Origin of the sequence: Agromyces sp. LHK192, from assembly GCF_004006235.1 — a bacterium.
Classification (GTDB): Bacteria; Actinomycetota; Actinomycetes; order Actinomycetales; family Microbacteriaceae; genus Agromyces.
This window is the reverse complement of sequence record NZ_CP034753.1, coordinates 2,408,261-2,465,931: the sequence shown is the minus strand read 5'-3', so window position 1 is coordinate 2,465,931 and position 57,671 is coordinate 2,408,261. Positions and strand designations below refer to the sequence as shown.

Here is a 57,671-nt window from a genome sequence, read left to right as displayed (position 1 = left end):
TCGCGCCCGCCTGCGATCGCCGCGCGCCGCGATCGCCGCCGACGTCGGGTTCGTCCCGGCCGAACGGCGTCGCGAGGGCATGGTCGCGTCCATGTCGGTGGCCGAGAACATCACGCTGCCCCACCTCGACGAGGTCTGCGCGGGGCCCGTGCTCCGCCGCGGCAGGGAGCGGGCGCTCGCCGAGGAATGGATCGAGCGACTGCACATCCGGACGCCCGGGGCATCCGCCCCGATCGGATCGCTCTCCGGCGGCAACCAGCAGAAGGCGGTCCTCGCCCGATGGATGGTGTCGGACTCGCTGCGGCTGCTGATCCTCGACCACCCCACCCGCGGGCTCGACGTCGGCGCGAAGAGCGAGGTGTACCGGCTCATCCACGAACTGACGGCCTCGGGCGTCGCCGTCATCCTGATGGCCGACAGCCTCGAGGAGCTCATCGCGATGAGCCACCGCGTGCTCGTCATGCGCGACGGCCGCGTGAGCGCCATGCTCGACGCACCGCCCGAGCGCAAGCCCGCACCCGTCGACGTCCTGGAGCAGATGATCTGATGTCCGTATCCGAGAAGACCGGCTCCTGGGCCGTCGTCGCCGACGTCCCGCGCCGCATCAGCGCGTCGCGGCGACGGATGCTGCTCACGATCATGCCGATCGTCGTGCTCGTGGTGCTCGTCGTCGCGATCGGCGTGGCGAACCCGAACTTCCTGCGGCCGTCGAGCATCTGGACCGCGCTCGACTCCGCCGTGCCGATCATGATCCTCGCCGCTGGGGCGATGCTCGTGATCCTGTGCGGCGGGATCGACCTCTCGATCGCGGCGCTCGCCTCGCTGTCGTCGGTACTCGTGGCGCTCTGGATCCCCATCCTCGACGGGTGGGCGGTGCCGGCGGTCGTGCTCGTCGGCGCGGCGGCCGGGTTGCTGCAGGGTGCCGTGCACGTCGTCGCCCAGGTGCCCTCGTTCCTCGTCACCCTCGGCGGGCTCGCCGTGTGGTCGGGCATCGCGCTCGTGGCATCCGGCGCCTCGACGATCGGCGTCAGCGGGACGACGCTCGACTGGACGTTCACGCGGCTGACCGACGCGCGCATCCCGAGCGCGGTCGTGATCGCGGTCGTCGTCGTCGCGCTGTTCGCGCTCGTGCTGCACCTGACCCCGGCCCGGCGCTGGCTGATCGCGATCGGCAGCTCCGAGCCCGCCGCCCTCCTCGCCGGCGCGCCCGTCGCACAGGTGAAGATCGCGGCGTTCACCGTGTCGGGGGCGTGCGCCGGGTTCGCCGGCGTCATGCTCGTCGGCCGGACGTTCAGCGGGGCGCCGAGCCTCGCGGACTCCCTCCTGCTGCCGGTGGTCGCCGCGATCGTGGTGGGTGGAACGGCGATCACCGGCGGGTTCGGCGGCATCGGCCGCACGGTCATCGGCGTGCTCATCATCACGGTGCTGCGCGTCGGACTGTCGGTCGCGGGCGTCGACCCGTCGTACGAGCAGATCTTCTATGGTGTGCTCGTGATCGCCGCCGTGGCCCTGACCATCGATCGCTCGAAGCTGCCGTTCGTGAAATGACCGGCACCCGACCGCACCCACCGACCCTGGCCATCACCGCCGACGGACCCCCGTCACCTGAAAGGACCACCATGACCGACACGGCCATCCTCGGAACCGTCACCGACTTCCTCTCGTCGCCGAGGCGCCTGCTCATCGACGGCGAACTGCGGGACGCCGCCGACGGCCGCACCTTCGAGACCGTCGACCCGGCCACCGAGGACGTGCTCGCCCACGTCGCGCGGGCCGGGACGGAGGACGTGGACCGGGCCGTCGCCGCCGCGCGGCGGGCGTTCGAGCACGGATCGGCATGGAGCCGGTTCACGCCGCGGGAGCGGGGTCGCCTGCTCTGGAGGGTCGCCGACCTGCTCGAGGAGAACGCCGACGAACTCGCCCAGCTCGAGGCGCTCGATGGCGGCAAGCCGTTCGTCGGAGCCCGCGACGGCGACGTCGCGACGGCTGCCGAGCTCTTCCGCTACTTCGCCGGCTGGGCGAACAAGATGGAGGGGACGACGATCCAGCTCTCCAGCCGCACCGCGCAGTTCCACGCGTACACGGTGCGCGAACCGATCGGCGTCGTCGCGGGGATCGTGCCGTGGAACTTCCCGCTGACCATGGCCGCCTTCAAGATCGTCCCCGCGATCACGGCCGGCAACACGGTGGTGCTCAAGCCCGCCGAGCAGACGCCGCTGAGCGCCCTGCGCCTCGGCGAGCTGCTGCTCGAGGCCGGCCTGCCTGCGGGCGTCGTCAACGTGCTCCCCGGCTTCGGCGACACCGGCGCGGCCCTCGTCGCCCACCGCGACGTCGACAAGGTGGCGTTCACCGGGTCGACCGAGGTGGGCAAGAAGATCGCCGCCGCCGCGGCCGGGAACCTCAAGAAGGTGTCGCTCGAACTCGGCGGCAAGGCCCCGAACCTCGTCTTCGACGACGCGGACCTCGCCAAGGCGATTCCCGGTTCGGCGCACGCCGCCTTCTTCAACCAGGGGCAGTGCTGCGTGAACGGCTCCAGGCTCTACGTGCAGCGGGGGGTGTTCGACGAGGTCGTCGCCGGCATCGCCGAGATCGCCAGGGGCATCCGCGTCGGCAGCGCCCTCGATGAGCGCACCGACATGGGCCCGCTCATCTCCGACGAACAGTTCGCGAAGGTCACCGGATACCTCGAGGCCGGCGTCGCCGACGGCGCGACCGTCGTCGAGGGCGGTGCCCGCGTCGGCGACCGCGGCTACTTCGTGCGGCCGACGGTCTTCACCGACGTGAGCGAGCAGATGTCGATCCAGCAGGACGAGATCTTCGGCCCGGTGGTCACCGCGGTCCCGTTCGACACCGAGGAGGAGGCCGTCGCGCTCGCGAACAACACCCGGTACGGCCTGGCCGCCGGCGTCTGGTCGCGCGACATCGGCACCGCGCACCGGGTCGGCGGACGCCTGCGGGCCGGGACCGTGTGGCTCAACTCGTGGCACGCCGACGACGTCACGCTGCCTCGCGGCGGATACAAGGAGTCGGGCTGGGGTCGGGAGCTCGGCTCGTTCGGGCTCGAGGACTACACCGAGCTGAAGACGGTCATCGCCGAGCTCTGACTCGGGGCGCCAGACCCCGTCCACCCCGGCCGCGGCAATCAGCCGAGGTGATGGGATCTTCCCGGTCGAGCGGCGGCGTACCGGGAGTTCTCCGTCACCTCAGCGAGCGCTTTCGGCCGCGTCGAGGCCGAAGGCGTCGCGGAGGTCGCGTTCGAGCAGGGCCGGGATGTCGAGCACACCCGGGTTCAGGGCGTCGAACACCTGCAGGCCGTCCCACGTCGCGATGATGAGGGCCGCGCGCTGGGCCGGCGTGAGTCCGTCGTCCGGGAGGTCGAGGCGGGCGCGCTGGCGCTTGATCACCCAGGTGAAGATCTTGATGAGACGCTGGTGCCGGCGTTGCAGCGCGGGGCGGGCGGGGTGGTCCTCGGCGCCGGCCTCCGCGGTCATCATCGAGAGCAACTGCACGAGACCGGGGGAGTCGCGGTTGCTCCGGGCGGTGCGCACGAACCCGTCGACGAGCGCCTCGGCGCTGAGGCTCGTGGGCAGTTCGGCGCGCAGTTGCTGCTGGTCGTGCCAGTCAATGACGGCGAGCAGCAGCGCCGTCTTGTTGCCGAAGTGGTGGAGCAGGGTCGAGTGGTCGACCCCGGCCCCGACGGCGATGCTCCGCAGCGAGGCGCCGTAGAAGCCCTTCTGCGCGAAGGCCTCGGCGGCGCTGGCGACGATCGCCTTCTTGGTGGCGCGGCCGGTGGCGTATCCGTCGGATCGGGATGATGCGGTGCTGCGCTGCGGCACGGATGCTCCTCGTATGTCCACCAAGTGGTGGAAGTTCGTTTACAGTGTACGACGTGGGTTCACTCGATGATGTCAAGCGGACCCGGCATGCGATGACGCTCGCAGAGAAGGCGTCACTCATGTCGGGCGCGAATTTCTGGAACACGAAGCCGGTCGAACGGCTCGGCGTCCCCTCGATCATGCTCACCGACGGACCGCACGGACTCCGCAAGCAGGGCGGCGCCGCCGACCACCTGGGGCTCAATGCGAGCATCCCGGCCACCGGGTTCCCGACGGCCGCGACGCTGGCGAACAGCTGGGACGTCGACCTCCTCGGCCGCGTCGGCGAACTGCTCGGCGCCGAAGCCGCGGCCGAGCAGGTCAGCGTGCTCCTCGGCCCCGGACTGAACATCAAGCGGAACCCGCTTGCGGGCCGCAACTTCGAGTACTTCTCCGAAGACCCGCTGCTGTCGGGCCTGATGGCCGCGGCCCTCATCCGCGGCATCCAGTCACGCGGCGTGGCCGCCAGCGCGAAGCACTTCGCGGTCAACAGCCAGGAGACGCACCGCATGTCGATCGACGAGATCGTCGACGAGCGCGCCCTGCACGAGCTCTACCTCGAGGGCTTCCGCATCGCGATCACCCAGGGCGACGCGTGGACCGTGATGAGCTCGTACAACAAGGTCAACGGCACCTACGCGAACGAGCACCGCGAGCTGCTCCATGACATCCTCCGGGAGCGCTGGGGCTTCGACGGACTCGTCGTCTCCGACTGGGGCGGCAACAACGACCGAGTCGCCGCCATCGAAGCCGGCAGCGCGCTCGAGATGCCCTCGACCGACGGCGTGACCGACCTCGAGATCGTGCGTGCCGTGGAGAACGGCTCGCTCGATGAGGCCGTGCTCGACGCGCGGGTCGACGAGGTGCTCACGCTCATCGCTCGGACGCGCCCGGGTGCGCGCCGCCCGGCCGGCACGTCCGAGGTCGATCACGACCTCCACCACGACCTCGCCATCGAGGCCGCGAGCCGTTCGATCGTGCTCGCCGCGAACGAGGCCGGACTCCTCCCGCTCGGCCCCGAGTCCGGTCGCGTCGCCGTCATCGGCGCATTCGCCGACGTCCCGCGCTACCAGGGGGCCGGCAGCTCGCTCGTCAACCCGACCCGCCTCGACGATCCGCTCGAGGCGCTCCGCGCCTCCGGGCTCGACATCGTCGGCCACGAGCGCGGCTTCCACCGCCGCGACATCCCGTCCGTCGGCCTGCGACGGCGCGCGCTCCGACTGGCGCGCCGAGCCGACGTGGTGCTGCTGCACCTGGGGCTCGACGAGTCGGCCGAGGCCGAGGCCGTCGACCGCACCCACCTGCGGCTGGCGCAGAACCAGCTCGACCTGACGCGCGAGCTCATCGACCTCGGCGTGCCGATCGTCGTCGTCCTCGCCGGCGGCGCCCCGGTCGAACTGCCGTTCGCCGACGAGGTCGACGCGATCGTGCTCGGATACCTCGGCGGCCAGGGCGTCGGCCCGGCGATCGCGGACGTCGTCACCGGCCGCGTCAACCCGAGCGGCAAGCTCGCCGAGACGTACCCGATCCGGTACTCGGATGTCCCGAGCGCCTCGACCTTCGGCCGCACCGAGGCGACGAGCGAGCACCGCGACAGCATCTACCTCGGATACCGCTACTACGACAAGGTCGACGCGCCCGTCCGCTACCCCTTCGGCCACGGCCTGAGCTACACGACCTTCGCCTACTCGGCGCTGCGCGCCGACGCGCGGGCGGCGACCGTGACCGTGACCAACACGGGCGACCGCGCCGGCGAGGAGGTCGTGCAGGTCTACGTCGAGGCACCGGATGCCGCGGCCGGGCAGTTCCGCGCGGTCCGCGAGCTCGGCGGCTTCGCCAAGGTCGCCCTCGAGCCGGGGGAGTCCGCGACCGTCGAGGTCGCCCTGCGCGAGCACGCCTTCCAGGTGTTCGACCCCGACCGCGGCGAGTGGCGGACCGTGCCCGGAACGTACTCGGTGCTGGCCGCGGCGTCGTCGCGCGACATCCGCGCGCGGGTCGAGGTCGCGATCGACGGCGACGCGATCGACGGCGACCCGCTCGACCTCGGTCGCGCCGACCTGTCGCACTACCTCGACGGCACGGTCGACCGCGTCGGCGCGGCCGAGTTCGAGGCCCTGCTCGGGCGCCCGCTGCCCGGCTCGACCTGGCCGACCGGCAGGCCGCTCACCCGCGACGACATCATCGCCCAGGCGAAGGGCCGCGGCGGCTTCGCGAGCGCGCTGCACGCGCTCATCGTCACGGTGAGCCGCACGCTGATGTTGCTCGGACGCCCGCACGCGGCGAACAACGTGCGGTTCGTGCTCGACATGCCGTTCCGCTCCGTCGCGCGGATGTCGAACGGCGCGGTCGACGGCGCGATGCTCGACGGCCTGCTCCTGATGGTGAACGGCCGGTTCTGGCACGGCGTCCGCCGCGCGGCGACGGCCTGGCGCGCGCACCGCAGGGCCCGACGGGCAGCGAGCGCCCGGCACGACTGAGGCGCTCGGCGCGACCGGCGCCCGGCGCGACCGACGACCCCGGCTCGACCGGGCGCACGGCGCCTGCAGCGGCATGCGCCCCGCCGCACCTCAGACCACCCCCGATCCGATCCGAAACCCGAACTGAGAGCACCATGTCTACACGCAGAGAACTCCGAGACGAGGCCCGCACGAGGCTCGCGGAGGAGCGGGCCGCGAAGCGCGCCCGCCGCGCCGAGCTGAAGGCGATGTCGCCCGAGGCCCGCAGGCAGGCGAAGGCCGCCGACCGCGCAGCGGCGCGTGCGGCGAAGCGCGTCGCGAAGCAGGAGCGCAAGGCTGCGCGCGCCTCGATGACGCGAGCCGAGCGCCGCGAGGCGAAGCGTCGCGAGCGCGCCTACCGACGCCTGAAGCACCGTCCGCGCCGCCTCATCACCTGGGGCGTGGTCGTCGCGATCGTCGCGGTCGTCGCGGTGCTGCTCGCACCGATCGTGCGCGACATCAGCCGCCTCGTCTCGATCCCGCTCGGCGGCGGGACCGCGGCCGTCGACCAGGCGCGGGCGCACAGCGCCGAGGTCACCGAGGCGATCTCCGACGAGGGCATCGTCCTGCTCGAGAACGAGGGCGGCGTGCTGCCGCTCGCCGACGACACGGTCAACGTGTTCAGCTTCGCATCGTTCAACCTCCGTTTCGGCGGCGCGGGTTCGGGCGGTGCGAACCAGGGCAGCGCGGTCGGCCTCTACGACGCACTGGAGCAGCAGGGCATCTCGGTCAACCCCGAGCTCCGTGCCGCGATGCAGGAGGCGGGCGCCAAGACCGAGTCGGGCTCGCAGAACGGGCTGGTGGGCATCGCGTCGATGCTGCTCGGCGGCGATGACGCCGGCGAACCCGCGCCCGACTACCTCACCGAAGAGGTCCTGGCGCAGGCCCGCGACTTCTCCGACACGGCGATGCTCGTGATCGGCTCGGGAGCTTCGGAAGCCGCCGACCTATCGGTCGAGAGCCTGCGCCTCACCGACGAGCAGCGCGAACTGCTCGACGTCGTCACGGCGAACTTCGACGACGTGATCGTCGTCGTCAACTCCGGCAACCAGATGGAGCTCGGGTTCCTCGAGGAGTACCCGCAGATCACGGGCGCCGTCTGGATCGGCAACCCCGGACCGCGCGGCGCCGTGTCGCTCGCGAAGGTGCTCGCGGGAGAGGTCAACCCCTCGGGCCGCCTGACGGACACGTACGCCTACGACGTGACGAGCGCGCCGTCGACCGAGAACCTCGGCGACTTCCGCTACGAGAACGTCAACCGCGGCGTGCTCGAGTACGAGGAGGGCATCTACGTCGGATACCGGTACTACGAGACCCGGTACGCCGACGACGAGGCGGCCTACGCCGGGGCCGTGCAGTACCCGTTCGGCTACGGCCTGAGCTACACGACCTTCGACCGCCAGGCGTCGCAGCCCGTCGTCGACGACGACACGGTGTCGATCGACGTGACCGTGACGAACACGGGCGACGTCGCCGGCAAGGACGTCGTCGAGGTCTACTCCGCCGCGCCGTACACCCCCGGCGGCATCGAGAAGTCGGCGATCGAACTCGCCGGCTTCTCGAAGACGTCGCTGCTCCAGCCCGGTGCGAGCGAGACCGTGAGCGTGTCGTTCGCCGTGCGCGACCTGGCCTCCTGGGACCAGGGAGACCGCCAGGCGTACGTGCTCGAGGCCGGCACCTACTTCGTCTCCGTCGGCACGGACGTGCACACCCCCGTCGCGAACTTCCCGATCGACATCGCCGAGACCGTCGTCTACGACACCGACGAGGTGACCGGCGAGACGCTCGAGAACCGGTTCGGCTACGCCTCCGGCGACCTCACCTCCCTGTCGCGGAACGATTGGGAGGGCACCTGGCCCGACAGCGCCGACATGGACCTCACCGCGTCCGACGAGCTGCTCGATCGGATGGACCCCGAGATCCCGCCTGCCGCTGGGGACGCGCCGGCCTACGGCGCCGACAACGGCCTGATGCTCGAGGACCTGAAGGGCCTGGACTACGACGACCCGAAGTGGGAGGAGTTCCTCGACCAGCTCACGGTGGACGAGCAGGTGGACCTGTTCGCGAAGGGCGCCTACCAGACCGACGGCGTCGAGCGGCTGGGCATCCCGTCTGCGGTCCTGCTCGACGGACCGGCGGGCCTGAACTTCCTCTTCGGCGAACTGGATGCCTCGTCGTTCGCCGCGGAGGCCGTCGTCGGGGCGACCTGGAACCCCGAGCTCGCCTCCGCGCTCGGCGAGGCGGTCGGCGCCGAGGCGAACGCATTCGGCGTGCAGGGCTGGTACGCCCCGGGCATGAACCTCGACCGCACCCCGATGGGCGGCCGCAACTTCGAGTACCTCTCGGAGGACCCGCTGCTCTCGGGCAAGCTGAGCGCGGCGATGGTCCAGGGAGCCCAGAGCCGTGGCGTGCTCACGTTCATGAAGCACTTCGCGCTCAACGAGCAGGAGATCAACGCGCGGGCACCGGGCGTGAACGTGTTCGTCGACGAGCAGGCGCTGCGCGAGCTGTACCTGCGACCGTTCGAGATCACGGTCAAGGAGGGCGACGCGTCGGGTGCGATGAGCTCGTTCATCAACATCGGCGGCCGCTGGGCCGGCGGCAACGAGCAGCTGCTCCAGGAGGTGCTCCGCGGCGAGTGGGGCTTCGAGGGCGTGGTGTCGACCGATGCCGTGCTCGGCGGGTTCATGGATCCGGCGCTCGCGGTGCGGTACGGCAACGACCTGATGCTCGCGATGCTGCCGAGCTCCGCGGCATCCGCGACGAAGGACGCGCTCGCGGCCGACCCGGTCGGCGTGGGCGAGGGCCTGCGCGACCGCGTGCACGCGACCCTCTACGCCGTGCTGCAGACCGACCTGTTCGAGTGACCCGTCGTCGTGGGCGGCCGCCGCTGTGGCCGCCCACGACGACCGCGGGTATCCTCGCTCGCATGTGCCGGAACATCCGCGTCCTCCACAACTTCGAGCCGCCGACGACCGACGACGAGGTGCGCGAGGCCGCCCTCCAGTTCGTCCGCAAGGTCAGCGGTTCGACGCATCCGTCACGGGCGAACACCGAGGCCTTCGATCGCGCGATCGATGAGATCGCGATCGCGACGAGGCGTCTGCTCGACGGGCTCGTGACCAACGCGCCGCCGAAGAACCGCGAGCTCGAGGCGGTCAAGGGCCGTCAGCGTCACGAGAAGCGCATGGAGCGCGAGGTCCGCATCCGCACCGCGGCGGTCTGAGCCCGCCGACCGACGCGACGGATCACGCGCCGGCCCAGAGGTGATCGATCGGGATGTCCCGGCCGAGCACGTTCGTCGCCGCACGATGCCCCGACAGCATCGCCGCCGGCACGGTCGCGGGGTCGTCGGTCCACGTCGCCTCGCCGGCGAGGTGGAGCACCCCACCCACGGGCGTCGCGAGGAGGTCGTGGTCGTCGGTCGTCGACCCGACCGTCATGTACGCGTACGACCCGTGCGAGAACGGGTCGTCCTGCCACCGGGTGCGGTGCACGCCGACGGGCTCCGCGACGACGTCGCCGTAGAGCCGCCGGAGCTGCGTCAGGATCGACTCGACCAGCCGCGGCTCCTCCCAGTCGCGCGTCTCGATCGCAGCCGGGCCGGCGGCGAACGTCAGCAGGGTCGGCGTGCCGTGCAGCCCGGTCAGGTCGTACCAGGAATGCCACCACCGGCCCTCGGGCCCCTGCTGGCGGATCGCGTAGACGCCGTCGTCCCAGAACCGGTCCTCGAAGCGCAGGAACACCTTCTCGAACGCGTTCATCCGCAGCCGCGACAGCGCGCCGGCGACGGGCTCGGGCAGTTCGGGCTCGATGGCGAACGCGTCGGACTGCAGCACGCCGACCGGCACGGTCACCACGGCGTGATCCGCGATGACCCGTTCAGTGCCGACCCCGGCGCCGTCGAACGTGACCGTCACGCCCTCCGCCGACCACCGCACCAGGCGCACCACCCGACCCAGCCGGACCTCGAGCCCCTCGGCCAGTCGTTCGGCCAGCCGGTCGTATCCGTCCGGGAAGACCACCTCGTCGCCGTCGATCGAGTCGTCGTCGAGGCCGTGCGCGGCCAGGTCCTCGATCCACGCGCCGTACTGCTCCTCGGAGCGGTGCTCGAGGTACTCGCGCACCCGCAGCGTCCGCTCGTCGTCCCAGCCCTGCACGGCCAGCGCCTCCTCGGTGACGTCGCGGTAGGAGGCATCCGGCGCGGATCGCGCGACGACGGTGGCGAGCGCCGCGTCCACCGCGTGGATGTCGGCGGCGAACCGCGCCGCGTCGGCATCCGGCAGTCGCACGCCGTCGGGTCCGTAGTACGCGATGGGCCTGCTGTCGGGCTGGTAGCCGCCGACCGTGAACTCGACGGTGCGCATGCCGAACGCCGCGGCCGCGGCCGCGACGGGGCTGTCGGTCACCCCGTGGATCCAGGACGCCCCGAGATCGGTCGCCTCCCCGCCGGTGCGGTCCGTCCACACCCGCCCTCCGACGCGATCCCGGGCTTCGAGCACGACGACCCGGTGGCCGGCGTCGGCGAGCAGTCGTGCCGCGGTGAGGCCGGAGACTCCGGCGCCGACCACGACGGTGTCGAACCGCGCGGGGTCGCCGGTCGTCGTACCTTCGTCGTCCATCGCCGCCCCCTCGCGCGCGGACCGGGCATCCGCGTTCCCGACCCTACGCCGGTAACCTCGCGTCTTCGAGGCATCCGGGAAGTTGCATCCGATGTCGCCGTTTGTCACGCTGAGGGACGTGCCGTCGTCCTCGCCCTCGCTGCGCTCCAGGATCTCGTGGAAGCAGATCTCGTGGAAGCGGCTCGCCTGGTACCTCGTCGGTGCTCTCGTGCTGCTCGCCGTCGCGGTGCTCGCCGCGCGCGGGCTGCGCTCGCTGCCCGCCGTCCAGGCGTTCATCGAGCAGTACCCCGGTCACAGCGGCCTGCCCGACGGGGCGCCGGTCGGCATCCCCGCGTGGCTGGGCTGGCAGCACTTCTTCAACGTGTTCTTCTTGGTGATGATCGTCCGCACCGGCCTGATCATCCGGTCGAAGCAGCGCCCGCCCGCGTTCTGGACCCGCGACAACTCGAGGTTCCCGCGCACCAAGGGCACGCCGCGCCGGCTCGGCATCTCGGTCTGGCTGCACCTGGTCGTCGACGCGTTCTGGGTGCTCAACGGCGTCGTCTACGTCGTGCTGCTCTTCGCGACCGGGCAGTGGGTGCGCATCGTGCCCACCGACTGGTCGGTCGTGCCCAACTCGCTCTCGGTCGTGCTCCAGTACCTCTCGCTCGAGTGGCCGGTCGAGAATTCGTGGGTCTCGTACAACGACGCGCAGGTGCTGTCGTACTTCGCGGTCGTGTTCATCGCGTCGCCGATCGCGATCATCACCGGACTTCGGATGTCGCCGGCCTGGCCGATGCAGGGTCGCCTCGCGAAGCTGCCCAGCGAGCGCGTCGCCCGGGCGCTGCACTTCCCGACCATGCTCTTCTTCCTGCTGTTCACGTTCGTGCACGTCGTGCTCGTGCTCACGACCGGAGCGCTGCGGAACCTCAACCACCTGTACGCCTCGCGTGACTCCGACGACTGGATCGGCTTCGCGGTGTTCGCGGGCTCCCTCGTCGCGCTGGTCGGCGCGTGGGTCGTCGCGCGGCCGCTGCTGCTGGCGCCGCTCGCGGAACGATTCGGCCAGGTGCGACGGATGCCGCAGCCCGCGCCCGCCCCCCAACCGGCGGCGCGCCGCTGAGCGAGCGCACCTCGCACGACCGAGGGCGCACGAAACTGAATCGTGCTCAGGGCGCGCCGGGGCCTCGCATGCTGGACTTCCCGAGCACCCTGAGGTTCGATGGAAGTCGACTCGAAACGGGGGTTGCGGGGATGGACGACGGACGCGACGGAGCGGTGGACGCACGCCCGTACCGGCACAAGCGGGCACGCGACTTCCAGGAGACGCGGACCATCGGCGGCGTGCTGGGCGGTCTCGTCGGGCTCGTCGTGGCGAGCGTCGCCGCCGGCGCGCTCGTCGTCACCGCGGCCACGCCGGCGCTCTCGCTCGTCGGCGTCACCGCGTCCAACACGATCGGCCTGTTCGAGAACCTCCCCGGGTACCTCGAGATCGGCGACCTCAGCGAGAAGAGCGACATCTACGCCACCCGCAGCGACGGCTCGGTGCAGCACCTCGCCTCGTTCTACGACCAGAACCGGATCACCGTCGGCTGGGACCAGGTCAGCCAGTACGTCAAGGACGCGGCCGTCGCGGGGGAGGACCCGCGCTACTACGACCACGGCGGCATCGACCTCCAGGGCACCATCCGCGCGGCGCTCACCACCGCGGCCGGCGGTGAGACGCAGGGCGGATCCTCGATCGCGCAGCAGTACGTCAAGAACGTCCGCGTGCAGGAGTGCGAGCGCGAGGCTGCCGACGTCGCGCTCGGCCGCCTGACCGTCGACGAGCAGACGGCCCTCACGCCCGACGAGCGGTTCGCCCTCATCGAGGACGAGCGGCTGGGATGCTACGACACGGCGACCGAGACCACGATCGACCGCAAGCTCAAGGAGATGCGACTCGCGATCGGCGTGGACAAGCGGTACGCGAAGGACGACATCCTGCTCGGATACCTGAACATCGCCGGGTTCGGCGGAACGGTGTACGGCATCGAGGCCGCCGCGAACTACTACTACTCGACGACGGCGGCGAACCTCACGCTCGCGCAGGCCGCGTCGTTGATCGCCATCGTCAACAACCCCGTCAAGTTCCAGCTGGACAAGCCCGAGAGCGAGACGAACGGTGCGGCGAACGGGTACGCCGCGAACCACGCGCGTCGCGACTACATCCTCGACCGGATGCTGAACTTCAAGAAGATCACCCAGGTCCAGTACGACGAGGCCGTCGCGACGCCGGTGCAACCCGCCATCACCGAACCGAGCACCGGATGCCAGACGGCCGGCGGTTCGGCCTACTTCTGCGACTACGTCATCCACATCCTGCAGAACGACCCGCTCTTCGGCGAGGACGCCGAAGAGCGCATGCTCAACTTCCGCCGGGGCGGATACCAGATCTACACGACGCTCGACCTGGACCTGCAGGCGGCCGCCGAGCGGGCGATCGCCGAGAACGTCCCGCAGACCTACCCCGGCTGGGATGTCGGCGCGGTGATCTCCAGTGTGCAGGTCGGCACCGGCCGGGTGCTGGCGATGGCCCAGAACAAGAACTACAGCCAGGACCCTGCGGTCGTCGCCGGTCGTCCGGACTTCACGGGGATCAACTACAACACCGACTACGACTACGGCGGATCGAGCGGGTTCCAGCCGGGATCGTCCTACAAGGTCTTCACGCTCGCCGAGTGGCTCGCGGAAGGGCACTCCATGAGCGAACGCGTCGATTCGCGGCGCAAGGCGAACTGGGGGGCGTTCCGCGACAGCTGCCTCGGCACGCAGTACGCCGACCCGGGGTGGAACCCGAGGAACGACGCCAACGAGGCGGGTGCCAACTACAGCGCGCTGGAGTCGACGGTCGGGTCGATCAACACCGGCTTCCTCGGCATGGCCAAGCTGCTCGACCAGTGCGGCATCGCGAACAAGGCCCAGGCGTTCGGGGTGCACCGCGCCGACGGGAATCCGCTCGTGCAGTTCCCCTCGGCGGTCCTCGGCATCAACGAGGTCGCGCCGCTGAGCCTCGCGGTCGCATTCGCCGGCATCGCGAACGGCGGTCTGTCGTGCTCCCCGGTCGCGATCGACCGGATCGTCGGCGGCGACGGCCAGGAGATCGAGGTCCCCAAGTCCACCTGCACGCAGGCGGTCTCGCCCGATGTCGCCGCCGGCATGGCGTACGGCATGCGGCGGGTGATGACGGGAGGCACGGGATCGGTGTCGAACGGGAACACCGAGCCGTCGGTTCCGCTGATCGGGAAGACCGGAACGACCGACGGGGCGAAGGATACCTGGATGGTCGGCGCGAGCAGCAAGGTCGCCACCGCGGCCGGAGTCGTGAGCGTCACCGGCGACGCGAACCAACGGGCCATCTCGTTCGACAGCGGTTCGGCGGCGACCGCCCGGCACCGGATGTGGCCGATCGTCATGTCGGCCGCCTCGGCGAAGTACGGCGGCGATCCGATCCGGGAGCTCGGCCCGGGCCCTGTCGCTCCGAGGCAGGGAGCTCCGAGCGCGCCACCCGTCGACACCGAGACCGCCGATCCGCAGCCGGCGGAGGTCGGCGGCGGCGATGACGACTCCGGCTGGGGCGGCGGCGACTCCGGTTGGGGCGACGGTGGCGACTCCGGTTGGGGCGACGGTGGCGACTCCGGCTGGGGTGACGGTGGCGACGGCGACTCCGGCTGGGGCGGCGGTGGTGGCAACGGCGGCGGTGACGGGAACGGCGGTCGCGGCGGCGACGGGAACGGCGGTGGCGGCGGCCGCGGAGGCTGATCGCCGTCGGACCGGTGCGCCCGGCGAGCCGCTTTCACATAGCGGCGGATCCCGGTGCGCGGGCGGTCAGAGCTCGATGGAGTCGCCTGCGGCGAGCGGCAGGTAGGTTCCGCCGCCCTGCTCGGTCGCCCAGCCGAGACGGGAGTGGGCGAGGTCCTTGCCCGGCTGCGACAGCAGCGCGTCGTGCGTGCCGAACGCCCGGCGCGGCGACACCTCGAGCACGAAGTCGATCGACTCCGCGATCTTCATCCACGGTGCGTTGGCGGGAACGGCGAGCACGGCCACGTCCTCGACGTCGGGGACGCTGAACGAATCGCCGGCATAGACGAACGTCTCGTCGACGACGACCCCGAGGTTGTCGATCACGGGGATCGACGCATGGATCACCGCGTGCCCGCCCCCGAAGAACCGGAGCCGGAACGGGCCTGCGTCGATCTCGTCGCCGGGAGCGACGGCCTCGACGACGAGGCCCTGCGCCGCCGCTGCCCGCACCACGCCCTCGGGCCCGAGGACGCGTGCGTCGGGCGCGGCGTCGGCGAGCCGGGCGAGGTGTCCGGGCGTCCAGTGATCGTCGTGCTCATGGGTGATCACGATCGCCACGAGCTCGTCGGGGGCATCGAACTCCCCGGTGAACTTGCCCGGGTCGATGACGACGGCGCCGCCCGGCTTCTCCAGGACCAGCGTGGCGTGTTCGAGCTTCGTCAGTCGCATGGACCGAGCCAACACGAGCGGCGAGGGCGGCGCAAGGCGCCGCGCATCGCGACGACGGACGACACGAATCGCCATGGAGGCCTCGTCGGCACCGGGGCATCCGATCGTGCTGCGATGATCGCAGGGTGCATCGAACTCCCGAACGGCTCCTGGTCGCCGTGAACCCCGCGGCGTCGTTCGGCAGGAACCGATCGGTCGGCCACGCCGTCGTCGAGCGCCTCCAGCGCGAGGGCCACGACGTGGTGATGCTGCGTGAGCCGAACGTCGAACTGCTCCGCCGCGAGACCGAGCGTGCGCTCGCTGCGGGCGCCGACGGCCTCATCGTCGTGGGCGGCGACGGCATGGTCTCGCTGGGGCTCAACCTCGTCGCCGGCACGCCGGTCCCGCTGGGCATCGTCGCGACCGGCACGGGCAACGACCTCGCCCGTGGGCTCGGGCTGCCGTTCGACGACCCGGACGCCGCCGTCGACGCGCTGGTCGCCGCCCTCGGGCGCGAGCCGCGACGCATCGACGCGGCCCGGGTGCAGCACGGCGGCCTCACGACGTGGTTCGCCGGCGTCCTGTCGGCGGGCTTCGACGCGGTCGTCAACGAGCGCGCGAATCGGATGGTGCGTCCGCGCGGCCCGAGCCGGTACACGATCGCGCTCGTGCGCGAGTTGCTGACGTTCCGACCGCGCGCGTACGTGCTGACGATCGACGGCGTCCGGCGCGAACAGCGGGCGATGCTCGTGTCGGTGGCGAACAACTCGTCCATCGGCGGTGGGATGCGCATCGTCCCGCACGCCGATCTCGCAGACGGTGCGCTCGACGTCTTCATCGTGCATCCGCTGAGCCGCCTGGGGCTCATCCGGGTGTTCCCGAAGGTCTTCGCCGGCGAGCACACCTCCCATCCCGCGGTCGAGTTCGTCCGCGCGAGGTCCGTCGGCGTCGAGGCATCCGACGTGGTCGCGTACGCCGACGGGGAGCGGATCGGCCCGCTCCCGGTCGACGTCGAGGTGGTTCCGGGGGCCGTCGCGGTGTACGTCTGAGGGTGCCGGCGGGGTCGTTCCGCCCGATTTGGAACGCGTCGGATCGTGTGTCATACTCTTCAAGTTGCCGAAAACGGAACGAGATTCCGAAGACAAGGCCCCATCGTTTAGCGGCCTAGGACGCCGCCCTCTCACGGCGGTAGCGCGGGTTCAAATCCCGCTGGGGTCACGAAGGCAACAGGCGAACGCCCCTGCGAATGCAGGGGCGTTCGTCGTTTCCGCGGAAGCCGGTGCCGTCGGTGCATCCGAAGCGCGCCGGCTCCTACTGCAGGGGCGTCCAGCCGACGTTCCGGTGCGGGTAGACTCCTCGAAGCGAAGGGGAGTATCCCGCGGGGCCAGGTGCTCCGGCCACGATCGTCAATACGAGCGCCAGCGTCGACGCTCCGGGCGTGGCAGTGCCGCACCACGTGCACTGGGAGAGACTTTCGAGTCCTGTCGTGCTCTCATACCTCCCGGAAGGCCGCGCGTGCTCCAGCTCCCCGCCTGGTTCGAAATCGGATCCCTGATCGTCCTCACGCTGATCCTCGTCGGCGACCTGCTCCTGGTCATCAAGCGGCCGCACGTGCCGTCGTTCCGGGAGTCGACGCTGTGGGTGGTGTTCTACGTCGCGCTCGCGCTGATCTTCGCGGGGATGATGTTCTGGCTCGGCGACGCCGAGCACGGCGGGCAGTTCCTCGCCGGCTGGCTCACCGAGTACAGCCTGTCGATCGACAACCTCTTCGTCTTCGTCATCATCATGGCGAAGTTCGCGGTGCCCAGGAAGCTGCAGCAGGAGGTGCTGATGGTGGGCATCATCATCGCGCTGGTGCTGCGCGGCATCTTCATCCTGCTCGGCGCCTCGCTGATCGAGAACTTCAGCTGGGTGTTCTACATCTTCGGCGCGTGGCTGGTCTGGACGGCGATCCAGCAGGTGCGCGGCGACCACGAGGACGACGACAAGGACACCTTCATCGTCCGGATCCTCCGCAAGCGCGTGCGGCTCACCGACGAATACGACGGGGTGAAGCTGCGCACGGTGATCGACGGCAAGAAGTTCTTCACGCCGATGCTCATCGTGTTCGTTGCGATCGGCACGACCGACCTGCTGTTCGCGCTCGACTCGATTCCCGCGATCTTCGGCATCACCCAGAGTCCGTTCATCGTGTTCACCGCCAACGTGTTCGCACTGATGGGCCTGCGCCAGCTCTACTTCCTCCTCGGCGGCCTGCTCGAGCGGCTCGAGTACCTCAAGTACGGCATCGCGTTCATCCTGGCGTTCATCGGCGTGAAGCTCGTCTTCCACGCGATGCACGAGAACGAACTGCCCTTCATCAACGGGGGCGAGCACATCGAGTGGGTTCCCGAGATCAACACCTGGATGTCGCTGGGCGTCATCGTCGCGGCGATGGTGGTCGCGACGGTCGCGAGCCTGATCAAGGCGCGCGCCGACGCGAAGTCGCGCGGGCACAAGCTCATGGACGAGGTGCCCCACTTCACCTCCGACATCCCGACGCACGAGAAGTCGTCGTCGCACGAGGGCTGAACCGACCGTCTCGTCTTGCTAGCGTTGGAACCCGGTCCCGGCACGGGATCCGGGCACGGGCCCGAGGACGGATGCAACGAGGTGACGCGTGTCGGACGACGGCAGGGAGACGCTCGGGCTCGCCGATGACGGTGGAACCGTGATCGTGGTGCACAGCGCGGCGTCCGACGTCGGTCGGGTCCGGCAGGTGAACGAGGACTCGTACCTCGCCGACTCCCCGGTCTTCCTCGTCGCCGACGGCATGGGCGGACACGCGCGGGGGGATGCCGCGAGCCGCGCCGTCGTCGAGACGTTCCGGCGGCACCTGCGCGCGCACGAGGTCCCGACGCCCGAGCAGGTGCTCGACGCCATCCACTCCTCGAACGAGGCGGTGCGCGCGCTGAGCACCGACGGCGACGAGGGCGTCGCCGTCGCCGGCACGACCCTGTCGGGCGTCGCGCTCATCGACGCCGGCACTGGCCCCGGGCTCCAGTGGATGGCCTTCAACGTCGGCGACTCGCGCATCTACGCGTGGGACGGGCGCAGGCTCGAGCAGGTGAGCGTCGACCACTCGGCCGTCCAGGAGCTGGTCGACGCGGGGCTCATCGCGCCCGACGAGGCGGAGCGGCATCCGGAGCGCAACGTGATCACCCGAGCGCTCGGCGCGGAGGAGTTCGTCGAACCGGACGTCTGGATCTTCCCAGCGGCCTCCCGGCACGCGTTCGTGGTGTGTTCGGACGGGCTCTCGAAGGAGGTCGACGACGAATCGATCGCGCGGATCCTCGCCGCGGGCGGGCGGGCGGACGAACTCGTGGCGGAGGCGCTGCAGGCCGGGGGGCGGGACAACGTGACGGTCGTGGTGGTCGAGGCGGAGGTGAGCGCGGGCGACGACGACGATGGGGCGACCCGCGATCGGCAGGAGCGGGTGCCGGAGGAGACGGCGCCCCGTGATGGAGGAGCCAGGTGACCGAGTACGTTCCAGATCCCAGTGCGAAGTGGGTCGCCCTCGTCCGCCGCGGACGCGTGCTGATGACGGCGACGTCGACGGCGACGGATGTCGCCGACGGCTACTGGGAGGCCCTCGGATCCGCGGAGCCGCTCGCCGCGGTCCTCGGCCTGATCACCCGCGGCGGCATCCAGGACGTCCCGCCGTTCGCGCTGGTGGTCCCGTCCGGCGGCGAGATCCAGGTGATCGTGCGAGGCGGTTTCCGGGTGCAGGCCGCGGGCGACCCGGTGACGGGGACGCGGGTCTCGACGTGGTCGGAGCACGTGCTCGACACGGTCGACGGGGCGTTCGAGATCGCGGCCCCCTTCACTCGACGGACGGGAGCGGCATGGCCGCTCGTCGAAGCGGTCGTGCACGCCGGCACCGTTCGCGTGGGCGACCCCGTCGCGATCGGGTCGACGGCGGATGCCGCGCCGTCCGGCACCGAGGCCGAGGCGCCGGCCGCGACGATCGTGCCCGAGCAGACGCTGCTGCCCGCAGCCGATGCCGATGGCGACGCCGACGCGGATGCCGCCGCGGATGTCGATGCGGATGCCGCCGCGGATGCCGCATCGCCGGTAGCCGAGGCCGACGACGAGGTCGAGGACCGCACGATCGTCGTGGTCCGCGATGCCGCGAGCCGTCCTCCGACCGCCGCCGACGACGAGGAGGACGGCACGATCGCGCTGCCCGCGATCCTCCGGCTCCGTGAGCAGCGCAAGACGCAGGCGGCGGCGAGGCCCCCGGCTCCGGCATCCGATCCAGGGGTGCACCTGACGCTGCCCGGCAGCGTCCGCGAGCCGCTCACGGGGGAGATCGTGCTCGGGAGGTCGCCCGGCGTCAACCGCGCGGCAGGCGGTCGGTTGCCGCGACTGGTCACGATCGGAGCCGGTGACCCCGACATCTCCCGCAGCCACGTGAAGGTGGGCCTGCAGGGCGGCACGATCGTGGTGACCGACCTCGACTCCCGCAACGGCACCGTCATCATCCAGCCGGGTCGGCCGCCGGTTCGGCTGCGCGCCGGGGAGGACACGCCCGTGCTCGTCGGCACCCTCATCGACCTCGGCGGCGGCTGGACCGTGAAGGTCGAGGGCGACTGATGCGTCGCGCTCCATCACCGGCGCCCGAGCTGCCCGGCTACCGACACGTCGGCATGCTCGGGTCCGGCGGCTTCGCCGACGTGTTCCTGTACGAACAGCGCCTGCCGCGACGCCAGGTCGCCGTGAAGGTGCTGCTCGCCGACGACCTCTCGCGGGACACGCGAGCGCAGTTCGTCGCCGAGGCGAACCTCATGGCGCAGCTCTCGGCGCACCCGTACATCGTCACGATCTTCCACGCCGACGTCGCCGCCGACGGACGCCCCTACTTCGTCATGGAGTACTGCCCCGGACCGAGCCTCTCGGCCCAGCTCAAGCAGGCGCCGTTCGGCGTCGAGCAGGCACTCAAGACCGGCATCCGCCTGTCCGGGGCGATCGCGACCGCCCACGCCGCAGGCATCCTGCACCGGGACATCAAGCCGGCCAACGTCCTCACGAACGCGTACGGATGGCCCGCGCTCAGCGACTTCGGCATCTCCAGCAACCTCGAGGGGGAGACGCCGGCCCACACCATGACCTTCACCCGCGGCGGGTCGGGCTCGACCGGCGGGCAGACCGCGGTGGGCATGAGCGTCCCGTGGTCGCCGCCGGAGCTGTTCGACGACGAGGGCCGCGCCGACGTGCGCAGCGACGTCTACTCGCTCGCCGCGACCGTGCATACGTTGCTCGCGGGGCGGTCGCCGTTCGAGATCCCGGGTAAGCCCAACGGCACGCTCGACCTGATGGGCCGCATCGAGCGCGGGGCGATCACGCCGATGTCGCGCTCCGACCTGCCGCCGAGCCTCGTCGGGGTGCTCCGCGCCGGAATGGCGGTGCGGCCGGACGACCGCTACGCGAGTGCCGTCGAGTTCGCCCGGGCGCTCCAGCGCGTCGAACTCGAACTCGGATACACGCCGACCACGATCGAGGTGCCTCGGCTCGCGGAGGAGACGCATCCGGCGGCGGACGACCGGGATGCGCCGGGCGCTTCCGGCGGGTCGGACGCGCAGGAGACACGGGCCCGTTCGGTGCAGTCGGTCGCCGCGCAGGCGCCGCGCGTCGCTCCGCATCCCGATCCGGCCGACGCGACCCGCCACCGGACGCCCCAGCAGGTCGTCGCGCAGTCGGGGCCCGCCGTCGCGGACGAGCGGACGGTGGTCGGCGTCGGGCGTCCCACGGCGGTTGCGGAGCATCACGGCATCACCGACGAGACGGTGGTCCGGACGAAGCCGGATCCGACCCAGGCCGCACCCCAGGCACCCGCACGGCGTTCGAAGGTCGGGTTGGTGGTCGGGATCGCGGCCGCTGCGGTGATCGCGGTCGTCGTGGGGATCGCGGTCGTCGTCGGCATGAACACGCCGCAGGCCGATCCCGACGACGAGGTGGTGTCGTCCGAGGACGCCGTCGTCGCCGCGACGGTTCCCGCCCCCACGGTGGCGCCGGGCGTGGTCTCGGCGGACGGCTCGTCGGCGACGTTCGCGGTGGCGCACGAGCCGGCCGAGGAGGGGGACCGCTACCGCTGGGTGCGGGCCGACGGCGTCGGCGGCACGCAGGTGTCCGATCGCCCGGAGATCGTGGTGACGGGTCTCGCGCCGGGCCAGACCATCTGCATCGACGTCCAGGTGCAGCGCGGGAGCAAGACCTCGGAGCCCGAGCGGGGGTGCACGCCGTGAAGCCGCTCCGGGTCGAGTTCTGCGGCGAATGGTACGACGTCGATCCCGCGAGCCCCTTCGGGATCGGCCGCGAGGGCGACCTCGTCATCGACGACAACCCGTACCTGCACCGCACCTTCCTCACGCTGACCGCCGAGCACGGGTTGTGGTGGCTGCACAATGTCGGCCAGCTGCTCTCCGCCACCGTCGCGGATGCGACCGGCGGCGTGCAGGCCTGGCTCGCGCCGGGAGCGCGGTTGCCGATCGTCTTCGAGCAGATGCACGTGATGTTCAGCGCCGGTTCGACGACCTACGACTTCACGATCCATGCCGAGGCCGATTTCTACGCGACCTCACTGACCTCGTCGACCTCCGACGCGGGGACGACGATCATGCCGGTCGCGCTGACGACCGGTCAGCGGCTGCTCGTGCTCGCACTCGCCGAACCGATCCTCCTGCAGCACGCCGCCGGTCGCGCCACCGTCCCGTCGTCGGCGGACGCGGCACGCCGGCTCGGCTGGAGCATGACGACGTTCAACCGCAAGCTCGACAACGTCTGCGAGAAGCTCGACCGCATCGGCGTCCAGGGACTGCGTGGCGGCCGGGGCAAGCTCGCGACCAATCGACGGGCGCGGCTGGTCGAGTACGCGGTCGCGACACGGCTCGTGAGCGTGGACGACCTGCCGATGCTGGATGCGCCGGAATCGGCGGGCGACCCGGCCTGACGGGTCCGGGGAGTGCGGCCCTCGAACGGGGGACGGATCCATGCGTCGACATGGGGAGTGCTCCCCGTTTCTCGGCGGCTTCCCAGCGTGTTAGGTTGATGGCCGGTCGGCCCGACCCGACCGTGACTCGAACGCGCTGGTGAACTGGGGAGACGGATGGGATTCTTCACGTCTCGCCTTCCGGCACGCAAGACCATCGCCTCCGCGACGGCGATCGCCGTGCTCGCCGGAGTGCCCATCGGCATCGCGATCCTGCACCAGGGCTTCCCGGTCACCGATCCCGACCTGCGCGTGCGCGACGTATGGGTCACGAACTCGCAGGACCTGCTCTCGGGTCGCCTGAACCGCCAGATCGAGGAGCTCGACGCGGCCGTCGCGACCAGCTCGAGCGAGTCGAACGTGTTCCAGCACGGCGACGACGTCTTCATCCACGACCCGGCCGGCGGCTTCGTCGAGCGGGTCGACCCGTCGTTCACGACGCTCGTCGAACGCATCGACGTGCCGCCCGCCTCGCAGATCGCCTACGGCGGCGATGTGCTGGCGGTGCTCTCGCCCGACGGCGAACTGTGGCGCGTGTCGACGCAGGGCGACCTCGCGTTCGACTGGCGCGGTACCGACCCCGACGTCGAGGTCGGCGAGGGCGGCGAGGTCGCCGTGAGCTCCGAGGGCACCGTCTTCGCGGCGAACGCCGAGGACGGCGTGCTCGTCCGACTCGACCGCGGGTCCGACGAGGTGACGCTCAGCTCGCTCGGCGGTGCGCTCGAAGACCACCAGTTGGCCGCCGTGGGCGAGCGCGCGGTCGTGCTGGACGAGGAGGCGAACGCGCTCGTCGTCGACGGCAAGCCGATCGAGTTGCCGGAGGAGGGGCTGCGCCTCCAGCAGTCCGGTCCCGAGCGCGACGACGCCCTCGTGGCCACGCAGTCGGGCCTGCTCGAGGTGGGCTTCGGCGGCGAGATCACCGAGATCCCGCACGAGGGCACGGGCTCCGGCGAGGGCGGACCGGCAGCCCCGGTGCGACTCGGCGACTGCGCGCACGGCGCATGGGCCGATGTCGGCCGTTACCTCGCCGTGTGCGACGGCGAGGAGCCGCGCGGCGTCGACCTCGAGCAGTCGACCAGCGGCGGGCGGCTCGAGTTCCGCGTCAATCGAGACGTCATCGCCCTGAACAACCTCGCGAACGGCGACGCCTGGCTCGTCGACTCCGACCTGCGCCTGGTCGACAACTGGGACGAGGTCACCCCGCCCGAGGAGAGCGACGAGCTCGAGGGCGACGAGAAGAGCTCGCGCCAGACCTTCGAGGACACGCTCGCCGAGCGCACCGACCAGAACCGCCCGCCGACGGCGAACGACGACGAGTACGGGGTGCGCCCCGGTCGCAGCACCGTGGTCGAGGTCCTCGAGAACGACACCGACCCCGACGGCGACGTGCTGACCATCGCTTCGACGACCGGCATCCCCGAGGCCGCCGGGCGCCTCGACCTGATCGACGGCGGTCGTGCGCTGCAGTTCACCCCGGTCGACGGCGCCGCGGGCACGACATCGTTCCGGTACTCCGTCGACGACGGTCGCGGCGGCGTCGCCGAGGCATCCGTGAACCTGCGCATCGTGCCGCCGACCGAGAACGCGGCCCCCGTGCTGCTGCGCGAGAGCGCCGTCGCGGTCGAGCAGGGCCAGCACGTCGGCTACAACCTCCTCGCCGACTGGAACGACCCCGACGGCGACGACGTCTACCTCGTCGACGCCTCGCCGACGGGCGGCGACGTCGTGCGCGCGAGCCCCGATGGCTACATCACCTTCGAGCACAAGTCCGCCGAGCTGGGCCTCAAGGAGATCGTCTACACGGTCTCCGACGGCACCGCGAGCGCGACCGGCACGTTCACGGTCGACGTGCAGACCGCAGGCTCCCTGAACCCCGTCGGCACGCCCGACTACGTCCAGACGTTCCGCGCGACGCCGGTCGTCATCGAGCCGCTCGACAACGACCTGAGTCCGTCGGGGGCGCCGCTCCAACTCCTCGGCCTGCAGGATGCGCCGGCGGACGCGAACGTCACGACGAACACGGAGCGCGGCACGGTCACGTTCTCGACCGACACGGCGGGGGAGTACGTCTTCCTCTACGACCTCGGCGCTGGAGACAAGGTGAGCGTCGGGCTCATCCGCGTGCAGGTCGTCGATCCGCCGGCCGAGGCGCCGCCGCCCATCGCCGTGGGCGACACCGCGTACCTCCGCCCCGGTGAACCGGTGTCGGTGCCGCTCCTGGCCAACGACGTCTCGCCGTCGGGCAGGGTCATCGGCGTGCAGTCGCTCGACGACACCGCCACCGAGGGACTCGTCTCGGTCGAGCTCATCACGAACACGGTCGCCCGGGTGAGCGCGTCCGAGGCCATCGACCGCCAGTTGCAGTTCGAGTACACGATCTCGGACGGCGCGGCCACGTCGACGGCCACGGTGACGGTCGTTCCGGTGCCGCCGCTGGTCAAGCACCAACCGCCGGTCGCGCTCGACGACACGGCCATCGTGCGGGCCGGCGACATCGTCACCGTCCCGGTGCTCGACAACGACTACCACCCGGATGCCTCGAAGCTGTACCTCTCCGCGGACCTCGACCAGACCGGCGTGCAGGGCGGACTCGGCTTCTCCGACGGCGAGACGATCCGCTTCCAGGCCCCCGAGACGCCGGGCAACCAGACCCTCGTCTACACGATCACCGACGACTTCGAGCAGATCGCGCGGGCGACGCTGACGATCACCGTGCTCGGCGCCGAGGGCGAGAACCAGGCGCCGCAGCCGATCCCGCTCACGTCGCGGACCTTCGAGGGATCCGCCGTCAAGATCGACGTCCCGCTCGACGGACTCGACCCCGACGGCGACTCGGTGCGACTTCGCGACATCGTGAGCGCGCCGTCCTACGGACGCATCGTCGAGCGCACCAGCACGTCGTTCACCTATCAGGCCTTCGAGGGCTCGACCGGCACCGACACCTTCGCGTACGAACTCGAGGATGCCGAGGGCGCGACGGCCGTCGGCACGATCCGCATCGGCGTCGTTCCGCGTCCGGCCACCCAGCTGCCGCCGAAGGCCGTCGACGACGTCATCGAGATGAAGCCCGGCCGCACGGTGGGCGTCGAGGTGCTGCTCAACGACACCGACCCCAACGGCTACCCGTTGAGCGTCGCCGACCTGCCCGAGGTCGACGACGGCATCGAGGCCGAGATCAGGTCGAAGCGACGCGTGGTGGTGACGGCGCCCGAGGGCGAGGGCGCCTACACGCTCCGGTACGACATCACGAACGGGCACGGCGGCACCGACTCGGCGTTCGTGCAGATCGCGGTGAGCGAGGACGCGGTGATCCAGCCGCCGACGGCCGAGGACCAGGTCATCGAGCCCGAGCAGGTCGCGTCGGGCGAGGCGATCGTGATCGACCCGCTGAAGGACGCGACGAACCCGGGCGGTCTCGTCGAGGACCTCGCGGTGTCGGTCGAGGGGCCCAACGCCGGGCGTGCCGACGTCGCGGCCGACGGCACGATCTCGGTGGAGCCGGGCCGCAAGCGCTACGCGGTCGCCTTCCGGCTGACGAACGAGCTCGACGACCTGTCGGCGATGGCGTTCATCATCGTGCCGCCGGTACCCGACGGCGAGGACGACTCGGTCACCGAGGAGACCCAGCGTCCGAAGACGCAGGAGGAGCTCCAGGCGGAGGAACGCGCGAAGTTCCCGGCTCCGCACCTGAAGGACCTCGCCGAGATCATCGTGCCGATGAACGGCAGCATCGAGTGGTCGGTCGACGAGCTCGTCGAGGTGCCCTCGGGTAAGCCGGCCACCGTGCTCTCGGCGTCGGCGTCGAACAGCCGATCCGACCCGTTCATCAGCGCGACGCAGTTGCGGTACCAGCCCGAGACCGACTACCGGGGGCCGGCGACCCTCACGTTCGAGGTGACCGACGGCAACGGCGCCGACGACCCCGTCGGGCGCAAGGCGATCCTCACGGTGCCGATCACCGTCGGCGACCCCGAATTCGACGACGTCGCGCCGACGTTCACGCCCCGAAGCGAGACCATCGAGGCCGGCGAGGCGCCGCTCCAGCTCGACCTGCGGCAGATGACCGACCAGCCGAACCCCGACAACATCCAGAAGGTGACCTACACGAACCTCGCGGGAACCACCGCGGAGATCGAGGCGTCGATCGTCGACGGCGCCACGCTCGAGGTCTCCGCGCCGCTCGGGGTGCAGCCGGGAGCGTCGACCCGGATCACGTTCGACCTGCAGTTCAACGAGTTCACGGTGCCCGGCTACGTCGACGTCAAGGTCGTCTCCTCGACACGTGCGAAGGCACGGGCCGTGGACGACCCGAACACGGGGCGGATCGAGATGACGCGGGGCGACTCGGAGGTCGTGCCCGTACTCGACAACGACTTCAACCCGTTCGAGCAGGACGGCGTGCCGCTGCGCGTCATCGGCGCCGAGATCGATCAGGCGAGCGTCGGCGCGAACGCGACGGTGAGTTTCACCGCGACCAACGTGACGGTGCGCACGGGCTCGGCGTTCACGGGCAACCTCAGCGTGATCTACCGCATCGAGGACGGCACGAAGGATCCGGCACGGCAGGCGCAGGGGCGGATCGACGTGGTCGTGCGCGACGCTCCGGACACGCCCACCCGTCCGTCTGCGACACCCGGCGACGGCTCGGCGAGCGTCCGCTGGGATCCCCCCGCCAACAACAACTCGCCGATCACCGACTACGAGGTCGTCTGGAGCGGCGGCTCGAAGCCATTCGGCGCGTCCGCGGCCGGTACCGCGCAGACTATCGAGGGACTTCGGAACGGCACCGCCTATTCCTTCACGGTCCGCGCGAAGAACCAGATCGGGTGGAGTGCGGTCTCGCAGGCCTCCAATACCGTCACGCCATGGGGCACCCCGAGCCCGCCGCGCAGCCTGAGTCTCAGCAAGGGCGGCGACGCCCCGACCACGATCCGCGCCGACTGGACCGCACCGTCCCAAGACGGCGGCGGCAGCCTCCAGTACCGGGTCTGCATCGACGGCGGCTCCTGCGATTGGGTGACCGGCACCGCGAAGTCGTGGAGCGGCATCGGTGCCGGCAACCACACCGTCCAGGTGTTCGCCCGGAACGGCGGTGGCAACGACAGCTCGACGACGTCTGCCTCGATCAACGTGCAGAACCCGCCCCCGCCCGTGCCCTCGGGCCGCATCGGCAAGGGGCCGAGCCGGTCCTGCGACTCGGGCGGCGGCGGGTGCGCCGAGGTCCGCATCACCTGGCAGAACATGGACCCCGGTACCTACCAGGTCTATGCGCTCGCGGGCGGTTCGGCGTGCTGCGGCTATCGCCAGACCGTGACGATCGGTGCCAGCGGCCAGCTGCAGCTCCTGAACCACCTGGGCATCCGAAACCAGAACATCGCGGTGCGGTTCGACGCCGTCAGCGGCGGCACCTCGCGCACCCTCGGCGAGATCAGCGGCGCCCAGTGGAACGCCATCCCCTACAACACCTGGTGACGCACGCGTCCGACCGTACGAACGCCGACGACCAGCCCGACACCCCAACGACCAAGGAGCAGACATGGCAGTGACCCAGGAGCAGGCGGCCTGGTTCCAGGACGCCTTCGGCAAGCTCGTCGACAACATCGACCAGGCGATCCTCGGCAAGCGCGACGTGATCTCGCTCGTGCTCACGGCACTGCTGTCGGGCGGCCACGTGCTGCTCGAGGATGTGCCCGGCACCGGCAAGACCGTGCTCGCCAAGGCGCTCGCCAACACGATCGACGGCACGAATTCGCGCGTGCAGTTCACGCCCGACCTGCTGCCGTCCGACGTCACCGGCGTCACGATCTACGACCAGTCGCAGGGCCGGTTCGAGTTCCACCGCGGCCCGATCTTCGCGTCGATCGTGCTCGCCGACGAGATCAACCGTGCGAGCCCGAAGACCCAGTCGGCGCTGCTCGAGGTCATGGAGGAGGGGCGCGTCACGGTCGACGGCGTCGGCTACGACGTCGACCAGCCGTTCATGGTCATCGCGACCCAGAACCCGATCGAGCAGGCCGGCACGTACTCGCTGCCCGAGGCGCAGCTCGACCGGTTCCTCATCAAGACCTCGCTCGGATATCCCGACCGGCAGACGTCCGTCGCGGTGCTGCTCGACTCGGCCAACCGATCGCGCGCCGCCGGCATCACGCCCATCATCGCGGCGAGCTCGATCTCGACGATGTCGCAGCTCGCGAGCGAGGTGTACGTCGACCAGGCCGTCGTCGAGTACCTGAACGACCTCGTCGCGGCGACGCGCGAGCATCCCGACGCCGCGCTCGGCGTCAGCATGCGCGGCGCGCTGGCGCTCGCGCGCGCGGTGAAGACCTGGGCGATCGCCCACGGCCGCACGTACGTCACCCCTGACGACGTGCGCGAGCTCGCGCTGCCGGTGCTCTCGCACCGCGTCATCGTCGACCCCGAGGCAGAGTTCACCGGGACGACCGCGGCCGACATCGTGTCGCGCGCGATCGAACAGGTCGCTCCGCCCGCGTACCGGGCGGCATGACGGCGACCGACGAGCGCCCCACCCCGGCACCGGTCTCGCAGGGGCGGATCGCGCTCCGAACCGTGGGCCGTTCGGCCTCCGACGCCCTGCGATCCGCGGGCGGCGCCGTCGCGAGCGTCGGCCGCCGGGTCGCGGCGTTCACCGAACCCGTCACCGGCGTCGTCTCGGTGATCGGATGGCTCGTGCTCGCGGCCGCGCTCGGCGCGGCGATCCTCGCCGTCGTGCTCGACTGGGTCGAGTTCGCCTTCCTCGCCGCGACGCTGCTGGGCGCCGTGCTGATCGCCGTGCCGTTCGTCTTCGGTCGGATGCGGTACCGCGTCGGCGTCGAGCTCCAGCCGCGGCGCGTCGTCGCCGGGGAGCGCGCGCTCGGGCGGCTGACGGTCGTCAACGACGCGACGAGTCCCTCGCTGCCGTCGCGCATGGAACTGCCCGTCGGCGACGGCCTCGCCGTCTTCCAGTTGCCTGCGATCCCGCCGGCGGCCGAGCACGAGGAGCTCTTCGCCGTGCCGACCGAGCACCGGGCGGTGATCGTCGCCGGGCCCGCGATCTCGGTGCGCGGCGATCAGCTCGGGCTGCTCCGGCGCACGGTTCGGTGGAGCGAGCCGGTCGAGCTCTTCGTGCACCCCCGCACCGCGCGGCTGAAGCCGTCCGCAGCCGGACTCGTGAAGGACCTCGAGGGCGAGGTCACCCGCACGATCACCGACCACGACATCTCGTTCCACGCGCTGCGCGCGTACGAGCCGGGCGACCCGCTGCGGAACGTGCACTGGCGCAGTTCCGCGCGAACGGGCCGGCTCATGGTGCGCCAATATGAGGAGACCCGGCGCTCCGAGCTCGTGCTGCTGCAGGTGACCTCGGCCGAGCACTATGTCGACGACGACGAGTTCGAGCTGGCGGTGTCGATCTTCGCGTCGCTCGGCGTGCAGATCGTGCGCGACGGCACGACCGCCACTGCCGCGACGGAGCAGTTCAACCTGCGCACGAACACGGCGATCTCGCTGCTTGACGACTCGTGCCGGATCGAGCCGTCGAAGTCGTCGACCGTCGTGCGGACGTTCGCGCGCGAGGTCCTGCGCCGGACCCCCGCGGCGAGCGTCGTCATGCTCGTCGTCGGTTCGGCGGTGCCGCTCGCGGAGATCCGCGCGGTCGAGACCGTGCTGCCCTCGGATGCCCAGCTGTTCGTGTTCCGCGCCGACCGCGGCGCCGATGCGCGGATCGGTCGGACCGGCAATGCTCCGGTCGCGACGATCGGCGAACTGGGCGAACTCCCGGCCGTCGTGAGGCGGGTGAAGCCGTGAACCGCATCCCGGGACGCAGTTACGCCGACCTCGGCGTGCTCTCCGCGCTGTCGCTGCTCGCCGTGTTGGGCTACGAGACGAGCTTCGGTGACGCCGACTTCCTGCTCGCAGCCGTCGGCGGGCTGCTCGTCGGCACTGCCGCGGCCGTCGCGGGCAGCCTCTTCCGCCTGAGCGTGCTCAACACCGTGCTCGTCGGACTCGCGGCGTACTTCCTCCTCGGCACGCCGTTCACCATGCCCGCCGAGGGCATCGTGTTCGTCCTGCCGAGCCTGGCTTCGCTGTCGGGGCTCGCGCTCGGCGCGGTCTACGGTTGGGCCGACATCGTCACGATCGGCACGCCGGTGGAGGCGCCGTACTACGTGGCCGCCGTGCCGTACGTCGCGACGTGGGTGGTGTCGCTCGTCGGCGGCATGCTCGTCTTGCGCTGGCTCCCGAAGCGGCGGTCGGTCCTCCGGGCCGCGGTGCTGCTGGTCGGCCCGATCGTGCTCTACGTCTCCGGCATCCTGCTCGGCACCGATGAGGCGTTCCTCGCTGCAGTTCGCGGCATCGCCTTCGCGGTGATCGCGCTCCTGTGGCTCGCTTCCCGCCGCGGCGGGAACATCGCGACCGAGGGCCAGGGCGACCGGCGTCTCGTCGTGCGGCGTGTCGGCGGGGCGACCGCGGTCGTCGGCGGCGCGGTCGTGATCGGCGCCGTGGCGGGGCTCGCGTGGGCACCCGCGGCATCCGACCGGTTCGTCCTCCGCGAGGAGGTCGTGCCGCCGTTCGACGCGCGAGAGTTCCCCAGCCCGCTCGCGGGCTTCCGCCACTACACGAAGGACCTCGTCGAGGAGCCGGTGTTCTCCATCACGGGGCTGGAGCCGGGCGACCGGATCCGCCTCGCCTCGATGGACGCGTACACCGGGCGGCTGTACACCGTCGCCGGGCCCGAGGACGCGGTCGACGGCGGCTACGCGATCGTCGGCGAGACGCTGCCACAACCGGCCCTCGCCGACCTGGGTTCCGGGCGGGCGATCGACGTCGAGGTGCTCGGCTACGACGATGTCTGGATGCCCATGGTCGGCTACGGCGACCGGATGCGCCTCGTCGACGCCGGCACCGCCGAGCAGTCGGGCGACCTGCGATACAGCGCCGACACCGGCACCGCGGTGCTCACCAGCGGGTTCGGTGAGGGGGCCCGGTACGAGTTCACCGCGAAGATGCAGCGGGTGCCCGACGACGAGGAGCTGATCGACACGCCGGTCGCCCTGGTCGAGTTGCCCGCTGCTGAGGACGTCCCCGACGTGGTGACCGCGAAGGCCGAGGAGTATGCCGCCGATCAGCCCAGCGCGATCGAGCAGATCCGGGCGATCGAGCAGGGGCTGAAGACCAACGGATTCCTCAGCCACGGCCTGGCGTCCGACTCGGTGCCGTCGCGCGCCGGGCACGGCGCAGATCGGCTCATCGAGCTCTTCACCCGGTCGGAGATGGTCGGCGACGAGGAGCAGTACGCGACCGCGATGGCCCTCATGGTCCGGAGCCTCGGTTACCCCGCCCGCGTCGTGATGGGCTTCGCACCCGAGGTCTCCGAGGGCGCCGACGAGGTCGAGGTGCTCGGCGGCGACGTCACCGCGTGGGTCGAGGTGCCGTTCGAGGGCGTCGGGTGGATCCCGTTCGTGCCGACCCCCGAGCAGGTCGACGTGCCGCAGGAGCAGACGCCGCGCCCGAAGAGCGAGCCGCAACCGCAGGTGCGCCAGCCGCCGCGCAACGAGGCCGTCGAGGACGACCTGCTGTCGACCGTCGAGATCGACGAGACCGACGAGGACGACCCGGATCGCCCGTTCCAGATCCCGGGTTGGGTGTGGGTCACGGCCGGCAGCGTCGGCATCCCGTTGGCGATCATCTTCCTGCCGATGCTGTTCGTCGCCCTCGCCAAGCGCGGCCGTCGCCGGCGGAGGTTCGGGGCAGGCGGCGACCGCAGCGCGGCCGGCGCGTGGGAGGAGATCGTCGACCGCTACGCCGAGCTCGGCTTCGAACCTCCTGCGCGGGGCAGCCGTCGCCAGATCGCCGGAGTGCTCGAGCGCCAGGCGGGGGAGCAGGGCCTCGGCGAGCAGGCTCGGACCCTCACGCCGCTCGCGATCGCCGTGGACGACGACGTCTTCTCCGGGCGCGACGTCGCCGACGAGACCGTCAGGCAGCGGTGGAGCGAAGCGGATGCCGCGGCCGCCGCGATCGCCGCGGCCACCGGCAGGTTCCGGCGCTTCGTGAGTCGGTACCGCATCTCGAAGCGTGCGCGGGCGGCACGGAAGGCACGGCGTCGGTCGGAAGGGCCCGGGTCGGGCGACCGCCGGACGGATCGGCGCGACTCTCGGTAGAGTGACGGTCGTGAACGGGTCCGACTTCATCGAGCCGCCGCCCGGCCTCATCCCGGCCGCTCCGGCGGAGCAACCGGCCGAGACGGTCAGGCAGGCACCGCGGCGCGTCGAGCGCGCGCTGCCCACGTTCACGCCGCCGCCGCACGCGATGCCGCCCAACACGCTGCCCGCGGCCCCCCGACCCGGTCCTCCGCCCGCCGCGACGCCGGCTGCGCCGCCGCCGGCCGCGCCCACGCCGTCCGCGCCCACATCGTCCGCTCCGGCGCAGGGCCGACCCGCGCCGCCCACGGGCCCCGTCCCGGTGATCGGCTGGCGGCTCGTCGATCGCACCGGACACGGCATCGAGATCTCATCGCGAACGGTGCTCGGTCGGACGCCCGACGTACGTCGCGCATCGGGTGCCGTGGCGGCGGTCGTCGTCGACGACCCGGCCCGCACCGTGTCGAAGACCCACGCCCTCGTCGAACCCGACGGCCGCGCGCTGCTCGTCACCGATCTGCGGTCGACGAACGGCGTCCGGGTCGAATACGCCGACGGCCGCGTCGTCGACCTGCCACCGGGGGGCGCCGCGCTCGTCGCGCCGAACGACATCCTCCTGCTCGGGGAGTTCGCGCTGCTCGTGACGGGGACGCCCCGCGCGACGGTGTAGCCTGTACCAATGCGCGCGCGTCGACTTCTCCTTCGGTGCCGCGGCGGGGCCTCGTCCTAGGCCTTCCCCGCCGCGGAGTCCGTCGACGGCTGAACCTGACTTGACCCCGAGGAAGAAATCCGCATGAACGCCGCTGATGCATCACGTCCCGCCCAGCCCGCCCGTCCCCGGACGCTGGCCGAGAAGGTCTGGGACGACCATCTCGTGAAGAAGGGCGAGGACGGCACGCCCGACCTCATCTACATCGACCTGCACCTCGTGCACGAGGTCACGAGCCCGCAGGCCTTCGACGGCCTGCGCATGGCCGGCCGCCCGGTCCGCCGGCCCGACCTGACGATCGCGACCGAGGACCACAACACGCCGACCATCGACATCGACAAGCCGATCGCCGACCTGACCAGTCGCACCCAGATCGAGACGCTCCGCCGCAACGCGGCCGAGTTCGGCATCCGCCTGCACTCGCTCGGCGACGCCGAGCAGGGCATCGTCCACGTGGTCGGGCCGCAGCTCGGCCTCACCATGCCCGGCATCACCGTCGTGTGCGGCGACTCGCACACGTCGACGCACGGCGCCTTCGGCGCGATGGCGTTCGGCATCGGCACGAGCGAGGTCGAGCACGTCCTCGCCACGCAGACCCTGCCGCTCAAGCCGTTCAAGACGATGGCGATCAACGTGGAGGGCACGCTGCGCCCGGGCGTGACCGCGAAGGACATCATCCTCGCGGTCATCGCGAAGATCGGGACCGGCGGCGGTCAGGGCTACGTGCTCGAGTACCGCGGCAGCGCGATCCGCGCCCTGTCGATGGACGGTCGCATGACGATCTGCAACATGTCCATCGAGGCGGGTGCCCGCGCCGGGATGGTGGCGCCCGACGAGACGACGTTCGAGTACCTGCGCGGACGCGCGCACGCACCCGAGGGCGCCGACTGGGACGACGCGGTCGCGTACTGGCGCACGCTCGCGACCGACAAGGGCGCCGTGTTCGACGCCCACGTCGACATCGACGCGGATGCGCTCGAACCGTTCGTCACCTGGGGCACGAACCCGGGCCAGGGCGTCTCGCTGAGCGAGGCCGTGCCCGACCCGGCGTCGATCGCCGACCCGCACGAGCGCGCCGCGGCCGAACGCGCGCTCGACTACATGGACCTGGCTCCCGGCACGCCGCTCAAGGAGATCCCGGTCGACGCGGTCTTCATGGGTTCGTGCACGAACAGCCGCATCGAGGACCTGCGGGCGTTCGCGTCCATCGTCAAGGGACAGCAGAAGGCCGAGGGCGTGCGCGTCATGGTCGTGCCCGGATCGGCCCGCGTCCGACTCGAGGCCGAGGCGGAGGGGCTCGACAAGGTGTTCGAGGAGTTCGGCGCGGAATGGCGCTTCGCGGGCTGCTCGATGTGCCTGGGCATGAACCCCGACCAGCTCGCGCCCGGCGAACGATGCGCGTCGACCTCGAACCGCAACTTCGAGGGCCGGCAGGGCAAGGGCGGACGCACGCACCTGGTGTCGCCGCTCGTCGCCGCGGCGACTGCGATCCGCGGCACGCTGTCGAGCCCGTGGGACCTCGAACAGTCCCGAGAGACCGTCGGCGCGATCGCGGAGGGGAACTGACCATGGAGAAGCTGACGACCGTCACCGGCGTCGCGGTGCCGCTGCGCCGCTCGAACGTCGACACCGACCAGATCATCCCCGCCGTGTTCCTCAAGCGGGTCACGAAGACCGGCTTCGACGATGCGCTCTTCCACGGCTGGCGCCAGGACCCGGAGTTCATCCTGAACGACCCGGCGTACGCCGGCGCGAAGGTGCTCATCGCCGGCCCGGACTTCGGGACCGGGTCCAGCCGCGAGCACGCCGTGTGGGCGCTGCGCGACTACGGCTTCCAGGTCGTGATCTCGTCGCGGTTCGGCGACATCTTCCGCGGGAACTCGGGCAAGCAGGGCCTGCTCGCGGCGCAGGTCGCGTACGAGGACATCGAACGGCTGTGGGCCGTGATCGAGGCCGATCCGGGAATACCGGTGACGGTCGACCTCGTTGCACGGACGGTGAGCGCCGGGTCGCTGACGGTGGAATTCGACATCGACGACTACACTCGGTGGCGGCTGTTGGAGGGTCTTGACGACATCGGCCTGACGCTCCGAGATGCCGACGCCATCGCCGAATTCGAAACCCATCGTGAGGCCTGGCGGCCCAAGACGCTCCCGGTCCGCCGGTAGCAGGAGGAACCAGGGAGCCTGTGAACACACTCGTGGACGACGCCAAGCAGCACGGATCGGCGGTCGGCCTCCCGGTCGACCGGATCACGATCAACGGAGGGAAGCCGCTCCGCGGTCGGATCGAACTCAAGGGCGCCAAGAACCTCGTCACCAAGGCGATGGTCGCGGCGATCCTCGGGGACAGCCCCAGCGTGCTCAAGGACGTTCCGAACATCAGCGACGTCCGCATCGTTCGCGGGCTCCTCGAGGTGCACGGCGTCCGCGTGACCGAGGGCGCCGACGGAGAGCTCATCCTCGACCCTGCCGCGGTCGAGCAGGCCCACATGGCCGACATCGACGCGCACGCCGGATCCAGCCGCATCCCGATCCTGTTCTGCGGGCCGTTGCTGCACCGCCTCGGCGAGGCGTTCATCCCCGACCTCGGCGGTTGCCGCATCGGCGACCGTCCGATCGACTACCACCTCGAGGTGCTGCGCAACTTCGGCGCGATCGTCGAGAAGCTGCCGAGCGGCATCCGGATGTCGGCGCCGACCGGCCTGAAGGGCGCCAAGGTGGCGCTGCCGTACCCGAGCGTCGGGGCGACCGAGCAGGTCCTGCTCACCGCCGTCCTCGCCGAGGGCATCACCGAGCTGTCGGGCGCGGCGATCGAGCCCGAGATCATGGATCTCATCAACATCCTCCAGAAGATGGGCGCGATCATCACCGTCGCGACCGATCGGGTGATCCGCATCGAGGGCGTCGACCAGTTGCAGGGGTACACGCACCGCGCGCTCTTCGATCGCAACGAGGCGGCGAGCTGGGCGGCCGCGGCGCTCGCGACCGAGGGCGACATCTTCGTCGGCGGCGCGCGCCAGCCCGAGATGCTCACGTTCCTCAACGTCTTCCGCAAGGTCGGCGGGGCGTTCGAGATCGAGGAGGACGGCATCCGCTTCTTCCACCCCGGTGGAGAGCTCAAGCCCGTCATCATCGAGACCGACGTGCACCCGGGCTTCATGACCGACTGGCAGCAGCCGCTGGTGATCGCGCTGACGAAGGCCAAGGGCGTGTCGATCGTGCACGAGACCGTCTACGAGCAGCGGTTCGGCTTCGTCGACGCGCTCGTCGAGATGGGTGCGTCGATCGACGTGCACAAGGAGTGCCTCGGCGGTCACGCCTGCCGGTTCGGCCAGCGCAACTTCCAGCACTCCGCGGTGATCTCGGGCGGCTCGACGCAGCTTCGGGGCGCCGACATCGAGGTTCCCGACCTGCGCGGCGGGTTCAGCCACCTCATCGCCGCGCTGACGGCCGAGGGCCGCTCCACCGTGTCGAACGTCGGCATCATCGCCCGCGGATACGAGAACTTCATCACGAAGCTCGAGCTCCTCGGGGCCGACTTCGAGCTCGAAGCATGACCGGCGAGGTCTCACCCGACCAACCCGCCCCGATTCCGACGGGCAAGGTCCGCACCGAGACCGGCCGTCCGAGCTTCTTCTGGGTGCTCGCCGGCCTGATCATCCCGCCGTTCACGGTCATGGTGAAGTTCCGGTTCCACGGCCGGCCGCTGCCGAGCACGGGTGCGTTCGTGCTCGCCCCGAACCACTACAGCGAGATCGATCCGCTGGTCATGGGCGTGGCGTCCTGGAAGCTCAAGCGCCTGCCGCGATTCCTCGCCAAGGCGTCGCTGTTCAAGATCCCGGTGGTCGGGTGGTTCCTGCGGACGTCGGGGCAGATCCCGGTCGAACGCGCGGGCAGCAACGGCCACCAGGCGCTCCGCGCCGCGGAGGAGCTCGTCGAGAAGCAGCGCATGGTCGTCGTCTACCCGGAGGGCTCGCTCACCCGCGACCCCGACCTGTGGCCGATGCGCGGCAAGACCGGTGCGGTGCGCATCGCCCTGGAGCGGGGCATCCCGGTCATCCCCGCCGCGCACTGGGGCACGCAGGAGCTGATGCCGCGCTACGGCAAGAAGATCCACCCGTTCCCGCGCAAGACGATCGACGTCATCATCGGCGACCCGGTCGATCTCTCGGCGTACCGCGGCAAGCCGCTCGATCCGGCGCTGCTCACGGCCGCGACGGCCGACGTGATGAATGCGATCGCCGCGCTCGTCGGCGAGCTGCGCGGCGAGGAGCCGCCGGCCGAGCGCTGGGACCCGGTGGTCCACGGCCAGAAGGAGACCGGCCGCATGGACGACGCGGCCGGCAAGGCCGCCGATCAGGCCCCCGACCGGGCGACCGGCGATGCGGGGAGCGCGCGGTGAGGAAGCAGCAGCGCCACGGTCGCCGTGTGGCCGTGCTCGGCGCCGGCAGCTGGGGCACCACGTTCGCGAAGATCCTCGCCGACGGCGGCGCCGACGTCGTGATCTGGGCGCGGCGGCCCGAGCTCGCCCGTGAGATCCAGGAGGCCAAGCGCAACAGCGACTACCTCGCCGGGATCAACCTGCCCATCTCATTGCGTGCGACGAGCCGCCTCGACCTGGCGCTCGCCGGCGCCGAGCAGGTGTACGTCTCGGTGCCGAGCCAGTCGCTGCGCGACAACCTGAAGCTCGTCGTACCGCACCTCGGCGCTCAGGCGACGGTGGTGTCGCTCATGAAGGGCGTCGAGAAGTCGTCGGGGCTTCGCATGAGCGAGGTCATCCACGAGGTGCTGCGCATCGACGAGGAGCAGATCGCGGTGATCTCCGGGCCGAACCTCGCGCTCGAGATCGCGAAGGAGCAGCCAACGGCCGCGGTCGTCTCGTCGACGAGTCTCGAGACCGCGCAGGCGGTGGCATCCGTCTCGCGGAACGCGTACTTCCACTCGTTCGTGAACACCGACGTGATCGGCACGGAGTTCGGGGGCGTGCTGAAGAACCTCATCGCCGTGGCGATCGGCATCGTCGACGGCGCCGGATACGGCGAGAACACGAAGGCGTCGATCATCACGCGCGGCCTCGTGGAGATGACCGACTTCGCGGTCGCGCACGGCGCGCACCCTGAGACGCTGTCGGGCCTCGCGGGCCTGGGCGACCTGATCGCGACCAGCCAGTCGCCGCTGTCGCGCAACAACACCGCGGGCCGGCTGCTCGGCCAGGGCTACCGCCTGAACGACGTGACGAAGCAGATGCAGCAGACCACCGAGGGGCTGGCGTCCGTGGGGCCGATCCTCGAACTCGCCCGCGCGAAGGGCGTCGCGATGCCCATCGTCGAGCAGGTGCGCCAGGTGCTCGCCGGCACGCTCGACCCGCGCGACATCGCGCCGCACCTCACGACCGACGACGAGCCCCAGGGCGAAAGGACGAAGCATGGACAAGCTCAGGGTGGCTCTGCTGTTCGGAGGGCGTTCCAGCGAGCATTCGATCAGCTGCGCAACAGCGGGGGGAGTGCTCGGCGCGATCGACCGTGATCGGTTCGAGGTGATCCCGGTCGGGATCACGCGCGACGGCGCGTTCGTGCTCGAGTCGGACGACCCGTCCCGATTCGGCCTCGACCCCGAGCGCCTTCCGGAGGTCGTGGACAACGGTTCGCGCGTGCGCTGGCCGTCGTCGGCGTCGTCGCGCGAGCTGACCGTGACGGATGCATCGGGCGAGCGGTCGCTCGGCGACGTGGACGTGGTGTTCCCGATCCTGCACGGCCGCTTCGGCGAGGACGGCACGATCCAGGGCCTGCTCGAGCTCGCGGGCCTCCCGTACGTCGGAAACGGCGTGCTCGCATCGGCGATCGGCATGGACAAGCACGTCACCAAGACCGTGCTCGAGGGGGCCGGCCTCCAGGTCGCCCCGTGGGTCACGCTGACCCGGGCGGCGCTCGACGCCGACCGCGAGCTCTGGGAGCGCCGCGTCCACGCGCTCGGGCTGCCGGTGTTCGTGAAGCCGGCCCGCGCCGGGTCCTCGGTCGGCGTCACGCGGGTCGCGGACTGGTCCGAGCTCGACGCGGCCCTCGACATCGCCTTCGCGGAGGACCGCACCGTGCTCGTCGAAGGTGCGATGACGGGCCGTGAGATCGAGGTCGCGGTGCTCGAGGGCAGGCCGGGGGAGCCCGCGCGCGTGAGTGTCGCGGGCGAGGTCGTCGTGACCGGCCGTGACTTCTACGACTTCGAGGCGAAGTACCTCGATGCGCCCGGCGTCGAACTGGTCTGTCCGGCCGACCTCGGCGACGGCGAGACGTTCGAACTCGAGCGTGTCGCCACGCGTGCCTTCGCCGCGATCGGCGGCGAGGGACTCGCGCGCGTCGACGTGTTCCTCACCGACGAGGGATTCGTCGTGAACGAGGTGAACACGATGCCCGGGTTCACGCCGATCTCGATGTTCCCGACCTGCTGGCTGAACACGGGCCTGAGCTACCCCGAGCTGATCACAGAGCTCATCGAGTCGGGCGTCGCGCGCGGGTCGCGGTGAGCCTCGCGGCGGCATTGCAGTTCGGGCCGCTGACCGAGGCGGCCGACGACGCCGAGTTCGCGACGCGGATGCCGCTCCCGCGGCGTCGCCGCGCGCGGGCGGAGGCGATCGCGCAGTACCGGCTCGAACGATTCGCCGAGGTCAACGGTGCCACGTTCGCGGCCGAGGCACGCGAGCCGGTGCGCTCCGGACGGATCTTCGGCGTCGGCATCCTGCAGCGATCCAGCGACATCGTCTCCTTCGGCGGAGATCGCCCGATCGAGGTCGGCACGCACCGGTACAGCTCCGGGTACCTGGACTCCGAGCCGTTCGTATGGGGATACGCGACCACCGTGCTGCACGCACCGGTGCCGGCGCTGTTCGTCGACCCGAAGCGGGTCCGCGGCCGCGCGTGGCGAAGCCTGCCGCATCCGATCGAGGTGGCACTCGGTTCACCGCAGCTCGATCCCGGGTTCGACCGCCGATACACGGTCTCGGCGCGCATCGGCACGACGGCGACCGCCCGATCGATCGTGGAGCGCGCGGTGTTCGAGCCGGCGATGCTCGCGAGGCTCGAAGCCGAGGAGCCGCTCGGCCTCGAGGTCGTCGACGACCGGCTGTTCGTCTATCGATGGATGCCGTTCGACCTCGCCGCACCCGAGACCTGGATCCGACTGCTGTCGCTCGTGGACGACCTCGCGCGTGCGCTCGAGGACGAGGCCCGGGGCCGCGAACGCCCGGCCGCCGTCAGGGCGTGACGTCGGCCGGATCGGTCACGGTCGTGCACGCGCCGTCCGCCGGGATCACGGACACCGCGTTGGCGAGGTCGGTGATCGCGGTCGTGCCCGACACGATCTCGTTGTCGACGACGACCTCGACCGCGGGGGTGCGCCCGTAGGTCGTGAACCGGTAACGCGGGGCATCCGATTCGTCGATGACCCAGTCGACGCCGTCGACGGTGACGCAGCGGTCCTCGGTCGGCCCGGGGGTCGGCACGCCGCAGCGCAGGAGCACGGCGGCGGGGTCGCCCCACGCTCCGGTGCCCTGTGCGTCGGTCTGGCGTTCCGCCTGCTCGGCGACGACGTCGGGCAGGCGCACGACGACGTCGGCGCACTCGACGGCGGCGGCATCCTCGGCGTGCTCGAGCGACACCGTCGACGCGCAGCCCGCGAGGGCGACGGTCGCCGCCACCGCCGGCAGCAGGATCGCGTACGCGCGGGCGGAGCGCCGGGTACGGCGGGAGGTGCGGGGGCGGGGAGGCATCCGGATCAGGCTACCGTGAGTGGCATGGAGCAGGCTGTGCACGAGACGGTGGGCGAACTGGGTGAGATCGCGGTGCTCGACCGCATCCTGCCGCGTCTGCGGTCGGGGGACGCGGCGCTGGTCGGCCCGGGCGACGACGCCGCCGTCCTTGCCGCGGCCGACGGCCGGTTCGTGGTGACGACCGACCTGATGGTGCACGGGCCCGACTTCCGGCTCGCGTGGTCGACGCCGTTCGACCTCGGCTGGAAGGCCGCCGCGACGAACCTGACCGACGTCGCCGCGATGGGGGCGCGGCCGACGGCGCTCGTCGTCGCGATCGCCGCGCCGCCGTCGACGTCCGTCGCGCTGCTCGAGGGGTTCGCCGACGGGCTGCGCGAGGCGCTCGCGACCCTCGCCCCGGGCGCCGGGGTGGTCGGCGGCGACCTGTCGGCGTCGGCGGTGCTGACGATCGCCGTGACCGCGTTCGGCGACCTCGAGGGGCGCACGCCCGTCCTCAGGTCGGGCGCACGGCCCGGCGACGTGCTCGCGCACGCCGGCGTCCGCGGCGACGCGGCGCGAGGCCTGGCACTGCTGTTCGAGCACGCGACGGATGCCTCGGGCGAGCCGGATGCCGCCGCTGCCGCGCGCGTGCGCGCCGAGCATCCCGAGCTCGTGGCCGCGCAGCTGGCGCCGAGGCCGCCGGTGCGTGCCGGGACGGCGGCCGCGGATGCCCGGGCGACGGCCATGCTCGACGTCTCGGACGGCCTGGCCAGGGATGCGCTGCGCATCGCACGCGCGAGCGGCGTCGACCTCGACTTCGATTCGGACCGGCTCGGCCCGGACGCGCGGGTCGCGCTCGCCGGCGGCGAGGACCACGGCCTGCTCGCCGCGTTCCCGTCGGACGCGACACTGCCCGAGCCGTTCGAGGAGGTCGGTCGGGTCGTCGCGGGTAGCGGCCGCGTGCTCGTCGACGGCGTCCCCGCCGACGCGCTGGGCTGGGACCCCTATTCGGGCTGGGACGGTCGCGCGGGCTGATCGGCCCTCGCCCACCACAGGACGGTCTCGCCGTACGCCCGCCGCCGGTCGAGCACGATGCCGTCGGGCCAGGCGGGCTCGGGCGAGCGCGATCCGCGCTCGACGACGACCGTCGCGTCGTCGCGCAGGAGCGGCGCGAGCAGCGTCAGCGCGCGTGTGAGCTCGGCTTCATCGAGGTCGTAGGGCGGATCGATGAACACGACGTCGAACGGCCCGGCGGCGTGCTCGAGGTACGACGCGACCGACTGGGCGACGACCCGGACACGCGCCCGCGCGCCGCCGTCGCGGGCGATCGCGCGCTCGACGGCGTCGGCGTTGCGCCGGCAGATCGCCGCGGCCTGCTTCGCGCGCTCGACGAGCACGACGTCGGATGCCCCGCGGCTCGCGGACTCCAGGCCGAGCGCTCCGGAGCCGGCGAAGAGGTCGAGCACCGATGCGCCGTCGACGACGTCGCGCGCGTCGAGCGCCGAGAAGACCGCCTCGCGGACCCGATCGCTCGTCGGCCGGGTGCCGGCGCGGGGCACCTGCAGGGTGAGCGAGCCTGCGGCTCCGGCGATGATGCGGGTCATGACGTCGGAAGCCTAAGGCATCCGTGTCGGGCGGCGCTGCCATGATGGAGGAGTGGATGCCTCGACCGACGCCCTGTACGCCGATCCGTCCCGTCACGAACACGAGGGGGAGCAGCACGTCATCGACCGCCTGTGGGACTTCTCCGATCCCGCGGGCAGCGAGGAGCGGTTCCGCGAGGCCGCCGACGACGACGAGTGGTCGTCGCACGTGCGCCAGGCGCTCGCGACGCAGCTCGCCCGGGCGGTCGGCCTCCAGGGCCGCCACGACGAGGGCCTCGCGGTGCTCGACGCCGTCGAGACCGAGCTCGACGAGGGCGCCGCGACGCGGCACGAGGACCACGCCGGCGGGGTCAGGTCGCAGTCGCAGGGCGAAGCGGATGACGCCGGCGACGACGCCGCGGACGCGGAGCGGTCCGAGGTGCGCGCCCGGATCGCACTGGAGCGCGGTCGCATCCTCGCCGCCGCCCAGCGCCTCGACGACGCACTGCCGGAGCTGACCCGGGCGGTCCGCGAGGCCGTGCACGCCGGAAGTGCGTTCCTCGCGCTCGACGCCCTGCACGTGCTCGCGCTGGCCGACACCGGCCATGAGCGCGAATGGGCCGAACAGGGCTTCGCGGTGATCGCGGCGGACCGCGACCCCCGGGTCCGCCGCTGGGGCGTGGCGCTGCACAACAACCTGGGCTGGACGCTGCACGACGGCGGCGACGCCGCGGCCGGACTCGAGCAGTTCGAGCTCGCCGTCGAGTTCGCCGACCGCTACGGCACGGCGAAGCAGCAGCACGTGACCCGGTGGGCGGTGGGCCGGGCGCTGCGCACGCTCGGCCGGGTCGACGAGGCGCTCGACCTGCAGCGCGAGCTCGCACGGGCCGCCCCCGACGATGCCTGGGTCGCCGGCGAGATCGACGCGCTCACCGCCGCCCGCGCCGAGGCCGATGGCTGAGGCCGAGGCATCCGGGTCGTTCACGCTCGACACCCGGCTGACCGGCGCGCTCGGCGGGCGCACCGCGCAGGCGATCGAGCGGGCGTTCGGGTACCGCACCGTCGGAGACCTGCTGGCGCACTATCCCCGCCGGTATGCACTGCGCGGCGAGCTGACCGCGCTCGCGGAGCTGCCCCTCGGGGAGAACGTCACGATCGTCGCGGACGTGCTCGAGGTGCGGGTGCGCGAGATGCGCCAGCGCCGCGGGTCGATCCTCGAGGCGAAGATCTCCGACGGAACCGGCATCCTCACGCTGACGTTCTTCAACCAGAAGTGGCGCGAGAACGACCTGCGACCCGGTCGGCGCGGGATCTTCGCCGGCAAGGTCGGCGACTACCGCGGCAACCGCCAGCTCGCGCATCCCGACTACGAGCTCTTCGAAGACCAGGGGCCGCAGACGGATGCCGCCGCGAAGCGATGGGCGGAGTCGCCGATCGCGATCTATCCGGCGACGTCGACGCTCGCGAGCTGGCAGCTCGCGAAGTCGATCGAGCTCCTGCTCGACGGTCTGGGCGAGCTGGACGACCCGGTGCCGGTCGACGTGCGCGCCGAGTCGTCGCTCGCGGGATTCCGCGAGGCGCTGCGCCTCGTGCACCGCCCAGAGCGCGAGTCGGACTGGAAGCGGGCACGGCGGACGCTGCGGTTCATGGAGGCGTACGTGCTGCAGACGGCGCTGCTCCAACGCCGCGCGCAGATGCGCACGAGGCCGGCGATGCCCCGACGCGCGACCGACGACGGGACGCTGGCCCGGTTCGACGCAGCCCTGCCGTTCGCGCTGACCGGCGACCAGGTCGCCGTCGGCGCCGAGATCACCGCCGACCTGGCGCAGGCGCACCCGATGAACCGGCTGGTGCAGGGCGAGGTCGGCTCCGGCAAGACGCTCGTCGCGCTGCGGGCGATGCTCGCGGTCGTCGACGCGGGCGGCCAGGCCGCCCTGCTGGCGCCCACGGAGGTGCTCGCCGGCCAGCACCTGCGCTCCATCGCGAAGATGCTCGGCCCCGACCTGGCCGCACAGCTCGTGCCCACCCTCGTGACCGGCCAGCTCGGCGCGCAGGACCGCCGCAGGGCGATGCTGCGGGTCGCCGCCGGACAGGCGCGCATCGTGGTCGGCACGCACGCGTTGATCGGCGAGAAGGTCTCGTTCGCCGATCTCGGACTCGTGGTCGTCGACGAGCAGCACCGGTTCGGCGTCGAGCAGCGGGAGGCGCTTCGCGCCAAGGGCGAACAGCCGCACGTGCTCGTGCTCACGGCCACCCCGATTCCGCGGACCGTCGCGATGACCGTCTTCGGCGACCTCGACATCTCGACCATCACGGAGCTCCCCGCCGGCCGCGCGGGCATCGAGACGCACGTCGTGCCCCTCGCACTCCGACCGGGATGGCGGCCGCGCGTGTGGGACCGGCTCGCGGAGGAGCTCGACCTCGGTCGCCAGGGCTTCGTGGTCTGTCCGGCGATCGACCCGAAGGCGCTCGAGGACGACGGCGAGACCATGCCCGACGACGTCGACGACGAGCAGCCGAGGCCCGGCGCATCCGTGGTCGAGGTCCACGCCGAGCTCGTCGCGCACCCGCGGTTCGACGGGCGCAGCGTCGAGCTCCTGCACGGCCGCATGGCGGCCGACGAGAAGGACCGCGTGATGCGCGCGTTCGCGGCCGGCGAGATCGACGTGCTCGTCGCGACGACGGTGATCGAGGTCGGCGTCGACGTGCCGAACGCGAGCGTGATGGTCGTCGTCGACGCCGATCGGTTCGGCGTCTCGCAGCTCCACCAGCTGCGCGGCCGCGTCGGTCGTGGCGGCGTGCCCGGCCTCTGCCTGCTCGTGACGCACGCGGAGCCCGGTTCGGTCGCCCTCGAACGCGTCGAGGCGGTCGCGGCGACGCTCGACGGGTTCGAGCTCGCTCGCGTCGATCTCGAGTTGCGCCGGGAGGGGGACGTGCTCGGCGCGACGCAGTCCGGCGGACGCAGTTCGCTCCGGCTCCTCCGGGTCGCACGCGACGGCGACCTCATCACCGAGGCTCGGGGGTACGCGAGCGCTGTGGTCGACGACGATCCGACCCTGGCCGCGCATCCGGCGCTCGACGCGGCCGTGCGCCGTCGCCTCGACGACGAGGCCAGCGGGTACCTGAGCAAGGGCTGAGAGTCGGCCGTACCCCTTTCGTCGTGCCCGGTCGGCATTACGCTGGACGCATGCAGCGGATCGCCGTCGTCCCCGGCTCGTTCGACCCCGTCACCAAGGGCCATCTCGATGTGATCGAGCGCGCCGCCGGGCTGTACGACGAACTCCATGTCGTCGTCGTCCACAACCCCGACAAGAACGCCCTGCTGCCGATCGCGCAGCGCGTGTCGCTCATCGAGCAGGCGGTCGCCGACGCCGGCGTCGCCGGCAACGTGGTCGTCGCCTCCTGGAGCATGGGCCTGCTGGTCGACTACTGCACCGACGTCGGAGCGAGCGTCCTCGTGAAGGGCATCCGCTCGCAGGTCGACGTCGCCTACGAGACGCCGATGGCCATCGTCAACCGCGACCTCGCCGGCGTCGAGACGGTGTTCCTCCTTCCCGACCCCGCGAACGCGTACGTGTCGAGTTCGCTCGTGCGCCAGGTCTCCGCCCTGGGCGGCGACGTGGCACCCTACGTACCCGGCGTCGTCGCCGAATACCTCGCGGGGGTGCGCACGGCATGAGCGACACCGCCGCGCGCCCGGCCGAGGCATCCGCTCCGCAGATGTCGATCGACGAGGTGGGCGCGCGCGCGGCCCGCGTCGTGCAGAACGTCGAGACGGTGATCAGCGGCAAGCGCGAGGCCATCACCTCGGCGCTCACGGTGCTGCTCGCCGAGGGGCACCTGCTCATCGAGGACGTTCCCGGTGTCGGCAAGACCATGCTCGCGAAGGCGCTCGCCCGATCGGTGGACTGCACGGTCAACCGCATCCAGTTCACGCCCGACCTGCTGCCGAGCGACGTGACCGGGGTCTCCGTGTTCGACCAGTCGACCCGGCAGTTCGAATTCAAGCCGGGTCCGGTGTTCGCCAACCTCGTCATCGGCGACGAGATCAACCGGGCGAGCCCGAAGACGCAGTCCGCGCTGCTCGAGTGCATGGAGGAGAAGCAGGTCACCGCCGACGGTCGGACGCACCGCCTCGAGCATCCGTTCACGGTGGTCGCCACGCAGAACCCGGTCGAGATGGAGGGCACCTACCCGCTGCCCGAGGCGCAGCGCGACCGCTTCATGGCGCGGGTCTCGATGGGTTACCCGGATGCGCGCGACGAACTGTCGATGCTGTCGATGCGAGAGACCGCGAGCCCGCTCGACGCGCTCGCGCCGGTGGTCACCCTCGACGAGCTGCGCTCGATGATCCGGGCCGTGCATCACGTCTTCACCGCGCAACCGGTGAAGGAGTACGCCGTCGAGCTCGCCCGCGCGACCCGCAACGACAAGCAACTGCGCCTCGGCGCGAGCCCCCGTGCCACGTTGCAGCTGATCCGTGCGGCCAAGGCGCACGCCGCGATGCACGGCCGCGACTTCGTGCTGCCGGACGACGTCGACGCGCTCGCGGTGCCCGTGCTCGGCCACCGGCTGGTGCCGACGAGCCGGGCGCTCGGGGCGCACGACCGCGACGGCGGCCCGCTCGTCGACGGCATCGTCCGGCGTATCGTCGCGGCGACCGCCGTTCCGCTCGGAAGCGCCAGAAGGGCCTGAACGGATGCCCCGCCCACGGGCCCGACGGAACACCGCACTCCCGCGGCTCACGCGGCGCGGGACGGCACTCGTCGCGACCGGGGTCGTCCTGCTCGCCGTCGCCCTCTGGTACGACTTCCGCGACGTCATGCTGCTCGCGTTCGTCGGCATCGTCCTGCCGCTCGTCTCGATGGGGTTCCTCGCGATCGGGGTTCCGCGCCTCGAGGTGCAGCGCACCTTCACCCCGCCGGTCGTGGGTGCGGGCGGCGTCACTCGGGTCGTCCTCACCGTCCGCAACCTCGCGACGCGCGCGCTCGACGGCGCGACCTGGCACGATGCCGCGCCGGCCGGGCTGACACGTCCGGTTCCGGGGGTGCTGCCGGCGCTCGGGCCGCATGAACGGGCCCTCCCGCGCGGCGACGACACGGCGCGGCTCGAGTACCCGCTGCGCACCACGCAGCGCGGCGTGTTCGACATCGGCCCGATGGGCGTGACCACCACCGACCCGTTCGGGCTCGCCGTCGTCACGCGCGACGCCGGCACGAGCCACGAGCTCGTCGTCACCCCGAGGGTGATCGCGCTCGATCCCGCCCTCGACACCGGGGTGGCGGTCGAGGGCGTCCTGCACCGCCTGCAGCGCCGGACGCACTCGAATGCCGACGAGTTCATCGCGCGCGAGTACCGGCACGGCGACCCGCTGCGGCGCGTGCACTGGCCCGCGACGGCTCGGCGGGGCGAGCTCATGGTCCGAGACGAGGAGCAGCGCGGCGATCCGGAGGCGCGCGTGATCCTCGACACGACCCTGAGCGGGCGGCACGACCGCGCGTTCGCGCGGAGCGGTGACGACCCCCGGCACGCGGGCTTCGAGCTCGCTGTCGAGATCGCGGCCTCGGTGGCGGTGCACCTGCTCGGGCGGGGATTCAGAGTCAGCGTCGACCCGCTCGAGGATCCGGTGCGCGGCGCGCTCTCGGACTCCGCGCCGGACGGGTACCGCATGCCGGGCGGCGACCGCCTCCTGCTCGAGGACCTCGCGCGGCTCGAGACGCCGCTCGGCTCGCGTCCGCACCACGACGGTGCGATCGTGTCGGCCGGGTCGGGCGACGCGCGGATGCCCGGGTACGCGGTCCTCGTCGACCCCGACGCTGCAGAGGCGCAGCAGCTCGCCGCACTCCGAGCCTCGTTCTCGCCGGCGATCGCCTTCGCGGTGTCCGGGATCCCGCCGCGGATCGTCGACGTGCTCGAGGAGGCGGACTGGCGGGTCGTGCACGTTCGGCGCGCGGCCGACCTTCCGGCGGCATGGGCGCAGGCGACGGCCACGCGTGTCGACCTCGACGAACCCGGGCCCGCGCCCGGGCCCGGGTTCGACCGGGCAGCCGACGGGGTGGCGGGCATCCCGGGGGGCGATCGTGCGTACTGATCCCGCACCGTCCACCGCGCAGCGCTCCGTGCTCGCGGCGGGCACCTTCCTGCTGACGATGTCCGCGTCGGCGGCGCTCGGGACCCTCATCGAGGACTCCGGCTGGTGGTGGCTGTGCGCGTGCGTCGCCGCAGGCGTCATCGGGGCGGGCATCGGGCTGCGTTCCCTCCGGCTGCCCGTCGGGCTCGTCGGCATCCTCCAGGCCGGCGTCCTGCTGCTCCTGCTCACGTTCTGGTTCGGCGGGACGACGAGCATCGCGCTGCTCATCCCGACCTGGGACACGTTCGGGGTGTTCGGCGAACTCCTCGCCGGGGCCGAGCGCACGATCCAGCAGCAGTCGGTGCCGGCGATCGTCGTGCCGCCGTTGCTGTTCGTCCTCGTGCTGGGGGTGGGGCTGATCGCGCTCGCGGCGGACGTGCTCGTGCAGGACGTGCGCCGACCGGCATTCGCGGCCGTGCCCATGCTCGTGCCGATCTTCATCCCCGGGTTCGTCGTCGAGGACGGCGCCGAGGTGATCGTCCTCCTGTTCACCGCGGCCGCCTTCCTCGTCCTGCTCCGGGTCGACATGCGGATCCGCCGTCGGATCGAGCTCGCGCATCCCGCTCCGGGTGACGAAGCCGTCGTCATCGGCCCGGGCCGGGTGCCGCTCGCGTCGACGCTCTGGGCGACGGTCGGCGTCGCGACCGTCGGGATCGTCGCCGCATCGGTGCTCACGGCGTCGACGCCGAGCATCTCGCAGAGCCTGCTGCTCGGCACCGATCAGTCCGGCGTGCTGTTCGCACGGGGTGTGAGCCCGTTCATCGACCTCGGTCGCGACCTTCGTCGTCCGGCGGCGACGCCGGCGTTCGCGTACACCGCGCGCGACGGCGACCGGCCGTACTTCACGCTGCTCACGCTGGACCGCTTCGAGGGCGAGGTCTGGGGCAGTACCGCGCGAGCGGCCGATTCCGAGAACACCGTCGACCGGATGCCCCGCCCGGTGGGGTTGGATCCGACGGTGCCGGCGGAGGAGCGCCCGATCGACGTGGCGGTCGGCGACCTCCGCACGACCTGGCTCCCGGTGCCGTATCCGACCGCGTCGATCGAACGGCTGCGCGGGTCCTGGTTCTGGGATCGCGAGTCGCTGACCGTGCGGAGCGTGGACACCAGCACGTCCGGCCAGCGGTACCGCATCAACCGCCTCGACGTGCGGCCGTCCGCCGACCAGCTCCGAGGTGCCGGCCGGGTCCTGCCCGGCGCATTCGAGGAGTACCTCGCGTTGCCCGAGGAGCGGCCGCAGGTCATCCGCGACACGGCCGCGGCGGTCGCCGGCGCCGCGGCGACGCCGTACGACGCGGCGGTCGCGATCCAGGCCTACCTGCGGGGGAGCGAGTTCTCGTACTCGGTCGACGCCCCGGTCGAGGAGGGCTACGACGGCGGCGGATTCGACGTCATCGCGAACTTCCTCGAACTGAAGGAGGGGTACTGCGTCCACTTCGCGTCCACGATGGCCGTCTTCGCGCGCGAGCTGGGCATCCCGTCGCGGATCTCGGTCGGGTACACGGCGGGATCGCCCAGCGGTGAGCGGATCGACAACCTGAGCGTGGTCGAGGTCGACAGCCACGACCTGCATGCCTGGCCCGAGCTGTACTTCCCCGGCATCGGGTGGACGGCGTTCGAGCCGACGCCGGGCCGGGGCACGGTGCCGGCGTACTCGCGACCGCAGGCCGCGCAGACGCCCGTGTCGCCGTTCACCGGCTCGACCTCGGCGCCGCAGACCGGCCGACCGGACCTCGACCCGGAGCGCGACCTCGCGACCGGGGCGGGTGGCGGCGCCGGGGATCCGGCCGCTGCGGTGACGCGTGCGGCGGTGCTCGCGCTGGTCGCGGTACTGATCGCCCTGGGCCCGGCAGCACTGCGGCTCGGTCAGCGCTGGTCGCGCAGGCGGCGCGTCCGGCGCGGCCCGGGACGCGCCCAGGCGGCTTGGGACGAGGTACGCGCGACCGCGCGCGACCTGTACGCGGGCGGGGCCGACACCGAGACGCCGCGCGCGTTCGCGATGCACGTCGCCGCGCGACCCGCCTTCGAGGGCGATGCCGGCGCGTGGCTCGCTGAACTGCGCAACGCCGTCGAGCGCGAACGGTACGGGCCGCCGCCCGATCACGTCGGCGGGCACGGCTCCGCCGTCGCCCAGGTCCCACCGGACGAGCTGCTGCGCGCCGTGCACGAGGTGCGACGGGCGCTCACGGAGGACGCGGGGTTCGCCGCGCGCGTGCGGGCCGTGCTGCTCCCGGCGTCGCTGCTCGGCACCGGAAGCCGACGCGCCCGCGGCACGGCACTCGGCGCCTGAGGCATCCTTCAGGGTCGGCCGCGTAGAATCGTCGATCGTGGCCACCCCAGACCGACCGTTCCGCGTGCTCGTGCGCGACCTCATGCAGCGTCCCGGCGAGATGCGCGAGCAGCAGCTGACCGTCTCCGTTCCCGAACAGTTCGGCGAGGGACTCGTCGCCGTCCGCGCCGGCAGCACGCTCGAGATCGACCTCCGCCTGGAGTCGGTGCACGAGGGCATCCTCGCGACCGCCGAGGTCGACGGAACGGCCGACGGCGAGTGCGGACGATGCCTGATCGACATCGCCCAGCCTGTCGAAGTCGAGTTCCAGGAGCTTTTCGCGTATCATTCTGGGGAAGCTTTCGAGTATGAGGTTCAAGACGACCACGTGGATCTTGAACCGCTCATCCGAGATGCGGTAGTGCTGGCACTGCCCTTCCAGCCGGTGTGCCGGCCTGATTGCCCGGGTCTCGACCCAGAGACCGGGCTCCGTCTGGCCGATCATCCGGAACTCGACACCCCTGAGCACGCCGACCCGAGGTGGGCCGCGCTCGCGGGGTTCCAGGCTTCCGAAGACGAGGGCACCGGTACCGATTCCGGTGCCGACCTGCAGAGAGATTGAGAGAGAGTCATGGCTGTTCCCAAGCGGAAGAAGTCACGCGCCAACACCCACGCGCGCCGGTCGCAGTGGAAGGCCGAGGTCCCCACGCTGGTGAAGACCGTCGAGAACGGCAAGGTCACCTACAGCCTCCCGCACCGCGCGAAGGTCGTCGAGGACTCGGCGGGCACCCCGCTCTTCCTCGAGTACAAGGGCCGCAAGGTCGCCGACGTCTAAGTCGGACGACTCCTACGAACGACCGGTCGTGACGCGAACGGAGCGCACGGAGCACGGTGGACTCACGCTCGACGAGCTGCAGCAGACGCTGCAGGTCGAGCTGGACGCCGAGCTCCTGCAGCTCGCGCTCACGCACCGGTCGTTCGCGTACGAGAACGGCGGCATCCCGACGAACGAGCGCCTCGAGTTCCTCGGCGACTCGATCCTCGGACAGGCCGTCACGGTCCGGTTGTTCCGCGACCACCCCGACCTCGACGAAGGCGAGTTGGCGAAGCGCCGCGCGAGCCTGGTCTCGAGTGCGGCGCTGGCAGAGGTCGCACGGGCGATCGGCCTCGGGCCGTTCATCCGGCTGGGGCGCGGCGAGACGCTCACGGGCGGTGCCGACAAGCCGTCGATCCTCGCCGACACCGTCGAGGCGATCATCGGCGCGACGTACCTCGATCGCGGCGGCGACGAGGCGGCCGCACTCGTGCTGCGCCTCATCGGTCCGCTGATGGCCGACGTCACTCGATTCGGTGCGGCGATGGATCCGAAGACGAGCCTGCAGGAGATCGCCGCCCGGTTGAGCGAGCCGGCGCCGGTCTACACGGTCACCGAATCCGGCCCCGACCACAACAAGCACTTCATCGCGACCGTCGTCGTCGGCGACCGCGCCGTCGCATCCGGCGAGGGCACGAGCAAGAAGCAGGCCGAGATGGCCGCCGCGCTCGAAGCGTGGACCCAGCTGAGCGCGACGAACTGACGTGCCCGAACTCCCCGAGGTCGAGGTCGTGCGCACGGGCCTCGCGCCGGCGGTCACCGGCGCGCGCATCGCGGGCGTCGAGGTGCTCGACCAGCGCTCGCTGAGGCGCCACGACGCCGCATCCGGCCGCTTCGAAGCCCTCGTGACCGGTGCCCGCATCGAGGCCGCCGTCCGACGCGGCAAGTTCCTGTGGCTGCCGATCGGGTCGGAATCCGGGCCGGGCACCCGCGCGATCGTCGGTCATCTCGGCATGAGCGGGCAGTTGCTGCTGCGCACGCCCGACCACCCGGGCGACGACCGCCACGCGCGGATCCGGCTCCACCTCGACCATCCCGCGCACGGGGAGCTGCGGGTCGACTTCGTGGACCAGCGCATCTTCGGCTCGATGGCCGTCGACCGCATGGTGCCGACCGACGACGGTGCCGCGGCCGGGTTCTCGGCAGACGTTTCGGGGGAGTGGGCCGCGCTCATCCCGACGCAGGTCGCGCACATCGCCCGCGACCCGATCGACCCCGCGTTCGACGAGCGCCGATTCGTCACGGCGCTGACCCGCCGCAGCAGCGGCGTCAAACGTGCGCTGCTCGACCAGGGCCTGGTGAGCGGCATCGGCAACATCTACGCCGACGAAGCGTTGTGGGCGGTCAGGCTGCACGCGGAGCAGCCGGCATCGAGCCTGTCGCGACGACGCGCCTCGGAGCTGCTGTCGGCCGTGCGCGAGGTGCTGTCGAAGGCGCTGGCCGAGGGCGGAACGAGCTTCGACGCGCAGTACGTCAACGTGAACGGCGCGTCGGGGTACTTCGCGCACTCGCTGAACGCCTACGGGCAGACCGGTCGGCCGTGCCCGCGGTGCGGCACGCCCATCGTGCGCGAGCCGTTCATGAACCGGTCCTCGCACCGCTGCCCCAGGTGCCAGCGGCTCAGGATGCCCCGGCGCGCGGCCTGACCGCGAAGCGGTTCCTCCGTGGTCCGGCTCACGCGGTCACGGCCGCTGCCACACCGCCTCGTGGGCGAATCCGCGGAACCCGAGTGCGACGTTGATGGCGAGCATGTGCTCGTTCTCGTCGGCGTTCCACGTGAAGACGCGTTCGCGCCCCGGGTCGGCCCGATCGAGGTGCACCAGGTTCGCGAGCTTCAGGCGCATGCCGAGGCCGTGGCCGCGATGCGACGCGAGCACGATGGTGTCCCACTGCTCGACGGCGACGGACTCGGCGAGCAGCGACAGCACCGTGAAGCCGGCGACCGACCCGTCGGGAGCGACCGCTGCGGCGGTCAGGTTGCGTCGCCCGCGAGCTGCGGCGCGCTCCTCGTCGTCGCGGACGCGCGCGGCGTCCCAATGTTCGAGCTCGTACGAGATCGCTCCGGACGGGGCGTCCACCGACATCCGCTCGTGCGCGTACGCCATGGAGTCGACGAGGTCGTCGGGGACCCGGTCGGCCCAAGTGACCACGCGGTACGGGTCGCCGGGGCCGAGCGCCGCAAGGCTCGCGGCGAAGTCGGCCGCCCTGCCGCCGACGTCGAGCACGCTGATGCGGTCGAGCTGGCCCAGGGCGTACCCCCTGGCGGTCGCGAACCGGACCGCCGTCGCGTCGGCCTCGATGCTCGCATCGCCCTGCGGGGGGCGCACCCGCTCGGCGGATCCGTCTCCGCCCGCGAGTCGGCCGTGCTCGTCTTCGGCCTCGGTCCCGGCGCGGTCGCCGGGATCGAGGAGGTGCTCGCTCGAGACCACCAGGGTCGGACGGCCCGCGTCCTGTGCGACGCGTTCGGCCTCGGCCAGCAGGGCGCTGCCGGTCCCGCGCCGTCGGTGCGACGGGGCGACGCCGAGGAGCGGCAGGTACGCGGTCGAGGCATCCTCGTCGCGTTCCCAGTCGATCTCGGCCAGGCCGACGAGTTCGTCGCCCTCGAATGCGCCGAGCGCGACGCGGGCACGATACGGGTCGTCGTCGCGCAGGTCGAGTGCCAGCTCGTCGATCGAGCGAGTGAGCTCGTCCGTCCCGAGCAGTTCGCGATCGAGTACGCGCACCAGGCGCGAGTACGCGTCGAGTTCCCGGTCGTCGATCTCCGGGCGGCCGATCCGTCGGATCTCCATGGCTGGTCGTCCCCTCTCGCCCCGGCACGGAGCCTGCCAGCCTACTGCTCGCGCAGGGGCGCGGGGAAGAGGCCGATTCGACGCGACGTCGACGGATCCTCGTTTCCTCGGCGGGGGCGGCGCGGAACCGGGCTTCCGCTCGGGTACGCTCGTGCGAGGCATCCGCCACCGCAGCATCACCCGGGGGACCATGTACCTGAAGAGCCTGACGCTGAAGGGCTTCAAGTCCTTCGCCCAGCCGACGACGTTCGCGTTCGAGCCGGGCGTCACGTGCATCGTCGGCCCGAACGGCTCGGGCAAGTCCAACGTCGTCGACGCGCTCGCGTGGGTCATGGGCGAGCAGGGGGCCAAGAGCCTGCGCGGCGGCAAGATGGAGGACGTCATCTTCGCCGGCACCTCGACGCGCGGCCCGCTCGGGCGCGCCGAGGTGAGCCTCACGATCGACAACTCCGACGGCGCCCTGCCGATCGAGTACAGCGAGGTCACGATCTCGCGCACGCTGTTCCGGAACGGCACGAGCGAGTACGCCATCAACGGCGAGCAGTGCCGCCTGCTCGACGTGCAGGAACTGCTGAGCGACTCCGGCCTCGGCCGCGAGATGCACGTCATCGTCGGCCAGGGCCAGCTCGACGCGGTGCTGCGGGCGACGCCCGAGGAGCGCCGCGGCTTCATCGAGGAGGCGGCGGGCATCCTCAAGCATCGGCGCCGCAAGGAGAAGACCCTCCGCAAGCTCGACGCGATGCAGGCGAACCTCACGCGACTGTCCGACCTCGCGGGCGAGATCCGACGCCAGCTGAAGCCGCTCGGCCGGCAGGCCGAGGTCGCCCGCGAGGCCGCGACGATCCAGGCCGTGGTCCGGGACGCCAGGGCGCGCCTGCTGGCCGACGAGGTCGTCGGGCTCAAGCGTGCGCTCGAGGAGCACGGGCGCAGTGAACAGGAGCGCCACGCCCAGCGGCTCGTGCTCGAATCCGAGCTCGAGCAGCATCAGGCGAAGATCGCCCGTCTCGAGCAGGCGCATCTCGGCGACGGCGTCGACGCGGCACGCGGCGTCGCGTTCGCCCTCGAGGCCGCGCAGCAGCAGCTGCGCGCGCTCGATCAGCTCGCGCGTCAGCGCATCGCGTTGCTCGGCGCGGCCGTGCACGAGCCGGAGCAGTCCCGGACCGTGACACGCCAGGCCATCGACGCCGCAATCGAGGAGCTCTCCACCCTCGAAGCGGCGATCGGCACCGCGCAGGCCGAACTGGAGGCATCCCTCGGCGCCACCGGTGCGGCGCGCGCCGAACTCGACCGCGTCGACGAACAGGTCGCCGCGCAGGCGGCGGCGGTCTCGGCGTACGACCTGCGGGTGTCGAAGCTCGCCGGTCAGCATGACGCCGCCGCGGGCCGGCTCGCCGCCGTCCGCGGCGAGGTGCTCCGCCATCGCAACGCACTGGATGCCTCCGCGCAGCGGCGCGAACAGGCCGCCGCCGAGCTCGCCCGCATCGAGGACGAGGCCGACCGGCAGGAGGCCACCGACACCGACCTCGACGAGGCGTACGAACTGGCCCAGGCTCGGGTCTTCGAGGCCGAGGCCGAGATCGAACGGCTCCGCGACGGCCTGCACGAGCGCGAGCGCGAACGAGACGCCCTCGCCGCGAGCATCGGCGCGCTGTCGCTCGCGCTCGACCAGCGCGACGGATCCGCGGCCGTGGCGGCGTCCGGCCTCCCCGGGGTCCGAGGCCTGCTCGCCGAGGGGCTCCACGTCGAACCCGGCTACGAGGCGGCGATCGCCGCCGCCCTCGGGTCGCTCGCGGACGCCGTGCTCGTCGACGACGCGGGTGCCGCGCTCGCGGCCCTGCACCACGCCGAACGCGACGACCTGGGTCGCGTCTCGCTCGCCATCGCCGAACCGTCCCGCCCGGCACCCGCTCCGCTCCAGCTCGACGGCCTGCGCGCCGCCGCCGCCGTCGTGCAGGCACCGTCTGGGGTGCTCGCGCTGCTCGCCGAGGTGCTCGTCGCGGACGATCTCGACGCGTGGCGTTCGGCCGAGGCGGCGCTCGCCGGACTCGATCGTCCGGCCACCGTCATCACGCGCGACGGCACCGTCATCGGCCGCTACGTCGTCCGCGGAGGTTCGGGGCGCACGCAGAGTCGCATCGAGCTCATCGCCGAACGCGACCGGTCGGCGGCACGCCGCGACGAGGTGCTCTCGCGGCTCGAACGCGACCGCTTCGACCTCGACGAGCAGCGGCAGGCCCTCGCCCGCGCGAAGGAGCAGGCCGCCATGGCGCTCGGGGCGCTCCGCGAGTACGACGCCCAGCTCGCGCAGCGCACCGAACGCCTGAACCGTGCACGCGTGCAGGTCGAGGCGGCGGAGTCGGAGGGAGACCGTCTCCGCCAGGCGCTCCTCACCGCTGAAGAGCGCGTCAGCGAGGCCGAGGGTGCCGCCGAGATCGCGAAGGCCGAGCTCGAGAGCGCGCGAGGGGTCGAGCGGCCGGTGCTCGACGCGTCGATCCGCGACGGCGCGGTCGCCGCGCTCGAGCGGACCCGCGAGCAGGAGGTCGAGCACCGGCTGCGCGTCGAGACGGCCCGGGAGCGCGTCCGCGCCGAACACGAGCGGATCGCCTCGATGCGGCGCCGCTTCGAGCAGGAACAGCAGGCGGCTGCGGATGCCGCCCGTCGCGCCGTCGTGCGCCGGGCGCAGCTCGCCGCGGCCTCCACCGTGGCCGACGCGTTGCCGTCGCTGCTGGCCGCGTGCGACCGGTCCGTCGCCGAGGCCCGCGTCGCGCTCGCCGCGGCCGAGGCGGAGCGTGCGAGCCGGAACGGCGAGCTCGTGCAATTGCGCCGGGACGAATCCGCAGCTCGCGAACGGCTGCACGCGCTCACGGAGGACGTGCACGGGCTCGAGCTGCGCATCTACGAGAAGAAGCTGCACCTGTCGGGGCTGCTCGAACGGGCCGAGTCGGAGCTCGGGCT

The 57,671-nt window shown here is 71.7% G+C and carries 44 protein-coding genes and 1 tRNA gene (2 of these 45 running past the window's edge); 39 read left to right on the top strand and 6 right to left on the bottom strand.

The features are described from left to right. From ELQ40_RS11090 to ELQ40_RS11080, 3 genes are all read left to right on the top strand, one after another. Positions 1-547: the 3' portion of a sugar ABC transporter ATP-binding protein gene (locus ELQ40_RS11090; protein WP_127793741.1), read on the top strand. It extends 992 nt beyond the left edge of the window; the window shows 547 of its 1,539 coding nt (coding positions 993-1,539); its start codon lies off the left edge, out of view; its stop codon occupies positions 545-547. Further along, the gene (locus ELQ40_RS11085; protein WP_127793740.1) at positions 547-1,548 is read left to right on the top strand and encodes an ABC transporter permease; all 1,002 of its coding nucleotides are present in this window, start codon (positions 547-549) and stop codon (positions 1,546-1,548) included. Before ELQ40_RS11090 ends, ELQ40_RS11085 begins: the two co-directional genes overlap by 1 nt. Positions 1,549-1,619: 71 nt before the next feature. Next, entirely contained in the window at positions 1,620-3,104 is a 1,485-nt protein-coding gene (locus ELQ40_RS11080) for an aldehyde dehydrogenase family protein (RefSeq protein ID WP_127793739.1), read from the top strand. A gap of 99 nt (positions 3,105-3,203) precedes the next feature. Here the strand turns inward: ELQ40_RS11080 and ELQ40_RS11075 are convergent, their stop codons facing one another. Further along, positions 3,204-3,836 (bottom strand): TetR/AcrR family transcriptional regulator, encoded by a 633-nt coding sequence (locus ELQ40_RS11075; RefSeq protein WP_164863548.1) that lies wholly within the window; start codon positions 3,834-3,836, stop codon positions 3,204-3,206. A gap of 53 nt (positions 3,837-3,889) precedes the next feature. Here ELQ40_RS11075 and ELQ40_RS11070 point away from each other — a divergent pair, with 53 nt between their 5' ends. The 3 genes from ELQ40_RS11070 (at position 3,890) to ELQ40_RS11060 (ending at position 9,596) form a co-directional block, all read left to right on the top strand. After that, complete coding sequence (locus ELQ40_RS11070) at positions 3,890-6,352, top strand: glycoside hydrolase family 3 C-terminal domain-containing protein (RefSeq protein ID WP_205649323.1); 2,463 nt, start codon at positions 3,890-3,892, stop codon at positions 6,350-6,352. A 134-nt stretch (positions 6,353-6,486) separates the two neighbouring features. After that, complete coding sequence (locus tag ELQ40_RS11065; protein ID WP_127793737.1) at positions 6,487-9,237, top strand: glycoside hydrolase family 3 N-terminal domain-containing protein; 2,751 nt, start codon at positions 6,487-6,489, stop codon at positions 9,235-9,237. Between the two features lie 62 nt (positions 9,238-9,299). Beyond that, positions 9,300-9,596, top strand: coding sequence for a DUF2277 domain-containing protein (locus ELQ40_RS11060; RefSeq protein ID WP_127793736.1), 297 nt, complete (start codon positions 9,300-9,302; stop codon positions 9,594-9,596). 22 nt (positions 9,597-9,618) lie between these two features. On the opposite strand, the gene ELQ40_RS11055 is transcribed toward ELQ40_RS11060, so the two are convergent. Continuing rightward, complete coding sequence (locus ELQ40_RS11055; RefSeq protein WP_127793735.1) at positions 9,619-10,992, bottom strand: NAD(P)/FAD-dependent oxidoreductase; 1,374 nt, start codon at positions 10,990-10,992, stop codon at positions 9,619-9,621. A 118-nt stretch (positions 10,993-11,110) separates the two neighbouring features. On the opposite strand from ELQ40_RS11055, the gene ELQ40_RS11050 reads away from it, so the two are divergent. Both ELQ40_RS11050 and ELQ40_RS11045 read left to right on the top strand, forming a co-directional pair. Further along, positions 11,111-12,094: a cytochrome b/b6 domain-containing protein gene (locus ELQ40_RS11050; RefSeq protein WP_240665748.1), complete on the top strand. Its 984-nt coding sequence runs from the start codon at positions 11,111-11,113 to the stop codon at positions 12,092-12,094. Between the two features lie 131 nt (positions 12,095-12,225). After that, a complete protein-coding gene (locus ELQ40_RS11045) occupies positions 12,226-14,772 on the top strand; it encodes a transglycosylase domain-containing protein (RefSeq protein ID WP_164863546.1) in 2,547 nt (848 codons plus the stop codon). Positions 14,773-14,838: 66 nt separating this feature from the next. On the opposite strand, the gene ELQ40_RS11040 is transcribed toward ELQ40_RS11045, so the two are convergent. Further along, complete coding sequence (locus tag ELQ40_RS11040; RefSeq protein WP_127793732.1) at positions 14,839-15,483, bottom strand: MBL fold metallo-hydrolase; 645 nt, start codon at positions 15,481-15,483, stop codon at positions 14,839-14,841. Between the two features lie 125 nt (positions 15,484-15,608). On the opposite strand from ELQ40_RS11040, the gene ELQ40_RS11035 reads away from it, so the two are divergent. The 19 genes from ELQ40_RS11035 (at position 15,609) to ELQ40_RS10945 (ending at position 40,587) form a co-directional block, all read left to right on the top strand. Further along, positions 15,609-16,511 (top strand): diacylglycerol kinase family protein, encoded by a 903-nt coding sequence (locus tag ELQ40_RS11035; protein ID WP_127793731.1) that lies wholly within the window; start codon positions 15,609-15,611, stop codon positions 16,509-16,511. A gap of 96 nt (positions 16,512-16,607) precedes the next feature. Further along, positions 16,608-16,680, top strand: a tRNA-Glu gene (locus tag ELQ40_RS11030). Positions 16,681-16,977: 297 nt separating this feature from the next. After that, on the top strand, positions 16,978-18,033 hold the full coding sequence (locus tag ELQ40_RS11025; RefSeq protein ID WP_127793730.1) for a TerC family protein: 1,056 nt from the start codon (positions 16,978-16,980) through the stop codon (positions 18,031-18,033). 88 nt (positions 18,034-18,121) lie between these two features. After that, the gene (locus ELQ40_RS11020) at positions 18,122-18,979 is read left to right on the top strand and encodes a PP2C family serine/threonine-protein phosphatase (RefSeq protein ID WP_205649322.1); all 858 of its coding nucleotides are present in this window, start codon (positions 18,122-18,124) and stop codon (positions 18,977-18,979) included. Beyond that, positions 18,976-20,097, top strand: coding sequence for an FHA domain-containing protein (locus tag ELQ40_RS11015; RefSeq protein ID WP_127793729.1), 1,122 nt, complete (start codon positions 18,976-18,978; stop codon positions 20,095-20,097). Before ELQ40_RS11020 ends, ELQ40_RS11015 begins: the two co-directional genes overlap by 4 nt. Beyond that, a complete protein-coding gene (locus ELQ40_RS11010; RefSeq protein WP_127793728.1) occupies positions 20,097-21,746 on the top strand; it encodes a serine/threonine-protein kinase in 1,650 nt (549 codons plus the stop codon). The genes ELQ40_RS11015 and ELQ40_RS11010 overlap by 1 nt, the downstream gene beginning before the upstream one ends. Then, a complete protein-coding gene (locus ELQ40_RS11005) occupies positions 21,734-22,450 on the top strand; it encodes a hypothetical protein (protein WP_370296355.1) in 717 nt (238 codons plus the stop codon). The genes ELQ40_RS11010 and ELQ40_RS11005 overlap by 13 nt, the downstream gene beginning before the upstream one ends. Before the next feature lie 156 nt (positions 22,451-22,606). Continuing rightward, positions 22,607-27,961, top strand: a complete 5,355-nt coding sequence (locus ELQ40_RS11000) for an Ig-like domain-containing protein (protein WP_127793726.1) — start codon at positions 22,607-22,609, stop codon at positions 27,959-27,961. A 64-nt stretch (positions 27,962-28,025) separates the two neighbouring features. Continuing rightward, the gene (locus ELQ40_RS10995) at positions 28,026-28,994 is read left to right on the top strand and encodes a MoxR family ATPase (protein WP_164863544.1); all 969 of its coding nucleotides are present in this window, start codon (positions 28,026-28,028) and stop codon (positions 28,992-28,994) included. Further along, entirely contained in the window at positions 28,991-30,292 is a 1,302-nt protein-coding gene (locus ELQ40_RS10990; protein WP_127793725.1) for a DUF58 domain-containing protein, read from the top strand. Before ELQ40_RS10995 ends, ELQ40_RS10990 begins: the two co-directional genes overlap by 4 nt. Next, positions 30,289-32,643, top strand: coding sequence for a transglutaminase domain-containing protein (locus ELQ40_RS10985; protein ID WP_127793724.1), 2,355 nt, complete (start codon positions 30,289-30,291; stop codon positions 32,641-32,643). The genes ELQ40_RS10990 and ELQ40_RS10985 overlap by 4 nt, the downstream gene beginning before the upstream one ends. A 10-nt stretch (positions 32,644-32,653) precedes the next feature. Next, positions 32,654-33,292, top strand: coding sequence for an FHA domain-containing protein (locus ELQ40_RS10980; protein ID WP_127793723.1), 639 nt, complete (start codon positions 32,654-32,656; stop codon positions 33,290-33,292). Between the two features lie 123 nt (positions 33,293-33,415). Further along, complete coding sequence (leuC, locus tag ELQ40_RS10975; RefSeq protein ID WP_127793722.1) at positions 33,416-34,897, top strand: 3-isopropylmalate dehydratase large subunit; 1,482 nt, start codon at positions 33,416-33,418, stop codon at positions 34,895-34,897. A gap of 2 nt (positions 34,898-34,899) precedes the next feature. Next, positions 34,900-35,499 (top strand): 3-isopropylmalate dehydratase small subunit, encoded by a 600-nt coding sequence (leuD, locus tag ELQ40_RS10970; RefSeq protein ID WP_127793721.1) that lies wholly within the window; start codon positions 34,900-34,902, stop codon positions 35,497-35,499. A gap of 20 nt (positions 35,500-35,519) precedes the next feature. Then, positions 35,520-36,890 carry a UDP-N-acetylglucosamine 1-carboxyvinyltransferase gene (gene murA, locus ELQ40_RS10965; protein ID WP_127793720.1) on the top strand — a complete coding sequence of 457 codons (1,371 nt, stop codon included), beginning with the start codon at positions 35,520-35,522 and terminating at the stop codon, positions 36,888-36,890. Next, positions 36,887-37,735: a 1-acyl-sn-glycerol-3-phosphate acyltransferase gene (locus ELQ40_RS10960; RefSeq protein ID WP_205649321.1), complete on the top strand. Its 849-nt coding sequence runs from the start codon at positions 36,887-36,889 to the stop codon at positions 37,733-37,735. Before murA ends, ELQ40_RS10960 begins: the two co-directional genes overlap by 4 nt. Next, a complete protein-coding gene (locus ELQ40_RS10955; RefSeq protein ID WP_240665746.1) occupies positions 37,732-38,859 on the top strand; it encodes an NAD(P)H-dependent glycerol-3-phosphate dehydrogenase in 1,128 nt (375 codons plus the stop codon). Before ELQ40_RS10960 ends, ELQ40_RS10955 begins: the two co-directional genes overlap by 4 nt. Continuing rightward, positions 38,759-39,850 (top strand): D-alanine--D-alanine ligase family protein, encoded by a 1,092-nt coding sequence (locus ELQ40_RS10950; RefSeq protein WP_127793719.1) that lies wholly within the window; start codon positions 38,759-38,761, stop codon positions 39,848-39,850. The genes ELQ40_RS10955 and ELQ40_RS10950 overlap by 101 nt, the downstream gene beginning before the upstream one ends. Beyond that, positions 39,847-40,587 carry a hypothetical protein gene (locus ELQ40_RS10945; RefSeq protein ID WP_127793718.1) on the top strand — a complete coding sequence of 247 codons (741 nt, stop codon included), beginning with the start codon at positions 39,847-39,849 and terminating at the stop codon, positions 40,585-40,587. The genes ELQ40_RS10950 and ELQ40_RS10945 overlap by 4 nt, the downstream gene beginning before the upstream one ends. Here the strand turns inward: ELQ40_RS10945 and ELQ40_RS10940 are convergent. Then, on the bottom strand, positions 40,577-41,092 hold the full coding sequence (locus ELQ40_RS10940; RefSeq protein WP_127793717.1) for a DUF3515 family protein: 516 nt from the start codon (positions 41,090-41,092) through the stop codon (positions 40,577-40,579). The genes ELQ40_RS10945 and ELQ40_RS10940 overlap by 11 nt on opposite strands. Positions 41,093-41,116: 24 nt before the next feature. On the opposite strand from ELQ40_RS10940, the gene thiL reads away from it, so the two are divergent. After that, positions 41,117-42,106: a thiamine-phosphate kinase gene (gene thiL, locus ELQ40_RS10935; protein WP_127793716.1), complete on the top strand. Its 990-nt coding sequence runs from the start codon at positions 41,117-41,119 to the stop codon at positions 42,104-42,106. Here the strand turns inward: thiL and rsmD are convergent. Further along, positions 42,076-42,675, bottom strand: coding sequence for a 16S rRNA (guanine(966)-N(2))-methyltransferase RsmD (gene rsmD, locus ELQ40_RS10930; RefSeq protein ID WP_127793715.1), 600 nt, complete (start codon positions 42,673-42,675; stop codon positions 42,076-42,078). The two genes, thiL and rsmD, sit on opposite strands and share 31 nt — an antisense overlap. A 52-nt stretch (positions 42,676-42,727) precedes the next feature. Here rsmD and ELQ40_RS10925 point away from each other — a divergent pair, with 52 nt between their 5' ends. From ELQ40_RS10925 to mutM, 10 genes are all read left to right on the top strand, one after another. Further along, on the top strand, positions 42,728-43,615 hold the full coding sequence (locus tag ELQ40_RS10925) for a hypothetical protein (protein ID WP_127793714.1): 888 nt from the start codon (positions 42,728-42,730) through the stop codon (positions 43,613-43,615). After that, complete coding sequence (locus ELQ40_RS10920; protein WP_127793713.1) at positions 43,608-45,791, top strand: ATP-dependent DNA helicase RecG; 2,184 nt, start codon at positions 43,608-43,610, stop codon at positions 45,789-45,791. The genes ELQ40_RS10925 and ELQ40_RS10920 overlap by 8 nt, the downstream gene beginning before the upstream one ends. Positions 45,792-45,841: 50 nt before the next feature. After that, entirely contained in the window at positions 45,842-46,333 is a 492-nt protein-coding gene (gene coaD, locus ELQ40_RS10915; protein ID WP_127793712.1) for a pantetheine-phosphate adenylyltransferase, read from the top strand. Next, positions 46,330-47,349: a MoxR family ATPase gene (locus tag ELQ40_RS10910; protein ID WP_127793711.1), complete on the top strand. Its 1,020-nt coding sequence runs from the start codon at positions 46,330-46,332 to the stop codon at positions 47,347-47,349. The genes coaD and ELQ40_RS10910 overlap by 4 nt, the downstream gene beginning before the upstream one ends. A 4-nt stretch (positions 47,350-47,353) precedes the next feature. After that, positions 47,354-48,745 (top strand): DUF58 domain-containing protein, encoded by a 1,392-nt coding sequence (locus ELQ40_RS10905; RefSeq protein ID WP_127793710.1) that lies wholly within the window; start codon positions 47,354-47,356, stop codon positions 48,743-48,745. Further along, positions 48,735-51,074 (top strand): DUF3488 and transglutaminase-like domain-containing protein, encoded by a 2,340-nt coding sequence (locus ELQ40_RS10900; RefSeq protein WP_127793709.1) that lies wholly within the window; start codon positions 48,735-48,737, stop codon positions 51,072-51,074. Before ELQ40_RS10905 ends, ELQ40_RS10900 begins: the two co-directional genes overlap by 11 nt. 37 nt (positions 51,075-51,111) lie before the next feature. Continuing rightward, a complete protein-coding gene (locus ELQ40_RS10895) occupies positions 51,112-51,675 on the top strand; it encodes a DUF177 domain-containing protein (RefSeq protein WP_370296353.1) in 564 nt (187 codons plus the stop codon). 9 nt (positions 51,676-51,684) lie between these two features. Next, positions 51,685-51,888, top strand: a complete 204-nt coding sequence (rpmF, locus tag ELQ40_RS10890) for a 50S ribosomal protein L32 (RefSeq protein ID WP_022887809.1) — start codon at positions 51,685-51,687, stop codon at positions 51,886-51,888. A gap of 76 nt (positions 51,889-51,964) precedes the next feature. Then, positions 51,965-52,630 carry a ribonuclease III gene (gene rnc, locus ELQ40_RS10885; RefSeq protein WP_240666037.1) on the top strand — a complete coding sequence of 222 codons (666 nt, stop codon included), beginning with the start codon at positions 51,965-51,967 and terminating at the stop codon, positions 52,628-52,630. A gap of 1 nt (position 52,631) precedes the next feature. Beyond that, the gene (gene mutM / locus ELQ40_RS10880) at positions 52,632-53,573 is read left to right on the top strand and encodes a bifunctional DNA-formamidopyrimidine glycosylase/DNA-(apurinic or apyrimidinic site) lyase (protein WP_127793707.1); all 942 of its coding nucleotides are present in this window, start codon (positions 52,632-52,634) and stop codon (positions 53,571-53,573) included. A gap of 36 nt (positions 53,574-53,609) precedes the next feature. On the opposite strand, the gene ELQ40_RS10875 is transcribed toward mutM, so the two are convergent. Continuing rightward, the gene (locus ELQ40_RS10875) at positions 53,610-54,716 is read right to left on the bottom strand and encodes a GNAT family N-acetyltransferase (RefSeq protein WP_164863542.1); all 1,107 of its coding nucleotides are present in this window, start codon (positions 54,714-54,716) and stop codon (positions 53,610-53,612) included. Positions 54,717-54,906: 190 nt separating this feature from the next. Between ELQ40_RS10875 and smc the strand changes: the two genes are divergently transcribed. Further along, a protein-coding gene (gene smc / locus ELQ40_RS10870) for a chromosome segregation protein SMC (RefSeq protein WP_127793705.1) crosses the window boundary here: on the top strand, positions 54,907-57,671 show its 5' portion. 853 nt of this gene lie beyond the right edge of the window; the window shows 2,765 of its 3,618 coding nt (coding positions 1-2,765); its start codon is at positions 54,907-54,909; its stop codon lies off the right edge, out of view.

Bases quoted from the DNA above. Each gene is read 5' to 3' on its own strand.
- ELQ40_RS11085 (WP_127793740.1), top strand. From the start codon at position 547: ATGTCCGTATCCGAGAAGACCGGCTCCTGGGCCGTCGTCGCCGACGTC.
- ELQ40_RS11080 (WP_127793739.1), top strand. From the start codon at position 1,620: ATGACCGACACGGCCATCCTCGGAACCGTCACCGACTTCCTCTCGTCG.
- ELQ40_RS11065 (WP_127793737.1), top strand. From the start codon at position 6,487: ATGTCTACACGCAGAGAACTCCGAGACGAGGCCCGCACGAGGCTCGCG.
- ELQ40_RS11060 (WP_127793736.1), top strand. From the start codon at position 9,300: ATGTGCCGGAACATCCGCGTCCTCCACAACTTCGAGCCGCCGACGACC.
- ELQ40_RS11055 (WP_127793735.1), bottom strand. From the start codon at position 10,992: ATGGACGACGAAGGTACGACGACCGGCGACCCCGCGCGGTTCGACACC.
- ELQ40_RS11045 (WP_164863546.1), top strand. From the start codon at position 12,226: ATGGACGACGGACGCGACGGAGCGGTGGACGCACGCCCGTACCGGCAC.
- ELQ40_RS11040 (WP_127793732.1), bottom strand. From the start codon at position 15,483: ATGCGACTGACGAAGCTCGAACACGCCACGCTGGTCCTGGAGAAGCCG.
- ELQ40_RS11010 (WP_127793728.1), top strand. From the start codon at position 20,097: ATGCGTCGCGCTCCATCACCGGCGCCCGAGCTGCCCGGCTACCGACAC.
- ELQ40_RS11000 (WP_127793726.1), top strand. From the start codon at position 22,607: ATGGGATTCTTCACGTCTCGCCTTCCGGCACGCAAGACCATCGCCTCC.
- ELQ40_RS10995 (WP_164863544.1), top strand. From the start codon at position 28,026: ATGGCAGTGACCCAGGAGCAGGCGGCCTGGTTCCAGGACGCCTTCGGC.
- ELQ40_RS10990 (WP_127793725.1), top strand. From the start codon at position 28,991: ATGACGGCGACCGACGAGCGCCCCACCCCGGCACCGGTCTCGCAGGGG.
- leuC (WP_127793722.1), top strand. From the start codon at position 33,416: ATGAACGCCGCTGATGCATCACGTCCCGCCCAGCCCGCCCGTCCCCGG.
- leuD (WP_127793721.1), top strand. From the start codon at position 34,900: ATGGAGAAGCTGACGACCGTCACCGGCGTCGCGGTGCCGCTGCGCCGC.
- ELQ40_RS10960 (WP_205649321.1), top strand. From the start codon at position 36,887: ATGACCGGCGAGGTCTCACCCGACCAACCCGCCCCGATTCCGACGGGC.
- ELQ40_RS10950 (WP_127793719.1), top strand. From the start codon at position 38,759: ATGGACAAGCTCAGGGTGGCTCTGCTGTTCGGAGGGCGTTCCAGCGAG.
- ELQ40_RS10940 (WP_127793717.1), bottom strand. From the start codon at position 41,092: ATGCCTCCCCGCCCCCGCACCTCCCGCCGTACCCGGCGCTCCGCCCGC.
- thiL (WP_127793716.1), top strand. From the start codon at position 41,117: ATGGAGCAGGCTGTGCACGAGACGGTGGGCGAACTGGGTGAGATCGCG.
- rsmD (WP_127793715.1), bottom strand. From the start codon at position 42,675: ATGACCCGCATCATCGCCGGAGCCGCAGGCTCGCTCACCCTGCAGGTG.
- ELQ40_RS10920 (WP_127793713.1), top strand. From the start codon at position 43,608: ATGGCTGAGGCCGAGGCATCCGGGTCGTTCACGCTCGACACCCGGCTG.
- coaD (WP_127793712.1), top strand. From the start codon at position 45,842: ATGCAGCGGATCGCCGTCGTCCCCGGCTCGTTCGACCCCGTCACCAAG.
- ELQ40_RS10910 (WP_127793711.1), top strand. From the start codon at position 46,330: ATGAGCGACACCGCCGCGCGCCCGGCCGAGGCATCCGCTCCGCAGATG.
- ELQ40_RS10905 (WP_127793710.1), top strand. From the start codon at position 47,354: ATGCCCCGCCCACGGGCCCGACGGAACACCGCACTCCCGCGGCTCACG.
- rpmF (WP_022887809.1), top strand. From the start codon at position 51,685: ATGGCTGTTCCCAAGCGGAAGAAGTCACGCGCCAACACCCACGCGCGC.
- ELQ40_RS10875 (WP_164863542.1), bottom strand. From the start codon at position 54,716: ATGGAGATCCGACGGATCGGCCGCCCGGAGATCGACGACCGGGAACTC.